This is a genomic window from Treponema sp. UBA3813 (assembly GCA_002368605.1).
Classification (GTDB): domain Bacteria; phylum Spirochaetota; class Spirochaetia; order Treponematales; family Treponemataceae; genus Treponema_D.
The window spans coordinates 1-44156 of the sequence record DFEB01000007.1 but is presented as its reverse complement, the minus strand read 5'-3'; the positions used below and the strand labels follow the sequence as shown (position 1 = coordinate 44156).

Here is a 44156-nt window from a genome sequence, read left to right as displayed (position 1 = left end):
AGACAGGTTTTGAGCGAGTCTCGGAAAAATCTGTGATTTTTCCGTGGAACACTCTGACATTACTGATTAGTTCAATTTGTATTTTCCTGTAGAAATCGTGTGTCCGTCGTTGTAAACATCAAACCAGATTTCCTTGTTGCGGTTCAAATCAAGAGCCTCATAGAATTCCTTGAGGTTAGAGATTTTTTTGTCATTGACCGCCGTAATGATGTCTCCGTTCTGGATACGGAGAGCCGCAGCCGGAGACTTTTCAAGCACATTGGATACGGCGACACCCTTGATTTTGTCGTCAACTTTCAGGCTTTCCCGCAATTTTTTGTTGAGAGGTGAAGCGATGAAGCCCGGCCAGAGTTTTGCGTTGTCATTTGAAACTTCGTCCGTTCGCTCTTCGATTTTAACAGTGAGAGTGATTTTGCTTCCACCACGGAGAACTACGAATTCAGCGTTTTTGCCAGCCGGGAGATAACCGACTTCACGGATAAGTTCGCTCTGGCTGTTCATATTCTTGCCGTTGAGAGCGATAATGTAATCACCAGCCTGCATGCCACCCTTTGCAGCCGGAGAATTAAGGAAGACCTGTGAAGCAAAAGCTCCTTTCTGTCCTTTTACGCCCAATTCTGATTTGTATTCGTCTGTGACATCCACGAGGGAAACGCCCAGCCAGCCGTAAGTGATTTTTCCGTTTGAAATGAAGTCGTCAATTGCCTTTTTGACAGAGTTGATCGGAAGGGCAAATCCCAAGCCTACGCTGCCGCCAGAACCAGAAGCAATCCAAGTGTTGATTCCGATTACCTCACCGTAGATATTTACGAGAGGACCGCCAGAGTTTCCCTGGTTGATTGCTGCATCAGTCTGAATAAAGTCGTTCATGTTGCCGATTTGGTCACCGCTTCGGCCTGTTGCGCTTACGATACCCTGAGTGACCGACTGACGGTAGCCCAAGGGAGCGCCCATGGCAAGACAGATGTCGCCAGTCTGCACTTTGTCACTGTCACCGAGGGCAGCGACCACGACATTCTGAGCGTCTTTTGCATCGAATGAAACAAGGGCGATATCCTGCCGCTCATCAGCTCCAACAAGCTTTCCTTCAAATTCCTGACCATCGTTCAGTTTAACGGTAATGTTTGTCGCTTTTCCGGCGACATGATTATTTGTAAGGACATAAACCGTGTCTCCTGTTCGGCGAACGATTACGCCAGAGCCCAGCCCTTTCTGCTCGTACTCACGCTTTCGGTTGTTTTTTGAAGGATCCCGGTCAGAATTTGGGTTTCCGAAGAAGAAATCAAAGGGCCAGCCGTCAAATCCCTCAAAAGGATTCATTGACTGAACTTCTTTTTTTTCTGTTACATCGATTTCAACGACAGAAGGAAGGACGCCCGAAGAGATTGAGCGGAATGAATTCTGCAAGGCCTCGATAACCTTGAGAGATTCAGACGGAATCGTAACCGCAGGTTTTGAAGTGTCCGCAAAGGCCGTAGCCGCGCTTCCCTGAACCTGAACACGGGTGCAAGAAAGAGAAAGAGCAGCAAATGCAAAAGCACAAGCTGCTGTTCCCGCCAAGAGTCGTTTAGTTATTTTTTTCATATATAAGCCTCCAGTAGAGTGATTTTTAATTTCTAATAATAAAAATCCCGGAGGCTTCGTTAGTTACATAAAAATTTGTTATTAGCAGATTAAGTCATCGCAAGCCGTGAGGACTTCCGTATGATCAGGGAAAACCGCAACAGTATGCTCTTCGTGGCAGCTCCATTTTCCGTCAGAAGTGAGGACTGTCCAGCCGTCGCTTGCCAAATCCACATCACCCGTGCCCAGATTAATCATCGGCTCGATGGCAAGAACCATACCCGCCTGAATCCGCGGGTTCGGGCCGCCTTCAGGAAGATTAGGAATGCTGGGATCTTCGTGCACATCAAGACCGACACCGTGACCGCAATAATCGTAGACAACGCCGTAACCATAACGACCATTGGCCACATTGTAGACAGCGTTTGAAATGTCCCGGATTCTGTTCCCTGCGACACAAGCCGCGATTCCAGCAACAAGGCTTTCACGGGTCGCTTTAACAAGACGCTTGATTTCAGGCTTTACATTTCCCACCATGACAGTGTGGGTTGAGTCGGAAATGTAGCCGTCCAAGTCGATTCCGATATCAAGGGAGACAATGTCTCCGTCGTGGATAATGCGTTTTCGGGACGGAATGCCGTGAATGACTTCGTTATTGATACTGATACAAGCAGCCCCTGGGAAATCTTCCCGGTACCAGGCCGGCGTTCCGCCAATACTTTTGATGAATTTGACGCAAAGATCGTCAACTTCCTTTGTACTCATGCCAGCATGAACCTGGGGTACGACTTCGCGGAATAAATCCGCCAAGGCATGGCAAGACTTACGGATGCCATCAATTTCCTTTTCATTCTTTAATCGAATCATAAAAATCTATATCTCCTTGACTGTTTTTCGAAAAAAAATTACATCCTGTAATTTTTTATTCGCACGAGAAAATTCTGTTCACCTAAAGGCAAACAGAATTTTCTCTCTGTGCTTTTTCGCCGCATCCATGCGGCGCATAATTGCTAATTGCCAATTCTTCTGGCTTCTTCTTCGCAAATCCGCGCAGTGGAAGTGTCGCCCATGCGCTTGTAGGCGGCGGCCATTTTCCGTAAAAAGTTCGCATCGCTGTTTTTTCCAAAGCCCAGCTCCAGAGCCCGCTCCCAGCAATCCAGTGCCAGTTCATCGGGGATTTTGCCCTCAAGATGATTTTTCAGCACATTGGCCGCAAGTTCCATGACTTCCGGAAAAAAGAGGCGGAAGTAGGCATAAGAATACTCCATGCGGATAATCTGTTCAAGCAGAATGAAAGCATCATAATATTCCTGACGCAAAACCAGCTCTTCGGCGAGGATAAAACCGTAGTCCATAAAATCCTCGCGGGTAAACCACTTTGCAAGACGGAAGCCGGCGTGATTCATGCTCATGCGCTTAAACTCGGCCACAGCATCGTCCTCACGGTTGTGCATAAGGTCGAAGAAAATCAGTTTTGCCCGGCTTTCTTCGTCATTACGGGCAGAAAGCCATTTTCGGTAATCAAAAGAGTTTACCGAGCGATTGTAACGGCTCTGAGAACGGCGGATAAAATAAGACTCATCAAAAAGAGAGCGTTGCTTCGCGTCAGACAAAATCTCATAAGCTTTGACGAGCTGGCGGAATTCTTCCGTAGTCGCCGAGTTTTGAGAGGCATCTGGATGCAAAACTTTCGCTTTCTGACGGTAAGCACGCTTGATTTCTGCCGCCGTAGCGTCATGGCGCACTCCGAGAATCTTATAACAATCTTCCAATTCGCCTATATAATAGAACTTTTTAGAGATTTATACAAATGAAAAAGTCACTTCAAGATTGGGCAGGTCGATTTTGCCAGTCTTGAGGGTGACCTTTCCGTTCAAATCCACCGGAGCCTCACCGCCAATCGTAGTTTCCATGCCGAACTGGGGGATAAAATACAAGGCTCTACCAGCCTGCTTGTCCACACAGATTGCCTCGCCCTGCCAGTCGGGGTGCTGCAAGAGGTAAACCAAAGTCCAGTGCTGACGGCTGTTGCGCTCGGCTTTTTTGCTGGCCTGCATGGCGGCATCCCCCTCACTCATACGCATGAGCATGGTGTCCTTGTCAATGAGTTTTTCCCCTTTCAAAAAAGCGCGGAGCTGCTCATGCCCCAGTAAATCCCCGTAACGGCGCAAGGGGGAAGTAACCTGGGAATACATTCCAACGCCCAAACCCGCGTGACTTGCCGGAGTAATGTTAACATTGCGCTTACGCATACACTTACGCAGGCGGAACTGGCCGGCCAAGCCTTCTGGAATTTCTTTCGGGATTTCAGGCAGCTCCTGAGAAATAAATGGGAAGGGCAGATTGTTTTTAAAGGCAAATTTCGCAGCTCCCTCACCTGCCAGAACCATGGCTTCCCTAACCACTTCACCGCTTTCACAGTGGGCAACAGGCTCAAAAGTCACTTCTTTTGTCTCAGGGTTTACGGAAATATGCACTTCCGGGATAGAAATGTTCACCGCCCCGGCCTTGCTCCGTCGCTCAGCGTTACGGCGGGCGATATCAAAAAGAGGCTTTAGCTCAGGGCTGTCTTTAAGTTCATCAGCCTTTTCGTAAGTGAGGCGCTTTACATCAACAATCGTGCGCAAAACCTCACAATCTTCCACATCACCGTTTTCACCCAGTTTGATTTTAAATGACAGGGCACGGCTTTCTTCCCGCAAGCCAAGGGCATAGTCTTCAAGGCAATCCTCGCTCAACATGCGGGCAGTTCCTTCAGGAAGATAGAGAGTCGCTCCCCTGCCCCGCGCCACCTTGTCAATTTCAGAATCCGGTGCAACAAAAGATGCCGGGTCAGCTATATGAACCCACAAAAATTCTCCGTCAAAGGCAATGGCATCGTCAGGATCTGTTGACCATTGGCTGTCGATGGCATAGGACACCCCCGGAAGGCGGATTCTTTCTTCTTCAGGAGGAGTTCCAAGAGACACAGTGGCGCTTTTTGCGCTCAAACCAAGCCTCATCGGATAAGGATTTCGCGTAATATTCCAGATTTTTGTATCAAGAAGAAGTTTGTGAGCCTTTTCGGGAGTCTCCTTAAAGCCCGCGTCCTTCATGGTCTTGCTTTTGTCAGTGGTGCCGAGAGCCAAAGCCTCAACATCACCCATATATTTTGAGTCTTCGGGAAGAAGATTTTTGGCTTTAAGACGCTCGATGAAGGCCGCACGGATTTCCTCAGCGTGCTCCTTCTCAAACGCCTTGTTTTTCAGTTCATCGATTTTTTCTATTGAACGAGGAATAAAGAAAATCTGCCCGTCACGAAGGATTTCTTCAAATTCAAAAGAGGATTTTAGGGCAGAATAAAGCCCCCATGATTCATTTGCCTTTAACTCTCCCCGGAGCAATTCCACCAAGTCCTTAAAGCCTTGCTCTGCTTTGGCAGTCTCGTCATCGCTCAGCAAAAGCTCGTGGGTTTCGGAAATCTGACTTTTCACCTCGGAATTCTCAGCCAGAGCCGATTCAGCGAAATCAAGCAGGGCATCAATTGAGGAAGCCTCGCTCTCGCACAAAATAATCACATCCTTTTCACGGACTTTCTGGCTGGCATAAACGGCCTTTTTCCCGGAGGCAGTGGCACGAGAGACGCACCAGTTTACTAGAAATTTATCTCCATCCCGCTCTCCCACAAGGGCAGGAAGATTTTTATATATCACGACAGAATTTTTTTTCATGGATTGGATTTTATCAAAAATTTCTCACAGAGTACACTGAGCGCACGGAGAAAAATGTCCTGCAAAAAAATCCCCGCAAGGAAAACTTTCAGGGGATTTAGTGATATTAGCGGTTATTTTACGATGCCGATGGGAAAGCTGCGTCATTCTGATAGCCAGAACCGAAAACTTTCTCAAAAGCATCTGAATAAGTCTTTACAAATGACGGAACTTTCATTCCGCTTACTCCGCTTACAGTTTCACTTTGCTCCAGGTTGTATACGAAAGCCGCATGTTCTGTGCTACCAACAGTTACGCTTTTTTCTTCTGGTACAAGTTTTACAAGAGTGTAATCCTTGTTATGATCCGCTCCTTCAGGAAAAGGTGCTTTCACCAGAATATACGAAGGAATTTCATACTCGTTGATTGTAACCGTGTCAGTGGCGAAATAAACATAATCGCTCATAAACTGAGAGATTGCTTCAGCCATGGTGTATTGGATGCTTTCTTCCTTTTTTAACGAAGTAGAGGTGCTGGCAAACACAGGTGAACCGGAACTTTCGGAAGCCACTGAATCATATTCGTATTTTTCCACTTCTACGCTTTGCTCCAAAAATGATTTTTCTTTTTTATAGTTCTTTTCTTTAATTTTTATCCTATACTTTACAGGAGAAGTTATAGCTGAACCAGAAATCTGGGTAGCAAAAGCGATTAGTGTTTTTGTCGAAGAGCCTGAGAAACTTTCTACATCAATGGAGTTTGTGCTTTCTGTTGATTTTGGATCAGCAGATTTTGACCCCATTCCAGTAGATTTTACTGTTACCTTAACTTTTCCAGGAGCTGAAGTATCAGTTAAATCAGTAATACTTTCAGAGGCTCTGTATATTTCCTTCATATCTTTATTAGCCTGATTAAGGGCAAAATAAAAACTTTTGTTTGTTCCAGAAGTCTTTTCAGGACTGTATTTAAGGCTTGAGCGCGCCTCCGAATCAATCCAGTGATAAAGTGCGTATACGGTATAGCTTTCTCTGTCACTCAGGGCGTAGCTCTTAACTTTTCCTTCGTTTGTATATGTAAAACCAGAATCAGCCCTTCTCTTTTCAGTAATTCGGCTCGCACTCACATTCTCTGGAGAGGAACGAACGACAATAGCCTGAGCATCATAGTTTTTTCTGAACTCGGCAAATTTATCAATATCAACATCAGAATCAGTATAGTTATAGTCCGCATCTGCTTCTGAATTATTTTTGGAAAGTCCAGCTTCACTTTCAAAAAATGCAATAGGGGTTGTATCAGAAGGATTTATTGCCGCATACAACTTCTCTGAAGTCCATCTAAGTTGCAAGTTTGCGATTCGTATGCCGTTTTTATTGTAAAAATACAGGTAGTCAGATGCAATTATTTTTCCATCTTTTTGGTAAATCTGATTCTGGCTTGCGCTCACAGACCATACTTGTATGTATTCTGTGACTCCTATCTCAGAAAGCATTGTCTTTACATCCGCTAAGTCCATATAGCGATAGACCAAATCCTTTACTTTTTCACTGAAATTACCGCTAAGGTTTACTCTTCGTGAAGATTCAACAATTGAACGAGAAGAAGATGACTTATATGTATTTGCAAGAACAACATACTCTACTCCGTCAATTGTAAGCATATCGCCTTCTGCAACATTGGAATAATCTACAGAAGCTGGTGTTTCGTATTTTTCATCCTCATTAGCGCATGACAATAAAAGAAAGGCAAAAACCATTACGAATGAAAACATCAGTTTTTTAGCTAGTTTCATATTTTTCCCCTATTTACAGTACTATTAGTACATAAGTTAATTGAAAATTATAAACCAAGCACTTTCAGAAGGCGATAGAGAAAACTTCTATTGTTTTTCCGTCGATTTCATGGTAAAAATAATCATCCTTGAGATGAAACTATTCTACTGTCTTCTTTTAACATCAATTTTTATATCACCTATTTTTGCTTCAGAAGATTATTTAAGCGACAGCCAAAAATTATTCGAGGGTGGCTATGAGTTTGCGAATGACCTTGAATCATTCATAACAACTGGAAACTATTCCCTTTTCAAGCAGTCAGCGGAATCCTTTGAGTCCGTTTGCTTTCAATACATAGAATCAAAGCAATACAAGGATTATTGCAAAAAATCCAGGGATTACTATCTTTTAGTTCAGAGGCTAAAAACAAATATACAACTTCTAAAAAGAATAGAACCTGATGAGAATTACGGCGATTTTGTCCGAGTTGCCACTGATATCAACCAGAATCTCCTCAAACTGTCTGAATTCAACACAAAATTTTACAGCCAGTCCATAAAAAACCGCTTTTATTTGATTCTTTTCGCCTTGCTTCTTCTAGTTATTTTCATAACTCTTCTTATTTTTCTCCACTTTAAATCTAAGCAGACGAAAAAAGAGCTTTCCGAAAACCGAAAATTCACAGACACGGTTCTAAACGCCATCGAAAACGAGCGAGGCCAGATTTCAAATGAACTCCACGACACAATAGCTCAAGAAATCAGAACCATACAATTTGAAGCAGAACATATAAAAACAGGCGAAGATTTAATTTCCAAAAAAAATCATATTGTCAACCTTTGCACAAATTGCATTCAAGAACTGAGGAATATATGCTACGACCTCATTCCCCCAGACTTAAAACTCAAAAAATCATCCGTTCAGCTGGAAAACCTAATGGAATTTCTCTGCAACAAGTTCAATTCTGAATTCAACGGAAAAATTCAGTGCAGTTTCCGCTCTGATGAAAACATAACGCCCATTAAGGACCAGAAAATTCTCCTTAATATTTTCAGAATCGTACAGGAAGCCCTTGTAAATATCAAGAATCATTCTGAGGCAACTTGCTGTTCCGTAGTAATCGGGCACGAAAAAGGCTTTGATGGAAGTGTAATTTATGTCACCGATGACGGAATCGGAATTCCGCAAAAAATCCTTCAGGAAGGAAAAGAAATGCATTTTGGGCTTCATTCAATGAAAAGCCGGGCAGAATCAATCGGCGCAATTCTTCAGATTATCAGCGAAGAGAACGACGGAACGGAAATCATCATAAAGCTTCCAGATAATATCGAAAAAAACAGGAAAGGCTTATGAAAAACACACTCTTCATTATTGATGACCATGAAATGCTGGGAAGAGCACTAAAAAGCTGGCTAGATGAAAACACAAAATGGAAAGTGCTGGCTACCGCCACCGACACAAAAGAGGCTAGGTCTTTTTTCAAATCTTCATCCCTTGAGAGCCTTCCCGAAATAGTAATTTGTGATGTTCAACTAAAGAACGAACAAAGTTTTGATTTTATCAAAGAGATGAGCACAAACTTTCCGCAAATAAAAACAATCGTCTACTCAATGTTCGAAATGACAGGCTATGCCATGCTTGCCAAAGAATGTGGTGCTTCCGGCTATATTTCAAAATCAGTCTCTGAGGAAGAATTCTTAAAATGTCTGGATTCTGTACAATCCGGCAATCAATATATCCAAAAAGAAATTGCTCCCAAAGTTCAAAAAGCCCTCGATGCGACTCGATTCTTAACAAAGAGAGAAAGAAGCGTTTTTGAAGAGATAATCAACGGGCTTGACAATGACGAAATTTCCGAAAAACTTAACATTTCCCGTCACTCGGCAGAAATTTATGTTTCCAGGATATACGAGAAACTGGGCATTTCCTATCGGGAAGATCTGATTTCTCGATTTAAATAATACTATCTGCCGCTGTAATCTATATCACTGAGGAAAATCTCACTGAATCCTTGACTTCCTTCGGCAGGGTAAAGACCATTGGCAATATAGAATGGAGCATTGTTTTTTGTGATTTCTGGCAGAATATCTTTATCAAAAACCAGTTTTTCGTTGTAATAAATCAGCACGGTTTTTCCGTCAGATTGAACTGAAATTTTTCCGACATCACCCAGACTATAAGCACCAAGGACGATTGTTTCTGACTCAAATGATTTTTCATTTAATTCCACAGGGAATTTTACTGTCACAAGTCCATTTTTACAGACAATTTGAAACACAGATTTTTTAATGGGGGCGTAAACAAAAACATGAAAAATCTGAACGCTCTCGTTAGTTTTGTCAGTGAAAAAACAGAAACTAAAATTATAGGAAAATGGATTTTCTATAGACAAAAATTTTTGCGTTCTCAGATAATTCTTAAGATGCTTATGCCCCTGTGCATATTCCTTTGCATCCATTGAAAGATGGACCCATTGTTTGCCGCTTGAGTCCACTTCCATTCGAAAAAATTTACTGTTGTAATTGTAATAGTGACTTAACCTGTAAACTGATTCCAACCCATCTTGGGGAAACACATGGCTCAATGAATCGTAATTATTAAAGTTGATTTTGACTTCAGGGAGTTTTGAAAGTTCTTTGTCCGTAAGATAACGGCCGTTAAAATAAAGATTTAATGACGACTTATAGGCAACTTTGTCAGCAGTCATCACGGTCTTGCTTACAAGCAAATAAGTCAAGAGAATAATCGCAGAAAAAATCAGAAAAAAGAAAAGGAGTGACTTCTTTTTCACAATGTAATTATACATGCAAAAAAAATCCCCTACAAGAAAAACTTGCAGGGGAAACCAGCTATCTTTCTAAAAGACTACCACTTCTTCTCGATCTCTGGTTCACAGATGTTGATTTCTGTTTCGAGGTCGAAGAATTTTGCTTTTTCCATATCTGGAGTGAAGTTGATGGTATCGCCAAGCTGGACAACTACTTCTGGAGCAACTTTTGCTACGATGTTTGCGTCCTTAACCTGAACGAAGACATGTGTCTCGGCACCGAGAGGCTCTTTGTTTGTGACTTTAACCTGCATGTTGTTCTCTGCAGCTGGAGCTGCCTGATAGTGCAAGTCCTCTGGGCGGATACCGAATGTAACTTCTTTTCCGACATAAGCCTTGAGGTGTTTCTGCTGAGCTTCTGTTGGAACGAGAGTGAATGAACCTTCGTTTGCGATAACTTTGCCGTCTTTTTCTTCGATTGTGAGGCGGAAGAAGTTCATTGGTGGTGTACCGATGAAGCCTGCGACGAACTTGTTGATTGGGTGATTGTAAAGATAGAGTGGCTCACCAATCTGCTGGATTCGTTTTTCAGACATAACGACGATTTTTGTACCCATAGTCATAGCTTCGACCTGGTCATGGGTTACATAAATCATTGTTGCCTGCAAGCGGTGATGGAGTGAAGAAATCTCACCACGCATTGTAACACGGAGTTTTGCGTCGAGGTTAGAAAGAGGCTCGTCGAACAAGAATACTTTTGGAGAACGAACGATTGCTCGTCCTACAGCAACACGCTGACGCTGACCACCAGAGAGTGCCTTCGGTTTGCGGTCAAGATACTGAGTCAAGTCAAGCATTTTTGCAGCTTCTTCGACTTTGCGCTGAATTTCGATTTTTGGCTCTTTGCGGATTTTGAGACCGAATGCCATGTTGTCAAATACGGTCATGTGAGGGTAAAGAGCGTAGTTCTGGAATACCATTGCGATATTGCGGTCTTTTGGCGGAACATCGTTCATCAACTCGCCGTCGATAAGAAGCTCACCTTCAGTGATGTCTTCAAGACCAGCAACCATACGGAGTGTAGTAGATTTACCACATCCAGACGGACCTACGAATACACAGAATTCGCGGTCTTCGATTGTTACGTTTGACTTTTCTACAGCCAAAACATTGCCGTCGTAAACTTTTGTTACGCCCTTAAGCTCTACTTTTGCCATTTTTTCCTCCTGTGGCAAGGGATTATAACTATGAAATCAGTATAAATGACAACGAAAGAGAATTCAAGGGAAAAATTTAAAAAAGAACGGAATTCTTACAATCCCAGCAAATTTTCAACAAAAGGCTGGCAGAGAACGAAAATCACACTAAAAAGCACCGCAGGAAGGTAATTTGCGGTCTTTACTTTTTTGATTCCCATGAGGTTGATTCCGATTAAAATGATAAGGGCACCACCGCTTCCCGTAAGCTCTGCAATCATCTGCTCGCTAACATAAGGGGCAATCAGCACGGAAAACATAGTCAGCGCCCCCTGATAAAGAAAAATCGCGATGATGCTGAATGCCGTTCCCACACCCATTGCCACCGCAAATCCTATGGAAATAAAGCCGTCCAAAATCGATTTTAAGAAAATAATAGAATAATCATGCTCAATTCCTGCCTTAAAACTGCCCACAATGGCCATGGCTCCCACGCAGAAAAGCACCGAAGCGTTCAAAAAAGCATAGGCGAAATTTTTCTGAGGCCTGCCAGATGAAAAAGATTCAGGAGCAGAAGGGGAAAGCCTTCCCCTCGCTTCAAGCGCATTCGCGTTTTCCGCTACCCCTTCTGCGGGGTATCCCCGCAACGCCCCGTCATTTTTCTTCATAAACACTCGTTCAAGAAACTTTCCAAATTGCAGGATTTTTCCGTCGACATCAAGGAGAGTTCCCACAATGCCGCCCAGAATCAGGGCAAGGGCCAGAAAAACCACATTCTGATATTTAAATGACATCTGGACGCCCATGACGAATGAAACGAGACCGCAGGCCAGTTGAATGGAATCAGTGACTTTCTGGGGAATTTTCTTAGCAAAAAGAAGACCTATAATCGAACCGATTAAAATCGTAGCGCAATTAACAAAAACGGCAATCATTTTTAAAACCTGACTTGAACATAGGGAGGCGTTTGAAGCTGTGCTTCGGACGGCACAGCTTGCACCACTAGTCCCACATAAAAAATTGAGGCCTCCCATTTGGGAAGCCTCATAAACTAGTGCGGAGAACCTGACTTGAACAGGCACAGCTTGCGCCACTAGCACCTCAAGCTAGCGTGTCTACCAATTCCACCATCCCCGCAACTGATGTTAGATATATTATAGAAATCCCTAAAAAGTGTCAATAGAAGTAGTACAAAATTTTCCCAATTTTCTCAGATATTTTTTTCGGAAAAGCAAGATATTTTCCTATCATATAAGGCGGCTATCACACCGGAAAAGCCCGCACTGCCACAATGTTCGCCCAAATTCTGCTTTTTTTGGTGACTTCTATTTATACGCTTACAATCACGGTCAAAAATCATGGAAAAATCCGCCACCGTCACCGCACTATCGGGGGATTCGGCATAGCCATGACAATATTTGTTATTTTTTCGGCGATATACCCGATTCTCCCTTTTTATTCCTTAGGCTACTTACTTGGAATCTGTCTTATCCACACATTTGTCCTTGAAGGCGAAAAAGAAGACCGTCGGGAAAAGCTCGAAAATCTCCTTCAAGTCGAAAAAATCCGCGAGGCAGAGCTTGGATCAGCACGATTAATGGCTTACACGGACTCTCTTACGGGAGTCAAAAGCAAAACAGCCTATCAGGAAGACATAATCGGAATCGGAAAACGAATTGAAGACGGAATTTTAAAAGATTTCGCCGTTGCGGTCTTTGATGTGAACGGCTTGAAACTGGTAAACGATACAAAAGGCCACGATGAGGGCGATAAAGTCATAAAAGAAGCCTGTGCCATAATTTGCAAAACTTTCAAACACAGCCCCATTTACCGAATTGGCGGAGACGAATTCGTCGCATTTCTCATGGGAGAGGATTTTAAGCACAAGACAGAATTAGTAAAGGCTTTTGACAGCCAGATGGAAAAGAATCTGACGGACAAGCATGTGGTCGTCTCATGCGGATTTACTGAATTTGAGGCCGGGCAAGACAAGTCCTACCCGACGGTTTTCAGCAGAGCCGACATGAAAATGTATGAGCGCAAAAAGCAGCTCAAAGCCCTTTAGTAAGCTGAGTCAAGCCCGCCGATTTTCTGCTGGAAGTGAGCGAATTCCATTGAGAAGCTTGCACGCCCCTGGGTTACGGAACGCAGGTTCGTTGAGAAGCCGAACATTTTTGCCATAGGAGCTATGCAGTGAACGATTTCGCCAGAGGCTTTTGAGTCCTGACCTGCAATCTGCCCGCCACGCTGGGTAATCTGGCTGATTGCATCCCCCACGAATTCAAGCGGACAAGAAATATCAACATTCATGACAGGCTCAAGAATCTGAGGTGAGGCTTTGGCAGCCGCCTCGTCAAAAGCCTGGGCCGCACATGCCGTAAAGGCAAAGGGAGTGCCTGTAAGCTCGTTGTAGTCGATTTTTGTGACCGTAACGCCCACATCGGCACAGGGATAGCCGTATTTGATTCCAGAAGCGAAGGAATTTTCGATTCCGGCCTTGACAGCATCGTAAATCTCTTCGGGAATCTGAGCGTCATGAACTTCACAAGAATAGGTATTTCCCACCCCCTGCTCATTATGACGGATTTTGAGAGTGAGGCCTGCGGTGTTGTCTTTTCCTGCAAGATTCTTTTCCCAGGTTGAAGAAACTTCTGCTTCGTTGGTGACGCTTTCGCGGTAAGTGACCTGTGGGGCGCCGACATTCGCCTTTACGCCGAAATCTTCCTTCATTCGGGTAACGAGAACATCAAGGTGAAGCTCGCCCATGCCGCTGATGATGAGCTGGCCTGTCTCGGCATCTTCATGGCTGGTGAAAGTGGGATCTTCCCGGCTCATGACTGCCAGAGTCTCCACAAGCTTGTCCTTGTCGCTCAAAGTCTCAGGCTCGATGGCGATTGAGATTACTGGCTCCGGGAATTTAAGGCTTTCAAGAAGGATTGGCATTCCTTCGCTTCCCAAAGTGTCGCCGGTCTGGGAGATTTTAAGGCCTACGAAAACGGCTATGTCTCCAGCCTGAACGCTATCCATCTGCTCCATGTGATTTGCGTTTACGCGCAGGATTCGGTTGATTCGCTCCCGCTTTTTCTTACCCACATTGAGACACTGGCTTCCCGTGGTGAATTTTCCTGAGTAGACGCGGACAAAAGCAAGGGCACCCATTTCCCTGTCCTGCTGGATTTTAAAGACAAGGCCGAGGGGCATTTTTTTGTCATCGCAGGGAATTTCCACAGGTTCTTCCTTGTCCTTTTTGACATGAATGCCTTTTGCAGGGGGAACATCCGTGGGGCAAGGGAGATAGTCAATTACAGCATCGATAAGCGGTTGAACGCCTTTGTTGCGCCGTGCCGTGCCGCAGAGGCAGGGAACGAGAGTGCGGTTTATTGTAAGAGTGCGCAAAGCTTTTTTGAGCTGTTCGTTGGTGATTTCGCCGCCCTCAAGATAAATCATTCCAAGCTCGTCGTCGTTTGAGGCAACAGCATCAATAAGTTTTTCACGCCATTCATTTGCCAAATCTTTATATTTGTCAGAAATATCAGATTCAGTGAAAGTCTCGCCCTCATCTTCTTCATTCCAGCGGATTTCTTTCATTGTGAGAAGGTCGATTACGCCTTCAAAATCTTCGCCCTGCCCCATGGGAACCTGAAGAGCTACAGTATTGACTCCAAATTTTTCGTGAACATCATTGATTGAATAGAAGAAATCAGCTCCGATTCGGTCCATTTTGTTTACGAAGCACATTCTCGGAACAGAGAATTCATCAGCCTGCTTCCATACAGTCTCGGTCTGTGGCTGAACTCCGTCTACCGCGCAGATTACGGCAACCGCTCCGTCCAAGACCCGCAAGGAACGCTCAACTTCGGCAGTAAAGTCAACATGCCCCGGAGTGTCGATGATATTGATTGTGTAGCCCTTCCAGTCAGTGGTGATTGCCGCCGAAGCGATTGTGATTCCACGCTCCTGCTCCTGCTTCATGAAGTCCATTGTTGCCGCGCCGTCGTCAATTTCGCCGATACGGTGAATTTTACCTGTATAATAGAGGATTCGCTCAGTTGTGGTGGTTTTTCCTGCGTCGATATGCGCCATGATTCCGATATTGCGCATTTTCTGTAAATTAATTGCCATAGTCTCGTACCTATAAAAAATGTGAGGAAAATTATAGAAGAAAACGAGACGATTTACAAGATAAGGAGAAAAGGATGAAAAAAGCGAATAATTATGCTAAATCCTTCAAATCAATCAGGGTAAGGCTTGAAGCTAGAATTCTCGCGCAGTTGACCTCATAGTCTGCAAAACGGGCCGGAGTCCGCACTTTATGGAAGGCAATCACGCCAGTAAAATCATCTTTGGAACCGATAACACAATGCACCGATGAGAAAACATCCCTAGCGCGAAGGGCGTCTCCAAAAGCATTGTTTTCCGGGATTTCAGAAGTAAAATTATAGAGGGCAAGCCCATCAGCATCGAGGGCTTTCTTAAAATCCTCGGTCAAAGTATATTCTGCTGTTTTAAGTTCAGGTCTTTCTTCTCCAACATAAACTATACTCTTCATTTCTGGTCCGGCATAAATTGAAATGCAGTCAACAGAATAGAGACCAATCATATGTTTGAGAAGTTTCATTACAGCTTCCCGAGGATTTACATACAGATTATGCATATAATCTGCCATGTGCTTTAATTCCTGAACTTCTCGGCCTTCGGCAGCCTTTCCTTCTCCATTTTCTTTTAAACGCTCCGCATAAGCCTGTGCATGAAGGTCGTCGCGGTAGAAAACATATCGGTCCCGGCCTTTATCTTTCGCACGATAGAGACAAAAATCAGCCTTTTTAAAGAGTTCATCATAAGTCGTTCCGTTAGCAGGATAAACAGCAGCCCCCACAGAACAACTGAGCACGATATCATCAAAATTACCTTCAAATTCTTTTTTGACCTGAACCATAATGGCACGGAGAGCACCACGCAATATGCTTACATTGGCAACATTCTCCAAAACCAGCATGAATTCGTCACCGCCGAAGCGACCGACAACGCCGTCTTCACCCACAACTTCTTTTATCTTTTGAGCGGTGCGGGTAATAACCTTGTCACCAGCGAGATGTCCGAACCTGTCGTTTATCGGCTTGAAATGATCCAAATCAATGATAACAAGGGCAAATGGCTCCTGCAATCCAGCCTTGATTTTCTGCTGGACATAGGTAGTTATGGTCTTTTTGTTGTAAACCTGAGAAAGCGAATCAAGCTGGAGCTCTTCGATGAGGGCATGAGAGCCGTGAAGTTTTGCCATATCCTCGTCTGACAAGATACGACCAATCATACAGGTATCATCCAAACCTTCATAGCGGCTGCCTATCAGACGAAGTTTTTCATTTACGGCTCCGGACGTTCTGAAAGAGCCTTCCATTTTTGTCATTACGGAATTAGGATTTTTGGCAATATCATTACAAAAAACATTAAGATTATCGAGACTTTTTTTAGAAACAAGATTTTCGTTTATAAGCAGTTTTTTCCAATCGTCAAGATGCATTTTGTAAAGGACGATTTCTTTGCCCTGACTGTAATAGGCAAGCGTGAACAAATCCTGTGTCTTTTGATAACTGAAAAGATAATCGTTCGTAAGACCGAGTGCTGTATGGATTTTGTTGTTTTCGTCTACAGAAGTGCGGGTAAATTCAATGGCATCATAAATATCAAATAATCGGATTCTCGCGAGATAAGGCTTACGAACATTTCGGACAGTGACAAAATTGTAGCGATATTCGTTAGTATTTCGCAAAAGATGAAATATGTCGCTCCGGTTATCGGATTTATCATGCTTTCCTGTGACGAGGTCAATGAAGCGTTCTTTTTCGTCGGGATGCACGAAGTCCAGGATGTTTTCGCACAGATAGTCGAAATATGTGAAAAAATCTTTTGTTGTATCAGTTTCGACAAGACGGAAATTTTCGTCAAGCAAAGCACTTCGATTTTTTACCGACAGAATCATTTACAGCATACCTCAGTTTATATTATACCCCAGATTTCTGAAAAAGCAAAAAAAAAGACTCCTGAATATTCAGAAGTCTTATGTGAGCTATGATGGATTCGAACCATCGACAGCCGCCTTAAAAGGGCGGTGCTCTACCTACTGAGCTAATAGCCCAACTCCAACAAAGAAACTTTAATGAGCTATGATGGATTCGAACCATCGACAGCCGCCTTAAAAGGGCGGTGCTCTACCTACTGAGCTAATAGCCCATGTGTTCATTGCTGAATGTAAAAGATGATATATGTTTTTTATTTTTGTGTCAATAGAAAGAGCAGGCTTAATATAAAAAAATCGGGATACAGAAAATGCATCCCGTAATAAATCTTTTTATTTTTACCAGCACAGGGCATCTAAAAGGCTTCGGCAGCCCAGGGTGATGTCATTCCAGGTCTCCTCAAAATTCCCGGTATACCAGGGGTCGGCTACATCGCGGTTCAAGCCGGCATACTCCAGAAGGTAATGGATTTTCCCATCTGTATCCTCGCCTACCCTGCACTTTAAGTGCCTTTCATTCTCCTCGTCCATGATAACAAGAAGGTCGAAGTCATTGTAATCGTCCGGGGTGACAAGGCGGGCCCGGTGGTCGGTAAAGGGAATGCCGTTTTTCGTGAGGACTTGCCTCGTTCCTCGGTGCATTCCGTTCCCGATTTCGTCATAGTCAGTGGCGGCGGAATCGATGTAAAAGTCCTTTTCAAGCCCCGCCTTTTTTACATAGTGTTTCATGACCATTTCGGCCATGGGCGAGCGGCAGATGTTTCCGTGGCAGATAAATAAAATCTTGTGCATTAGAAGGGAGCCTCGTCAGGATTTCTGTTCTGGCGGATTTCAAGGCCTGTAAGACCTGCAATCAAATCGCAGTCAGATTTTTCAAGCTCAAAGTCAAAGACTTTTGCATTCTCAATAATCCGCTCTTCATGAACGCTTTTAGGCAGGGGAATCGCTCCTTCCTGCAGGCTCCAGCGGATACAAATCTGGGCGATTGTGCGCCCGTATTTTTTTGAAAGAGCCTGTATCTTTTCACTGGAGAAGATTTTTCCTGTTCCCATGGGGCTGTAGCCTTCGATTATCATACCCCGCTTTCTGGAAAATTCGCAAAGCTCCCGCTGTGCCTGACCGGGACAAACCATAAGCTGATTAACCATAGGTTTGATTTTTGCCGTTTTTTCCAAAGCCTCAATATGATGCTGACGGAAATTTGAAAGACCAAGGGCGCGGAGTTTTCCTTCGTCGTAAGCCTCTTCCATAGCCTTCCAGCTTCCCGCATTCGTTTCTTCCCAGCAGTCACGGAATTTAAGGGGATTGGGCCAGTGAATCAGGTACAAATCAAGATAATCAAGATTCATTTTTTTAAGGGAAAGGTCTATAGCTTTTTTTGTTGCCTCGTAGCCGTGGTCAGCGTTCCAGAGTTTCGTCGTAATAAAAAGCTCGCTCCGGCTAAGGTCGCTCTCACGCAAAAAGTCATTGATTGCCCGCCCGACGCTCTCTTCATTTTCGTAAGCCGTTGCCGTATCAATGTGGCGGTATCCGTTTTTTAAGGCTGAAAGAACAGCATTGTAAGCCTCATCGCCGTCCTCGCTCTGCCAGGTGCCGAATCCCACGCAGGGAATTTTGTTTCCGTTGGCAAGAGTGTAAGTTGATGTGAGTGATTTAAATTCCATGCTGAAAATTATTGCACATTTTTTTGAATTCCGCTACATTAATCCCGCTTGAGATTGAATCTTGGTTGCTCCAGCAGCCGAGCCTCATGCGCTTTTTATTTCCGGCAGTCTGCCATCACCAAGGGCGTAGTTTAACAATCTTTGCACAATCAAAAACGGCAAAGGAGTAAACTAAAATGCCAAAGTCTTTATTTCAGGAAATCATTTTCACAATCATCATGGTCTTTTTCATGGTCTACGCGCTTATCTGCTACAACATGACCCTCGCAATCGGTGACTTCACCAATGCGGTTATACTGGGCGCTTTCAGGGAACTGGTGATTATGGGACCAATCGCAATCATCCTCGACATGCTGCTTGCAGGCCCGCTGGCAAAAGCCTTCACTTTCAAGATTTTTAATCCGGCTGAGACAAAGCCCATTTTCATCATCCTTTCGATTTCAGTCTTCTCGGTGATTTTTATGTGTCCCATGATGAGTCTTGCCGCAACGATTCTGTTCAAGGGCGGCCTTTTGCAAAGCGAAGTAGTCTCAATCTGGATTAAAACCACCATCATGAACTTTCCCATGGCCTTTTTCTGGCAGCTTTGCTTCGCAGGACCTGTGGTAAGAAAGATTTTCGCCCTGATTTTTGGAAGATAAAAACTGTCGTTTTCCCTTTTTGACTTTTCTGCTATAATTTCCTCATGCTCAAACGCTCAGGCTATGCCGATTTACCCCTTCACACGGGCGTGGTTCCCAAGTGGCTCGCCGACAGAATGAAGCTTTTGGGAACAGAAATAATCGAAGCCCTGCTCATAAATTACGGAAAAAAAGAAGTTCTCACCCGCCTTTCAGATCCCCTCTGGTTTCAGTCTCTGGGGGCGGTTTTGGGCATGGACTGGCATTCAAGCGGCATCACCACCAGCGTAATGTACGCTTTGAAACGGGGAATCAACGAGCGGGCGCGTGAATTCGGCCTTTGTATTTGCGGCGGCAGGGGAAAATACTCGCGAAAAACGCCGGATGAGCTTTTGTATCTGGCAGATGCCACAGGCCTTGACGGAACTTCCCTCGTAAACGCAAGCCGGCTCACCGCAAAAGTTGACGGAAACGCAGTTCAGGACGGATTCCAGCTTTACATGCACAATTTCGTCCTGAGCGACCAGGGCGACTGGGTGGTAGTCCAGCAGGGAATGAACACGGCCACCCGCACAGCCCGCCGCTATCACTGGTCTTCGGAAAATCTCCGCTCCTTTGTGGAAGAGCCTCACTCAGGCGTCACTGGCGAAAATCAGGGAAAAATCTTAAATCTCACGGACTCGGCCGCCAAGGAAACACGGGGAAGTATTCTTTCCCTGACTCAGGAAAATCCCGACAAAATGATGAAGGAGATTGCGAAAATTTCAAATGAAGAATATGCCCTGACCTTTGAGCTGCGCAATGACAGGAATCTAAGAATGCCCGCTCATCACGATGTCCGGGCAGAAGATGTGGATTTAAAGCGACTGGGAAGCGTTCTTGCCACGGCCTACGAAAGCAACAATCAGGATTTTGAGAGCCTTTTGCTCACGCCGGGGCTTGGTCCCAGAACGCTACAGAGCCTTACTTTGGTGAGCGAAGTGATTTACGGAACTCCCAGCCGCTTCACCGACCCGGCACGATTCAGCTTTGCCCACGGAGGAAAAGACGGCCACCCCTTCCCTGTTCCCTTAAAAATCTACGACGAGTCAATCCGCGTCCTGGGCGACGCAATCGAAAAATCACGCTTGGGCTACAATGACAAAAGCGAGTGTATCCGCCGCCTAAACGCCACAGCCCGCCAAATCGAAGCCAACTGCGAGCCTCTGGCAGACTTTGAAGCCACAATCGCCCACGAAAAAGCCCACAGCAAAGAATGGGGCGGCAGAACCTGCATGGACGATGTTTAAATTCCTCACAGATTTAAAAAATAAATAATCCGCGTTTATCTGCGTCCATACGCCACTTAGTGTCGTTTGCGTTAGTAGAAATTATTTACTCGCCGCTCACGCGGCTAATGCATCTGCGTCAAAAACTATTCCACAATGCTTCTTACGAATTTAAGAGAAGCAGGCACATCCTTTACGCCCTCAAAAATAAGGTAAGCGTCCGGGCACTCTGCTTTAATCATAGGCAAAAAGTCCTTCCAGCCCATGATTCCCTGACCTAAAGGAGCGATTTCAAGCTCTTCGCCATTCACCACATAATCCTTTAAGTGGAAGCCGCAGATTTTTCCTTTAAAAAGCTTGAGGCAGGTCTCAAAAATCTTTGCCCTCTCCTCGTGATTTCCGATATAGAGGTAATTGTAAATATCCACGATGAAGCGGAAATTTTCCTGACCGGGATCAATTTCATCGGCCAGGCGTTTCAGCATCTCTGGCTTATACATACAGTGGCCCCATGCTCCTTCAAGAGCCATGCAGACACCGGCTTCTTTGGCGACAGCCGGCATGTGAGCGAAAATCTTCTTGACTTCCTGAAAAGCCTCTTCCGTCTGATTTTTGGGATTGTAAGTCCATTTGTCATCGTTGTAGCTTCCAGTCTCGCTGGCAACAAATTTCGCACCGAATTCAGCGGCATGGCGCAAATGGTCGGCATATTTTTCGGCTCCGGCTTTCACTTTTTCCTTGTTTGAGTGAACGGGGTTAAAATAAGCCCCCAAAAGAGGAATCTCAACATGGTGAGAATTAAATCCATTTCGGATTTCTGAAATCACTTTCGGCGTGAGAGTGCCCGGATTTCCGTTCTGTCCCTCAACAGCCTTCGCAATGGCCAGCTGAACGCCGTCAAAGCCCCATTCATGAGCATTTTTTCCAAGCCAGTCAGCGCTTCCCTTTCCAATATCATGTGGTCGAATCAAAATCTTCATATAGATGTCTCCAAAAAAAACTATCCACAGATTATCACAGATTCGCACGGATTGAAAGGAAAATTTTCCCTTAATCGCTAATTGCTCATCTCTAATTCCTAATTTCCCAATAATCTGCTATAATTTTCTCATGGAAACAGCCCTTTATCTAATCCCCTGCCCTATGGGAGAGACTCCCAACGAAAATGTCCTTCCCTCTTACAATCTCGAAATTGTAAGGAATATCCGGCATTTTATCGTGGAGAGCCGCAAGTCAGCCGTGCGTTTTTTGATTTCCCTTGATAAGTCTTTTCCTATTGACGACTGCACTTTCACCGAGCTCAGCGAGCATACTGACGAAAAGGCCGACCTTTCAAAAATTCTTCTTCCGCTGGAAAAAGGCGAGAGCATGGGAGTGATTTCTGACGCGGGATGTCCATGCATTGGAGACCCTGGAAGCCGTGCGGTGGAAATCGCTCAAAAAAAGAATTTGCGAGTCGTCCCCCTTGTCGGCCCCAACTCAATGATTATGGCTCTCATGGCTTCGGGCTTTAACGGCCAGAATTTTGCCTTCAACGGCTATCTTCCGGTCAAGAACGGAGAGCGGGAAGCTAGACTCAAACAGCTGGAAAACAAAGTCTACAAGGAAAACCAGACCCAGCTTTTTATCGAAACTCCCTACCGCAATCAGAAAATGTTTGAGGCGATTTTAAAAACCTGCCGAGCGGAAACAAAGCTCTGCGTCGCCAGCGGAATCACCACCAGCGAGGAATTCATCAAGACCAAAACCATAACCGCCTGGAAAAAAGAAAAGGCACTCCCTTTTGAGAAAGTGCCTACGATTTTCCTTTTATTTAAGTAATTCTGCTATGTCTTTTCTGCCCCATCTTGAAGCCATTTGAGCCGGAGTCTCGCCTGAAATATTCGCCGCATTTTTATCCAATTTCAAGGCGACAAGGTGCTCCACTATGTCACGATCTGCGCTTCGCGCCGCATAGTGAAGGATTCCGTCGCCCTGCCGGTCACTTTTCATGCTGTTGTATTTTACGATTGCATCAAGAATATCAAGGTTTTTTGTTTTGAATACAGCCGTAAGGGCATTTTCTCCAGTAGTTGTGGCAATATAAGGATCCGCACCATATTCAAGAAGAACAAGAGCCTGAGTTTTTTCGTTTTTAGCAACTGCCTCGTTCAAAGCTGTCATACCTTTTCCATTGCGCTGACTTGCTGGATACCCCATGTTAAGGAGTTGCGTCAAAGTCTTTTTACTTGCATGGCGAGAAACGGCGATATGAACCGGGGTATTTCCGTCAGAATCTGCTATCGTCATATCATTTCCGAGAACGGCCTGAATTACAGAAATATCTGAATTTAACACCAAAGAGAATGGCGTATCTCCAGCAGCATCACGAGAAAGAGGATTTCCGCCAGCCTTTCTGATTAAATTAATAATGCCCGTATTTCCTGTCAAAGCAGCTTCATGATAAGCATTCCGTCCTGACATTTCCTGAATCTGAACATTTGCCTTATAACCAAGCAAGAGCCGAACCATTTCTTCATTGCTGCTGGAAATTGCGTCCATAAGGACTGTTCTTCCGGTTGCATCTGTGGCATTAATATCTGCGCCATTGCGAATCAAGAGAATTGCCATATCTTTTTTGGCAGAACGGCAAGCATCACTCAAAGCGGTTTTTCCACTTAAATTCTGGGCATCAACATCAACCCCCAGTGCGATAAGTGTTTTTGCCGTATTGAATGTATTCCATTTGACAGCCGCATGAAGAGGCGTATTTCCAAGATTATCACGGCCAAGTTTGTCTTTAGAATCTAAGACAAGTCCGTTAGAAACAAGTACATTTATTGTTGACGGGCTGTCATCGCCACCCTTTACAGCTGAATAAATCGCACTTTCACCGTTTGCATTCTGCGCCTGAATCTTTGCTCCTTTCTGAATCAAGGCAACAATCGCGTTGTTCAAATGCCATTCCGCCGCATAATGAAGAGGGGTATTTCCGCTTCCATCGGTTGAATTCAATGTTTTTGAATTGATAAGCCAATCCTGAACTTCCCCACCGCGAGACAATGCGATTCTGAGGGGTGAATTATTCTGAGTATTTGTGGCAAAGATGTCGGCATTTTTTTCAAGAAGAAGATCCCCCGCATCCCGCCGATTTTTCTGAACGGTAATAAAGAGGGCAGAATCTCCATTCTTATTGCGTGTGTTAATATCAACGCCCGCCTCAACAAGATAACGGATATACTCTATAGGAGCGTCTTTACTTACGGCAATGTGAAGGGCTGTGTTTCCGCTGGAATCTGTTGAAGAAGCATTTGAAGTAGTTATAAGAGTCTCAAGCATTGCCCTGCTTTCTGATTCCAAAGCTTTTGTAAGAGGAGTGTTGCCTTTCATGTCCTCAGCATAAATATCGGCTCCATTCTGAGCATAAAACTTAACCTGCTCTGGATGCTGCAACTCAATTGCAAGCGTAAGCGGAGTTACACCTTCTTTATTTCTCTCATTAATGACCGCACCGTTGCTTGCCAAAAGAGAAAGTATGCTTATCGGAGCATTTGCCATCGTTGCTACATGAAGAACAGTGTCTCCGTACATATCTTTTTGATTTACATTTGCCCGATACTGAAGCAAAAGCGGGTACATTTCCTGCTGGGCATTTCCCGGAATAATCAAAAGAATCGGAGTCTTTCCAATTGAGTCCATTGAATTTACATTCGCACCATTAATAAGTAAAAGGCGCGCGATATCGACTCGGCCATAACGGACAGCCTCATGAAGCGGAGTTGCTCCGCTGATATCTTGGGCAGCAAGGATATCTGAAACTCGTGCAGAAGTTTTTTCGTTGAGAATATAATCGACAATGCCTGTATGTCCGTCAATTGTTGCAAGATGAAGCGGGGTCTGGCCGTCATTAAAGCGAAGAATCATGTTATGGGTACGAACTGCGTCCTCAAAATAGGCGTAATCACCACGAACAGGTTCAGCACCTGCCAGCAAAAGGCGGGCAGCAATTCTTACTGAAGCCGCATTCTGGGCGTTTTGGAAAGCAAGATGCAAAGGAGTCAGTCCGTAATTATCTTTTACAGAAAGAGGAATATTCACCTGAATACAACGGTCAATCGCTTTCTCATCACGGGTTTTAACAAAATAATGGACGATAGATTCACCGTCAACATCCCTAAGTTCTCCGGTCTGAGGCGTGATCATTGCGTCATACCATTCAGCCCCCTTTGAAAGAGCAAGCTCAAGTGCACTGTTGTCATTTCCGTCTTTTGCGAAAATATCACCGTGAACAATAGCTAGAACTTTTGCCGCATCAATGGAGCTGTTTTTTATAGCAACATGAAGCGCCGTATCGCCTTCATTGTTCCGGAGTTCAGTATCAGCACCCTTTATAACAAGGAAACTGACCAAATCCGCCTCATTGACACGAGCGGCAACATGTAGCGCCGTATCACCATATTCATCCACAGCATTTATATCAGTTTTTGTCTTAAAGATTTCCTTCGCCTCATCGTAACGGCCTTGCATTATAAGTTCCTGAATTGACGGTTCTTTTGGCGTTGTAGAACAAGCAAGTAAAAAAGTTACAAGCATTAAAATCGGAATTAGATTTACGAAGTTTTTTTTCATAATTCGTTTTCTCCCAAAAACAGTTTCTTCCCTATGAATATCGGAAAAAATGAAAAAGGAATTAACTAGAACTGTGGTTTTTTCTCATGAATTGATATAGAATGAATTCGGAGGATTTCAAATATGGCTCGTAGCATCACAGCAGGTGAATCAGAAAAAGCAAAATTTGTTACAAATACATATTCATGGATGGGAATAGCCCTTTTAATCAGCGCATTTGCCGCATACATCACGGCAAAAATGGTTTTTACAGACGAAACCCAACAAATCAGAACTGCTTTCGGAGATTTTCTCTTCGGAGGCTACGCAATTGGTTTCTGGATTTTCGCCATTTTGGAATTAGTCCTTGTTTTTTTGCTCTCGTCATCAATCCGAAAAATCTCTCTTCAAACCGCTGTCGCAGGCTTTATTCTTTATGCCCTCATCAACGGTGTCACACTGTCTTCAATTTTTGCGGCATATAAACTCGCATCAATCGCAAAGACTTTTATAGTTACGGCGGCAATGTTCGGCACAATGGCAATATATGGTTCCGTCACAAAAAGAAACCTTATGACTCTTGGACGATACCTGCTTATGGCTTTAGTTGGAATCATCATAGCCTCAGTGGTACAATTTGTTTTCAACAGATTTTTAAAGCTCAACACAACGCTTCTTGATTTTATCATTTCGATTGTAAGTGTCATTGTGTTCACAGGCCTCACAGCCTACGATTCTCAAAAAATCATGAAAATCGCATTTCACTCAAACGGCAACAATGACTACAAGAAAATCTCAATCATGGCCGCTCTCGAAATTTACCTTGATTTCATTAATCTTTTCCTCACACTCTTGAGATTTTTCGGAAAACAGAAAGACAACTAATAACACAAGCTTATTCCAGCTTAAAGGCGCCGGTGTACAAATCGTAATACCGGCCTTGTTTTTCCATAAGCGCGTCGTGATTTCCCCGCTCGATGATTTCTCCCTTTTCAAGAACAAGGATTTCGTCCGCATTGCGCACGGTTGAAAGCCGGTGAGCGATAACGAAGACAGTCCGCCCCCGCATGAGAGAGTCCATGCCCTTTTGAATATGCCTTTCCGTTCGGGTATCGATGGAACTGGTAGCCTCGTCAAGGATAAGAACCGGGGGATTTGCCACGGCAGCCCTGGCGATTGCCAAAAGCTGTCTTTGCCCGGCACTTAAAGAAGAGCCGTCGCCGGTAATCACCGTGTCATAGCCCTCAGAAAGGTGACTGATAAAGTAATCCGCGTTGGCCAGTCTGGCGGCGGCAAGCACTTCTTCTTTTGTGGCATCCAGCTTTCCGTAGCGGATATTATCGAAAATCGTTCCAGTGAACAAATGAGTGTCCTGCAAAACCATGCCCAGGGAGCGGCGCAGGGAGTCTTTTTTTATCGTTTTAAGGGGATGTCCGTCATACAGGATTTTTCCCTGCCCTTCCTCGATGTCATAAAAGCGGGTGAGCAGATTTGTAATCGTCGTTTTTCCGGAACCGGTTGAGCCGACAAGGGCAATTTTCTCTCCGGGGTGGGCATAAAGGGAAATATTTTTTAACACGGGAATATTTTTCTCATAGCCGAAATTTACATTCTCAAATACGAAATCCCCTTTAAAAGAAGAATCAACTTCGACATTGCCCTCATCGCTTTCGATTTCCTCATCAATAACGGCGAAAATTCGCTCCGCACCGGCAAGGGCATTCAGAACCGAATTGAACTGCTGGCTGACCTGGGTAAGGGGGCGGGAAAATGAACGGGTTGACTGCAAAAAACTTGCGATTGTACCCACATCGGTAAAGCCTTTTATGACAAGAAAGGCTCCTGCAATGGCCGTGAGGGCGTACTGAATATGGCTGAGATTGTTCATCATGGGTCCCAGCACCGAAACATAACTCATGGCGCTTGTTCCCGCCTTGCGCAAATCCTCGTTCAATTCGTCAAAGCGGGCTTTTGCCTCTTCTTCGCGGGTAAAGACTTTGACCACCCGCTGACCTTCAATCAACTCTTCGATGTAACCGTTCACCCGGCCAATATTTTCCTGCTGGCTTCTGAAAGCCCTTGCGCTCCTCTTTCCGATTTGAGCTGAAAGAATCATAATCAGGGCAATGGTAAAAAGCATGAGACAAGTGAGGGGAATCGAAAGCAGGCACATCATGATAAAAATGCCGGAAACCTGAAAGAAAGTGGAAAAAAGCTGGGGAACGCTCATACTGAACATTTCCCGAAGCGTGTCAGTGTCGTTGGTATAGAGGGACATTAAAAGGCCGTGCTGGCGGCTGTCATAATAACGGAGAGGCAATTTTTCCATGTGATGGAACAAATCTTTCCGGATATTGCAGAGAGTGTTGGTTGAGATAAAAATCAAAATTCGTTCAGAGCCATAAGAAGAAAAGGCTCCTATGACATAGACTGCAATCATGGTGAGAACCAGACGGATTAAGCCTTCAAGGTCGGGATTTTCCTTTCCGATAAGGGGAAGAATGTAATCGTTAATCGCAGGCTTGAGCAAATATGCCCCGGCGACTTCGGCAAGGGCTGAGAGAATCACAAAGAGAAAAACAAAAATCCAAAGGGACTTAAATCGCCCCATGTAAGAAACCAGCCTTCGGATTGTCTTTTTTGTATTTTTCGGGCGTTGAGTTCCCCTCATTTTCACAGGTGGCATAATGACTCCTAGTTTTCACTCATCTGGGATTCGTAGACTTCCCGGTAAATCTGATTTGACTTCATCAGTTCGTCATGACTTCCGATTCCGTTGATTTTGCCAGAGTCCAGCACGATGATAAAATCCGCGTCCTGAACCGAAGCGATTCTCTGGGCGATGATAAGCTTTGTGGTGGCAGGAAGGGAAGAACGAAGGGCATTTCTGATTCGTAAATCCGTGGCCGTGTCCACCGCGCTGGTGGAGTCGTCAAGCACAAGAATGTCCGGTTTTTTGATCAGGGCGCGGGCAATACAAAGACGCTGCTTCTGCCCGCCGGAAAGATTGACTCCCCCCTGAGACAAGTCCGTGTCGTAGCCGTCGGGAAAGGAAGTGACGAATCCGTGGGCATCGCTGGCCTTGCAGGCGGCAATTAAGTCCTCGTCCGAGGCATTCTCATTTCCCCAGCGCAGGTTTTCGGCGATTGTTCCTGAAAAAAGAGTGTTTTTCTGTAAGACAAAGCCGATTTTCTTGCGCAAGTCCGTCAAATTCCACTGGCGGACATCCTTTCCGCCCACCTTGACTGAGCCTTCAGTCACTTCGTAAAGGCGGGGAATAAGCTGAACCAATGTAGACTTTGAGCTTCCCGTTCCGCCAAGAATTCCCACTGTGCTTCCTTGCGGAATCGAAAGATTAATGTCACTAAGAACCGAATGCTCCATTTTTTTGTCATAAGAGAAATAAACATGAGAAAACTCGATGTCATTCAAAGACTTGCCCCTAGCTTCTAAAACTTGCCTACCTGACTGCAGGGGACTTAAACATCTCTCCTCATTCTGCATTTTGCATTCTGCATTATGAATTTCTATCTCTTCATCCAAAACTTCCATGACTCTGGAAAGGGATGTGCGGCTCAAGATGAACATTACAAAAAGGCGGGAAAGCATCATAAGCGACATGAGAATCTGTGTGATATAAGAAATAAAACTGATAAGCCCGCCGGTCTGCATTTTGCCAGAAATGACCATGTTGCCGCCGAACCATAGGGCGCTTACAATGCAGCCGTAAACCATGAGGTGCATGATTGGCATATTTAGTATGACGATTTTTTCGGCCCCCACCTGAGTGCGCTGCAAGTCCTCGGCGATTTCGTCAAATTTGGCGTTTTCGTGGTCGCCGCGAACAAAAGCCTTGACCACGCGGATTGCAATCAGATTTTCCTGAACGACTCGGTTTAAATTGTCGTATTTTTTAAGCATCTGGCGGAAGCGGGGATAGACGATATGCACGATAGAAATAAGTACCGTAGCAAGCAGAGGAATGACAATAAAGAAAATAAGAGCCAGCCGGGCGTTGATTTGACAGGCCATAATCGTTCCGAAAATGAGCATAATCGGGGAGCGGACTGCCGTGCGGATACAGTTCTGGTACATGTTCTGCAAGTTGGTGACATCAGTGGTGAGGCGGGTGACCAAAGAATCAGTGCCGAAATGATCCATATTTGAAAAAGAAAAGTCCTGCACCCTGGCGAAGAGTTTTTTTCGGAGATTTTTAGAAAAACCGAAAGCCGCAAGAGAAGAGATCCTGCCGCACATGGCACCGCAAAAAAGAGAAAAACTCGCCATCAAGACCATTAAAAGCCCGAAGCGGATGACAAAATCTGAGTCTTTGTTTTTGATTCCCACATCGACGATTTTTGCCATGACCAGGGGAATCGTTGTTTCCATGATGACTTCACCGAACATGAAAAGTGGCGAAAGGAAAGTATAAGTCCAGTAGCGTCTTTCCATGCCCGATGTGATTTTTCGGACGACAGACATATAAAGATTGTATCAAAAATCGCGGCTTTGTTCTAATAATACCTTGTTATTTTGAAAACACGCGGAAATTTTCCACCAGTTCTTTTGTAAGGAAGATTTTTTCGATTCCGAATGAGCGCAAATTCTCGTTCCAGTTTATTGTAAGTGAAAGACCTGATTTCCCTGTGCGGAAAGGCTTTTTGTCCTGCTCAAAAAGAGATGTAATCTCTGGCTGGGATTTTTCGCTGAGCTGACGGGCAAAAGAGCCTGCCAGAAAGTTAACGACGAATTCTCTGAGGACTTCGCTCTGAAAAAAATTGATTTTATGCTTGGTGTCGATTGTCATGCCGGAAAGGGCTCCGAAAAGGAAGGTATCCAGCTTGATAAAAGCCTTGCCCTTGCCAAAAGAAACTTCGTAGAGAAAGTCATTCTCGGAAATCGTGTCGAAAAATTCGTTTATATTTGCATGCTCAAGAGAAGTGAGCGTGAGCTTGCGGATTTTTGGCTCACCGAATTTTGCCCGCAAATCAAGTTTAAAATGCTTGTAGACATTTTTGCAGACTTCCCTGACTTCTTCAAGCTGCTCTGCCGAGAGGAATTCCTTGATTTTGTAAGATTTTTTTTCTTTTTTTGCTTGAGAAGAAGGCTCAGAAGCGCCAGATAATCCCAAAAGTTTATCAACTTCTGCCTGTGAAAGCGAAACCTGATTGTTTTCCATAGAATATAGTGTATACTAGATTGAAATAAATTTAAAGTAAAAAAGTAACAAGGGATAATTTGGAGGTACTTATGAAAAAAGATAAAAGCGAGAAAAAAAGTAAAAGTCCTTTGATTTTGAAGATTTTCTCAAAATTCGCCAACAAAATTCTTTTCAAGATAATAGTGATTCTCGCCCTGCTCTGCGCTCTCTTTTTTGGCGGGAAATTTAGCTGGCAGAAACTGGGGGAAGTCAAGACTGAGAAATCTTCTGCCATTGTTTTTAGGGAATTGCAAAAATGCGCGGAGCTTACCACGGTCAAAAACACATACTCCGATGTCATATCTATCAAAAAGACTAGAATCGCTGGGCTGGCAAAAACTTACAGCATAGTAAAATACACAGGCCTTATCCGCGGGGGCATTTCCGACATATCCAAGGCAAAAATCTCTGTGTCAAACCGGGGGAAAAGCGTAAAAGTCGAACTACCGCCAGTGGAAGTGCTTTCAAATGACATTTCAAGCATTGAAGTATTCGATGAAAGCAAGAGCGCCTTCGTTTCTATTTCCGTTCAGGAAATTATGGCAGAGATCCGCTTTAATCAAGAATCGGCCTCAGCCGAGATTTTAGAAACAGGCTTTTTGGAAGAAGCAAAGTCTCATGCAAAAGAAATCACCGAAACAATCCTCCTGGCCTCTGGCTTTGAAGAAGTTTCGGTGACTTTTAAGGAATGAAACGCTTTTGTTTATCGTTTTCTGTCAATCATTTCGATGCACTTGTCGCCGAAGTTGTCAACGGCAACTCCCAGAATCGAAAAGATAACAGCAGAAACAACGATTAAAACAATAGCAATAAATCCGAATAACATAAAATCACCTCTATAATTTTTTAAGTTCACAAATGATTTGCCCGCATGAAAAATTTTTCTCTGCGGATTTCTGCAAGCAAGACAATAGCTCCTGCCATTTTTTTCTAATGTCTGTTAAAGAAAAAAATACAAGCAACTAATGAAATTACAACAACAGATATAATAATAATCTCAGCCATAAGACACTCCTAAAATGAGAAAAATAAAAATAAGAAAAAAAAATAAAAACTAGAAAAGATTGGAGTTAATCTAGATGAGGGTTTGGAGAAAAATTACAGTTTGAAGAGATTTGGGAAGAAGCAGGATTCTTGAAGATGGAATCGTACTGCTTGTAAATGAAGGGGAATAAAAAGAAAAATCAGCGAAAGCACAGAAAGATTCGTGATTGAATTCCTGCGTACTCGCTGATTTCTTTTGTGAGCGGACAATAGTTCGCTCAATGATTTTTGACTCAGTCACAAGCAGGGGTGTAAGTTCCTGACTTGAAGAATGAATCGTAACGACTTTTATGTCGTCGGAAGAATCAAGAAGTGCCGTCTGCACACTCGTTCCAAACGGAGCAGAAAACAAGAGAAGAAAAGCAAGAATAAAGTGCAGAAAGCGTGATTTCATAGACTTTAAATTCCTCACAGAGCTTTAGAGCGCACAGAGAGCATTTCTTTTAACAAATAAAAACCTCTGTGAACTCTGTGGCCTCTGTGAGGAATTCCTTAGCGGAGACCACCATAAAATCGAAGCGATCGAGTTTCTGCCATAGCAGAAACTCGCTAAGCCACTTGCGGTGGGATTCGCTTTAGCGCAGCCCACCGTAAGTGGCGATGAATACACCGGCTGCCATAGCTGTACCGATAACACCTGCAACGTTCGGCCCCATTGCGTTCATCAAGAGGAAGTTTGAAGGATCTTCCGCCTGACCAACTTTGTTTGCGACGCGGGCTGCCATTGGAACTGCCGAAACGCCAGCTGAACCGATGAGCGGGTTGATTTTCTTGTCTTTCGGCAAGAAGATATTCATGAGTTTTGCCATGAGCAAACCGCCTGCTGTAGCAACAGCGAATGCAACCAAACCAAGAACGATGATACCAACAGACTCACCTTTGATGATTTTCTCCGGAGTCATCTGAGAGCCGACACCCAATGAAAGAACGATTGAAACAATGTTCATCAATTCATTTTCCATTGTCTTTGAAAGACGCTGAGCGGCACCAGACTCTTTTACGAAGTTACCGAATGCCAGCATACCGATAAGAGGTGCTGCAGGAGGCAACAAGAGAATCGTAAGAATCAAAAGCATGAGCGGGAACAAAACCTTTTCCATGCGCGGAACAGCGCGAGGGTTCGGCATTTTGATAAGTCGTTCTTTTTTAGAAGTAAGGAGCTTCATGATTGGAGGCTGAATCATCGGAACCAAAGCCATGTAAGAGTAAGCCGCGACAGCGATAACACCCATGAGTTCTGGAGCAAGTTTTCCAGAAACATAGATTGATGTCGGGCCGTCAGCGCCACCGATGATACCGATAGCACAAGCCTGCATGATGTTATAGTTGAGACCAAAGAGGTTCATTACGGCAACACCAAAAAGTGTGAAGAATACGCCGAACTGAGCCGCACCACCGAGGATAGCTGTTTTGGGGTTAGCGATAAGGGGACCGAAGTCTGTCATTGCACCGATACCCATGAAGATGAGCATGGGGAAGAACTCGTTACCAACGCCAGCATGGTAGATGATTGCCAGCATACCGTCAGGCAATTCGCCCATGTTTGCGCCAACGATATTGACGAGGATTGTACCGAATCCGATTGGAATCAGAAGAAGCGGCTCAAATCCTTTACCTACAGCGAGATAGACAATAAGGAAGCCAACTGCAATCATGATAAGTGACTGCCATCCAGGAGCCGTTCCCCAGTCTTTCTCTGGAGCTTCAGCAATCGGCTCTTTGAATTCAGCCTTTGGTTCAACCTTTTTCTGATTCATCATCTGGTAGATACCAGTTGATTTACCGATATTCTGAACGAATTTGAGGGGGTCAATGTTGTGCTCTTCGCCCCACTTCTCCGTTCCCTTAATAGTACGGTTGAGACCGGTACCAGAAGATACAGAAGAATTGTCCGTTCCTGAAAGATACTGGCTTTCGACAGTCATGTCATTTGATGACTGTGCGAAAACTTTGGAGCCGGTCGATACAACGAAAGCAATCGCCATAATAGCGAGAGTTACGCCGAAAACCTTTTTCTTAAAATCTTTGTTCAAATCAATCATTTTAGTTTCCTATATAGATTGCCGTGCAGAACACGGCAATGACAATCTTTACTGAACAGAAGCGACAGCCTGACCAGCAGTTACCTGTGAGCCTGTTGGAGCTGTGAAGTGGATTTTACCAGCGGCACCGGCCTTGATTTCAAGTTCCATCTTCATAGATTCGATGATTACGACTGTTGTGTCAGCCTGAACAGAAGCCCCCTCAGCAACTGCGTATTTGAGGAGAGTACCGGCAACAGGAGCGTTAACCGGCTTTCCGCCAGCTGGAGCAGCCGCAACAGGAGCAGCGGCAGGGGCTGCTGCAGGAGCAGGAGTTGCCGGAGCGGCGCTAGCTGCCGGGGCAGCTGCAACGACTCCACCGATAGAAGCGAGAACCTGACCTGCTGTAATCTGAGTTCCTGTTGGAACAGAATATGTGATTGTGCCGTCATCAGAAGCCTTAACTTCAAGTTCCATCTTCATAGATTCGATGATGATGACAGTCTGACCTTTTGAAACTTTTGTTCCGTTAGCGAAGCACTGTTTAAGAAGAGTACCAGCAACTGGAGCCTTAACATCAACTCCTCCAACTGCAACTGGAGCGGCTGCTGCAGGAGCTGCGCTTGGAGCGCCGAATGAAACATTGTATGGAGTTCCGTTGACTGTGACTGTGTCGCCGTTAGACTGAACGCTGTAGCTCTGTCCGTTGACTGTAACAGTGTATGAACCGTTTGAAGAAGAAGCGGCTTTTGGAGTCTCTTTGAGACCGAATGTTTTTTCTGCGTCTACAGGACCGTTTGCTCGAGTCTCGAAGAATTTTGTAGCAACTTTCGGGAACATAGCATAAGTGAGGACATCCTCGACTGAGCCGTTTCCGCCGTTTGCTTTTGCTTCCTCAACCATTTTGTCCCACTCAGGAGCGATTTTGTCTGCCGGACGGCAAGTGATGGCTTCTTCCATTTTGTTCTGCTCAAGAGCCTTTTTAACGAGATCTTTGTTTGGCTCAGCAGGAACTTTACCATATTTACCTGTGAGAAGGTCACAGAATTCACCAGTCATGCGCTCATAGCGGCCGAAGAGTACATTGAATACGGCCTGTGTACCGACGATCTGTGATGTTGGTGTTACGAGTGGAACGTATCCAACGTCTTTCTGAACGAGTGGAAGCTCTGCCAAAACCTGGTCGATTTTGTCTGATGCGCCCTGCTGTTTGAGCTGGCTTTCGAGGTTAGAAAGCATACCGCCTGGAACCTGGCTTTTAAGGATTCGGGTATCTGCTCCCAAGAATTTAGACTCGAGTGAAGCATAGTGCTTTCGGATGTCGCGGAAGTAAGCTGCGATTTCAAGCAAAGCAGAAATGTCGAGACCAGTGTCGAAATCTGTGCCTTTGAGCATTTCAACGACAGTCTCTGTCGGTGAGTGTGATGTACCCATAGCCATTGCAGAAATTGCAGTATCGAGAACGTCTGCACCAGCCTCAGCTGCCTTAAGAAGAGTAGCAACTGAAAGACCTGTTGTAGCGTGTGAGTGAATCTCAACAGGAAGGTCAACCTTTGATTTGATTGCTTTTACGAGATCATAAGCCTCGAATGGTTTGAGCAAACCTGACATATCTTTGATACAGATAGAGTCTGCACCGAAGTCAGCGTATGTTTTTGCGAGCTCTGCGTAGATTTCTTTTGTGTGATATGGAGTTGTAGCGTATGAAATAGCCATCTGGACATGTTTGCCAGTAGCTTTAGCTGCTTTTGTAGCGCGCTCAAGGTTGCGCGGGTCATTACAAGCATCGAAAATTCGGAATACATCAACGCCGTTCTTTGATGCGTACTCGACGAACTTATCAACAACGTCGTCTGCATAGTGGCGGTAACCAAGGAGGTTCTGACCACGAAGAAGCATCATGATTTTTGTGTTTGGCATTGCGGCGTGCAATTTGCGGAGGCGCTCCCATGGATCTTCGTTAAGGAAGCGGATACAAGAATCGTAAGTAGCTCCACCCCAAGCCTCTGCGGCCCAGTAACCGATTTTGTCAATTTTTGGAGCGATTGGCAACATATCTGCCAAAGTCATACGAGTAGCGTGAAGTGACTGTGTAGCATCACGCAAAACAAGTTCAGAAATACCAATTTTCTTAGCCATTTAGATTAACCTCTTTTAGTTTTTTTCGTGCAAAGCCGTTGCGATTGCGGCAACGACAGCATTTTGGTCGACTGCGGGCGCTACTGGCGCCGCAACATCAGTTTTAGCTTCTTCTTTGTCGAGACCAGTTGCATGAACGAAAATACGAAGACCGTTCATACAAATAATCATGATGACAAGGAAACTGAAAACAACACACATACCAAGCAGAGTAAGGATAATACTCTGACTAAGCATTTCAGCAATTGTCATAATTCCTCCAAAGGATATGATTCAAGATAGAATTTGGATAAAATTATAGATGATTTTTCAGATTTACTCAATGTGAGCATACTCAAATTTGGAAATAAATTTTCAGGCAGAAAAAACAGCTTGCTGACAAGAGAATCTATTCCGTCTCCACGATTGAAACCACAACGCTGTCGCTGCGGCCTTTTTGGTCAGAGACGGTAATATCGTAAACTCCCGGCTTAGGCGACCATTCCAGAGACTTTCCCGGCTCGCTCCGGCCTATGTAATCGCTTCCGCAATACCATAAAAGTTCGGCTGAATCCGCGTCTGCCACCGCATGAAGCATGATTTTGTTGCGACTGGTGTCTGATTTTCTGAAAACATAGTCCGTGCCTGTCATGGGCGAGACAATTTCCGGCGGAAAGCCCTGACCGTGGGCAGAATATGAAAAATCTTCCGGCGGGTACTCAGGTGGCTTAAGACGAGGAAGACCTGCCTGTTCAAAAAGATTCTGCAAATCACTGGGCCAGAATTCCCTGGAAACGGTTTTTATATAAGGCTCCCCGCTTTCATCAGTGCGGTAGCCAGTGCGGGTATCGATATTGATTTTTCGATGAATTTTACAGGTTTTGATTGGTGAGACTCCAGGAATAAACCAGCTCCATTCAGTCTGCTCGCAGGCCTCGGTAGGAAGGCCGCCGGAAACAGAACAGACCTTCACCTGAATGGCATTTTTTGGCGGAATGGCCGCCTTCATCCTCTCATTTTGGGGAATTTCAGACAAAATATGATAGGCAAGGTTGAACAGAAGCGGAGCCGCCATGGTCCTGCCCAAAAAAGAATTGTTTCCGTGACCGTCAAAGTTTCCAATCCAGACACAAAGAACATAACGGTCAAAAATTCCTACGCTCCAGCTGTCCTTAAAGCCGATGGAAGTTCCTGTTTTGTAGGCGATTTTTACGCCTTCAAGCTCTTTGGGCTTATGCTGATAAGGCGGAGTGTTCTCCTCAAGCATTTTTTTTACGATAAAGGCACTTTCCGAAGTCAGCATACGCTTTCCCACTTCGTTTTTCGGCGAATAGACTGCGCGGATTTCTTTCTGAATTCCGTTACTGGCAAGAGTCGCATACATTTTTGCCAGTTCCAGCATGGTCACTTCACAAGTTCCCAAAACTATTGAAAGACCGTAATGCTCCCTCTCCTTCATCTGTGAAACACCAGATTCAGTCATAAAATCGTACAAATCCCGCTCTTTTAAATCCCGGTTCAGGGCAATGGCAGGAATATTGCGGCTGTCACCCAGGGCAAACCAAGCCTTTACCGGCCCCTTAAAAATGCTTCCGTAGTTGTCGGGAGAATATTCGTTGAAGGTAACGGGCGTATCTTTCAGCATTGTATCATAGTGGATCAACCCCTGCTCCAGAGCCATAGCATAGATAAAAGGTTTTAATGTAGAGCCTGGAGAGCGTTTTGATGTGGTCAGATTTACCTGCCCCTGAATAGAATCATTGTAATAATCGGCAGAGCCAATGTTGGCCACGATTTCCATATTCTGCCAGTCCAGCAAGAGGATTGCGCCGTTCTCAACGCCGAAGTGCCGGTTCTGATGGATATAAGTGTCAAAAATCTCCTCGCACTGCTTTTGAAGTCGCAAATTTAAAGTGGTCTTTACAGCCCTGCGACTTTTTTTGTCTGTATCGGAAGTTTTACCACGGTCATAGTAAAGCATCTCGCAAAAATGACGGGCCTCGTTGGGAAAGCGACATTCTGTTGACATCTGCATATCCATGAAGGGGGCTTTTGAAGAGTCTTCTGGATGATTTTCTATCCATCTTTCAAAAAGGATTTTTCTTGCATCAATAAGTTCGCTTGGAGTGCGCAGTGGAGAAGGACTTCGTTTAATAGGATTTTGTGGCAACACCGCCAGCATTATATTCTCAGAGAGATTGAGTTCCCTGATTGATTTATTGAAATAATACCAGCTGGCCGTTTCAAATCCTTCTATATTATAGCCGCAGGGAGCGAGGTTAAGGTAACACTCAAGGATTTCCTGCTTTGAATAGCAGAATTCGAGGACCAAAGCCCTGTAAATCTGCCTGAGTTTTCCGAAAATTGATTTTGTGTAAAGGCCGTATTTGAGTTTCGCCGTCTGCATGGTGATTGTTGAAGCCCCCATGCGGCGGGATTTTTTAATGTAAGTCTCAATTCCAGCCTTCACGATGGCCACCGGGTTTATACCCCTGTGAGAATAGAAATAGCGGTCTTCCTGCAAGAGAACTGCCTCAACAAATTCCTTGGGAAAATCCGACAGGGGGCGGTAAATTCGGAATTTATCATCCTCTGTGAGAAAAATCTGAAGAAGCCCGCCGTTTTTGTCAGTGTAAACGACGGAAAATTCGAGGCCGTGAAAAATATCTCCCCGCAATTTTTCTGCGAGGAAGGGGCCTGCGACTGCCAGATGAAATGCGTCCATGACAATACAGAATGCAATCAGCAGACAGAGTTTCTTTTTTGACAACACCTACTTTCTTGCCTCAATCGTAAGCGGCGCGTGAGGAGAAAGGGCGCGTATATCTTTGTTATACATAGACTCTGCGAACATAGGCGGGACTACGAATTTTCCAGTATTCGTAGCTTTTGCCTTGTAGGTGAAGGTGTTTATCTTGTCCGTGACAGTGCCGTAAATCACGACCCGGTCTTCGCGGATGTCAACATAATCGGCAGACCAGCCCTTGTTGTATTTTCCAGAGCGGATTGATTCGATGTCTGCCTCAAGGCCGGCCGAAAGCATGTCCACCATGGCGATATTTGGAATCGAGCCTTTGAGAGAGCGGAATGAAACTTTTACAAGTATGTCATCACCTGCTTTTACAGAATCGATTTTTTTGCCGTCAAGATTTGTGAATTCACGGCTTACTTCAAGACCTTCCTTTATGTCCTTTTCAGGAATTGATGTCTCAAAACCTGCCTGTAAAGTCTGGAAGAAAATCGGCATTTTTTCGCTGGTACGGAAAGAAATCTTTTCGGCGTCTTTTGTGAAAGCACCTTTGAGAATCTGATTGCCCTCAAGCGGAATTGCCTTCTCGTTTTTTCCGAAAATCTCGTAGGCTGAATAGATTCCGCCCTTTTCTACATTTGAATAGCTTTCAAAAGCCCGGATTGCCGCGCTCACTGAATAAGTATTGTATGAACTCATACTTTCAAGACCTTCGCACAGATATTCCACCTGATTTGATTTGATGTCGGTGATACGCTCAGGGAAGTAGCGGGCAATCACATCGATGTAGGTTGAAACATAGTGCAGACCATTGTGGAACATCCATGAAGAATCAAAAATCTTCTTGCGCTTGATTTTGCCGAGGATTGAATTCGCCTTTTTGTCCTGTTTGAGCATAGCGTAGCTGGCGGCAAGGTAAAGCCCTTCGTAGTCAGTTTCGCTGTAATTCTTGCGGTTCAAGTCGCCCTCAAGCTTTTCAAGATAGCTTGTTGTAACGATCTCGTTGTTGGTGAGGATATAGATTGCGTGAGCGCGCAGCATAATGTCGAAGCCAGAATCTTTTGAAGAATTGGCGATTGATTTGACAGCTCCCAAAACCTTGTCAAAGAATCTCTGAGGAACAAAGAAACCGTGTTTTTTGGCGTCCGTCAGGAATTCCGCACAATAGAGGGTGATTTCAGGCATCGGTGAGCTTTTGTTAGTCCAGTAGCCGATGTTTCCGTCAGAAAGCATTCGTGCCTGTAGAATAGCGATTGTATCGCTGACCATTTTCTGAGCGTCGGCATGGGTTTTTCCGCCGGCCTTAACAAAATCCTCAAAGAGATAAGGATATGCCTTACTTGTGACCTGCTCAGCGCATCCATAAGGATAATTTGCAAGGTAGAAATTCAAGCCGTCGAGGAATGTTGTCGGAACATTGGAAACAGACAGGCTGCGTTTTGCAAATTCATCATATAGTTTGTGATTTACATCTGCAGAAATTTCTTTTTTGTCGGTTTTGCCCGATTTTATCCAGATTTGATATGGCATTGACGGGCGGACACTTAAAGTCGTACTCAATTTTGAAGATTCGCTCGCGTCAAAAGCCTTGAATGTGATTTCTGCCCCACCAAGAACATTGTTTGCCTTGACTTTGAATGAAACAGTGGCTTCCTTGCCCTCATCAATCGTGAGTGGTACAGATTTTTCACCCACAATAGAAAGATGCTGGCTGGGGCTTGCCGTGAGAGTAACCTTATTCGCAGAGCCAGAGCCGCGATGATTGTTGGTGACGGTAACGCTTACATCAAATTCATCGCCAGGAGCTACTGCAAGAGGAGCGTTAGGGCTGATGATGAAGGTGTTTCGGGCAAGTGTCGAAGACTGCTCAACGCCGATTGTTCCCTTTGAGACGGCGACTGCGATAATGCGGATTGTGCCGTTAAAGTAATCCGGGACATGGTAAGTGACGCTTCTCTCTTCACGGCCGGTATCGATGATTCCGGACCAGTAGGCCACGGGAGCGTTCTGTTTTCGCTTGAAAGGATTGAGATTCTTTGAAAGCTCGTCCATGCCGGCACCGCCACCCATTGCACTCATAGTTTTGAGAACTTCAAATTCAGGAAGAACAAGGTCGAGAATCTGAGAGGTTCGGACTTCAAGGGCGCGTTTTTTGAAGAAGAATGAAAGAGGATTCGGATTGCGATATTTAGCGACCTGAAGAATTCCTTCGTCCACGGCGTAGATTACGATTTTTCCTTCATCAGAAGAAGAATAGTTAATCGTCAAGTCCTCGCCAGACTTAATCTCGTCTTTGAAATCCAGCTTGATTTTGTTTGTTCGGTTACCCTTATCAAGGGTGAAAGGAATTGCCCCGTAACAGAAAGGACTCATGAAAATCTCTTCTGAATCCGGGCTTCGACTGAACATTACATTTATGTAGGCATTTCCTTCAATTCCCTGAGGAATCTGGATTGTCTGAACGCTGGAAAGCTCATTAGCCTTAAACCATTTGTAAGAATAAACCTTGTCCCGTTCAACAGTAATCAGACCGAAGCCTGTATATGGAGCCTTGATAAAGACTTTTGCCGTGTCACCGCATGCGAGGTCAGATTTTTCCAGTTTAAGCTCAAGTTCTGCGGTGCGGGTAAGGCTGCGGCTTGTATTCTGATCGCCGACAATGGTGTAAGAAATCGTATTGAAAACAAGGCCTTCGCTGTCCAGCAGGGTGATTTTGTATTCACCAGAAGCATTTGAGGGAACGAAGAAATCAGTACCGTTTTTAGAAATCGTGATTTTCTCAGAAGAAAGAGGATATGCTTTTTTAACAGACTGGTATTTAAAGAGCCCGTTGGGCTGTTTGACCAAGGTGGAAATGTACTTGACTTCTTCTATATTAACGGTGACATCGCTGAGATTGATTCGGTTCAAATCCTGATCAATGGCGATGAAAGAAAGCTTGCGTTTTGAATCCCGGTTGATGTATGAAAGCGAGCCGTCTGCCTTGTAGCCAATCAGGTGCTTGAGCGGCGAAACATACATGCTGGACATCTGGCTGACGCTCCTTCCGCTCTCCTTTTCGTAGCCTTCCACATAGAATTCAAGGCGGTAAGTCGCTTTTTCAAATTTTTCAATATCCAAGTCAAAAGAAGCCTCGCCATTATCGTCGGTCTGCTTGGTGCCCAGGAATTCATCGTAAGAATTTGATTTGTAGAAAGGATCTGAGAAATAGTAGTCTGAATACTTTCTGAGAACAGGGAAGCCCGGATAAAGAGTCATCTGAGCCTTTACATCGTTACCCCGGGCAGGAGTGCCGAAGAGATTTTTAAGGCTGACCAGACCTTTGAGCTTCTGCGGGTTAATCCAGCCCTCTTTTGGAAGAGGATCGAAGCTGGCAGAAAGTTTCAGGGTGTCAGGCAGGAATTCCTCGATTTTTACGCTTGTTGAAGCAAGATATTCTCTCTTCAGTTTACCGTTCTGTTCCTTCAGAATGTAAAGATTGATGTCATACATACCTGTAGGAGAATAGTCTTTTGTTGAGAAAGTAATTTCCTCGAAGCCCGAAGAAGAAAGGCGGAACTGATTTGAGTAAATAACCGAACTTTGAGAGTCAAGGACTTCCGTCTCAAGAGGAAGATTCTTTAAATCGATGTTCCAGTCCCCGGATTTTGCGATTACGCCGATGTGAACTGTGTCGCCGGGCCGGTACATTCCCCGGTCAGAGAACATATAAGCAGAGATTTTTGTAGGAGCATCAATACCATACTCGCCACCAACATCATAATTTGAGTAATCAAGGCTTCTACCCCGCTCAGAATACGGCATGAAAGACAAATCGTTTGAAGTTTTTACTACATACGCCGTAGGACGGTGCTCTGGATTTCCGCTGTAAGAATAATCCGGGATTGTTGCATGACCGTTTGAGTCGGTGTAAGTAGAAATGACTGCATTTCCGTTTAAGCCAATAATTTGAACCTGAGCATTTGCCACAGGACTACCTTTTGAAATTGACTGAACGAAGACATCCCGTGAGCCGTCCCGGTTCTTTTTTACGATGAAGCCCAAATCAGTTATGAGGATAAGCCGCTTGTCACTTCTAGAAGAAGAATAGCCGCTTGAATAGTCAGCGACCTCAAAGAGAAAGAGGCCGTTTGAAAGATTCTTGCTTGGATTAGGAGCCAGGTGAGAAGAAAAATCAAAAGAATAATAAGAAACAAATTCTTTTGACCAGTTCGGAATCATATAATCAGATGTTTCCTTTTCGGAAATATTGCTTTCATCAAAATTGTAAGAATCAAAGCGGAAATTCTTCATATCGCCATTTGACTGTGAAACAAGGTGATTCACATCTTTTGGCATGATTCGTGAAAGCGAATACCTGACCTTCGAAATTCCCCGTGAAGAAATTGCCATTTTTCGGCTGCCAGAAAGAGAAAGAATCGTTCCTTCAGACAAGATTCCCAGCTCCACAGGATAGCTTTTGACTCTCAAAAACTCGTAGTTCTGATTGTCTTTATCATTGACCAGTTTGTAGCCGCCGAAGAAATTAATCGTTCCCGTAAAGCGCACGAGGATATAAGAAAGCTCCGGCACTTTGATGATAAAATTATTTATTGGTGAAGCGTTTTCTGGAGAAGGAATAATTTTTGGTTCTATTTTAACAGACTGGGCTTTTACTTTATCGGTAAAAAACTGAATACTTGTACCGCGCCAGTCATAATTTCTCTCATAATCCCAGCCCTGCTCTTCTGGCCGGTCATTTGGCAGCAGGTAAACTTCCATGTGAGAAAGGAGTTCTTCTGCGCTGACAGACCCCTTTGTCTCAACTGTAATAACCTGATCGTAATTCTGGTCTTCATTTTTGATAAGTGAATGAGAAATGTCGGTAATCCGAACAAAGTCGCTCATACCAGGGATTTCTACATCTACTGAATCTGAATTAGACGAAGTCGCTTCCCCGATAATTGTTTTGATGCCGGAAGACATTTCAACCTTCAACTCTGCGGTTTGGGGAGGAACAGGAATGTTATCACTCACAAGATATGCTTCAAGTCCGTCCTTGCTCCATGAAATAGTAAAATTAACGGGATTTTTCTTATGCGAAGAGGGATGTGTTATTCCCATTGAAACGAACTTTTCAAAACCTTCCTTTTCGATCGGGTGGCTGCCCGACACAGTGGCCGTGACCCGCTTTTCAAGAGGATTTTCCGGATTGATATAGAATTCAACATTTCTGAGGCTGGTCGTAAAAGAATCTGTTGTAAAAGAAAATGAATTTTTTGAAACAATTACATTCTGAGAAAAAATTTCAGCAGGAAGGCTCACTTTGTACGAAGTTTCAAGCTTCCAGCGTTCATAAGGAACAAAACGAAGGACAGAATCCCCCACCCAAAGCCATTTTCCTTCGATTGCCGGTGAAACAGAAGGAAGAGCCCCTTGCGAATCAAGTTCTTTGTCTGCCATATCAATAGGTGCAACCGAACCGTCAAATTCAATGCTTAGAAAGTCTGGTTTGGAATCTGGATTGTAGGCAATGCTGGGCTCGTAAACACTATAGGACACTTTAACCTTTTGAACGCCTTTTTCTTTGCAGGAAATGTTCAAAATAGAAAGAATTGAAAAAAACAAAAAGATTAAAGAACTTAAAGGGGAAAACTTTCTCATAAAAGACTCCGATTACTTATTTTTCAAAAATACTACCATAGAGGGGTATTTAAGTATATGGTCAAATGTCGAGTTTTGCAAATTATTGGAGAATCACAAAAACAAGCTCTCGGCGGGAACATGGCACTGGAATCCACGGTTGTGCGAAATTGGAAATTAGACTCGCTTCGCTCGCTCGCACAAAGTGGATTCGTGCCATAACCCCGCCTACGCTTGTTTTTGCACTGTTCAGCAAATGCAAA

At 44.5% G+C, this 44156-nt stretch carries 32 protein-coding genes and 3 tRNA genes; 8 read left to right on the top strand and 27 right to left on the bottom strand.

The window, feature by feature from the left end; all coding sequences use genetic code 11:
• Positions 1 to 66 precede the first annotated feature (66 nt).
• From B2089_RS00665 to B2089_RS00645, 5 genes are all read right to left on the bottom strand, one after another.
• Entirely contained in the window at positions 67 to 1584 is a 1518-nt protein-coding gene (locus tag B2089_RS00665) for a Do family serine endopeptidase (RefSeq protein ID WP_296324878.1), read from the bottom strand.
• A gap of 81 nt (positions 1585 to 1665) precedes the next feature.
• Positions 1666 to 2430, bottom strand: coding sequence for a type I methionyl aminopeptidase (gene map / locus B2089_RS00660; RefSeq protein ID WP_296324881.1), 765 nt, complete (start codon positions 2428 to 2430; stop codon positions 1666 to 1668).
• 143 nt (positions 2431 to 2573) lie between these two features.
• Positions 2574 to 3335, bottom strand: a complete 762-nt coding sequence (locus B2089_RS00655) for a J domain-containing protein (RefSeq protein ID WP_296324883.1) — start codon at positions 3333 to 3335, stop codon at positions 2574 to 2576.
• A 30-nt stretch (positions 3336 to 3365) separates the two neighbouring features.
• Complete coding sequence (locus tag B2089_RS00650) at positions 3366 to 5273, bottom strand: ribonuclease catalytic domain-containing protein (RefSeq protein WP_296324886.1); 1908 nt, start codon at positions 5271 to 5273, stop codon at positions 3366 to 3368.
• A gap of 118 nt (positions 5274 to 5391) precedes the next feature.
• Positions 5392 to 7041, bottom strand: a complete 1650-nt coding sequence (locus tag B2089_RS00645; RefSeq protein WP_296324889.1) for a hypothetical protein — start codon at positions 7039 to 7041, stop codon at positions 5392 to 5394.
• 109 nt (positions 7042 to 7150) lie between these two features.
• Here B2089_RS00645 and B2089_RS00640 point away from each other — a divergent pair, with 109 nt between their 5' ends.
• Positions 7151 to 8374, top strand: a complete 1224-nt coding sequence (locus tag B2089_RS00640; RefSeq protein ID WP_296685351.1) for a sensor histidine kinase — start codon at positions 7151 to 7153, stop codon at positions 8372 to 8374.
• Complete coding sequence (locus B2089_RS00635) at positions 8371 to 8982, top strand: response regulator transcription factor (protein WP_296324895.1); 612 nt, start codon at positions 8371 to 8373, stop codon at positions 8980 to 8982. The genes B2089_RS00640 and B2089_RS00635 overlap by 4 nt, the downstream gene beginning before the upstream one ends.
• Positions 8983 to 8984: 2 nt before the next feature.
• Here B2089_RS00635 and B2089_RS00630 read toward each other — a convergent pair whose 3' ends face one another.
• From B2089_RS00630 to B2089_RS00615, 4 genes are all read right to left on the bottom strand, one after another.
• Positions 8985 to 9812 carry a hypothetical protein gene (locus B2089_RS00630; protein WP_296324900.1) on the bottom strand — a complete coding sequence of 276 codons (828 nt, stop codon included), beginning with the start codon at positions 9810 to 9812 and terminating at the stop codon, positions 8985 to 8987.
• A gap of 74 nt (positions 9813 to 9886) precedes the next feature.
• Positions 9887 to 11005, bottom strand: coding sequence for an ABC transporter ATP-binding protein (locus tag B2089_RS00625; RefSeq protein WP_296685347.1), 1119 nt, complete (start codon positions 11003 to 11005; stop codon positions 9887 to 9889).
• Positions 11006 to 11100: 95 nt separating this feature from the next.
• Positions 11101 to 11919 (bottom strand): DUF554 domain-containing protein, encoded by an 819-nt coding sequence (locus B2089_RS00620; RefSeq protein WP_296685343.1) that lies wholly within the window; start codon positions 11917 to 11919, stop codon positions 11101 to 11103.
• Between the two features lie 120 nt (positions 11920 to 12039).
• Positions 12040 to 12121, bottom strand: a tRNA-Leu gene (locus B2089_RS00615).
• A 154-nt stretch (positions 12122 to 12275) separates the two neighbouring features.
• Between B2089_RS00615 and B2089_RS00610 the strand changes: the two genes are divergently transcribed.
• The gene (locus B2089_RS00610) at positions 12276 to 13049 is read left to right on the top strand and encodes a GGDEF domain-containing protein (RefSeq protein WP_296685339.1); all 774 of its coding nucleotides are present in this window, start codon (positions 12276 to 12278) and stop codon (positions 13047 to 13049) included.
• Here B2089_RS00610 and fusA read toward each other — a convergent pair.
• From fusA to B2089_RS00580, 6 genes are all read right to left on the bottom strand, one after another.
• Positions 13046 to 15106, bottom strand: a complete 2061-nt coding sequence (gene fusA, locus B2089_RS00605; RefSeq protein WP_296324995.1) for an elongation factor G — start codon at positions 15104 to 15106, stop codon at positions 13046 to 13048. The genes B2089_RS00610 and fusA overlap by 4 nt on opposite strands.
• Positions 15107 to 15197: 91 nt before the next feature.
• A complete protein-coding gene (locus B2089_RS00600; protein WP_296324998.1) occupies positions 15198 to 16964 on the bottom strand; it encodes a GGDEF domain-containing protein in 1767 nt (588 codons plus the stop codon).
• Positions 16965 to 17047: 83 nt separating this feature from the next.
• Positions 17048 to 17120 (bottom strand) — tRNA-Lys (locus B2089_RS00595).
• 22 nt (positions 17121 to 17142) lie between these two features.
• A tRNA-Lys gene (locus tag B2089_RS00590) sits at positions 17143 to 17215 on the bottom strand.
• Positions 17216 to 17339: 124 nt separating this feature from the next.
• Complete coding sequence (locus B2089_RS00585; RefSeq protein WP_296325001.1) at positions 17340 to 17792, bottom strand: low molecular weight protein-tyrosine-phosphatase; 453 nt, start codon at positions 17790 to 17792, stop codon at positions 17340 to 17342.
• Entirely contained in the window at positions 17792 to 18664 is an 873-nt protein-coding gene (locus B2089_RS00580) for an aldo/keto reductase (protein ID WP_296325004.1), read from the bottom strand. Before B2089_RS00580 ends, B2089_RS00585 begins: the two co-directional genes overlap by 1 nt.
• 176 nt (positions 18665 to 18840) lie before the next feature.
• Here B2089_RS00580 and B2089_RS00575 point away from each other — a divergent pair, with 176 nt between their 5' ends.
• Entirely contained in the window at positions 18841 to 19305 is a 465-nt protein-coding gene (locus tag B2089_RS00575; protein ID WP_296325007.1) for a DUF2798 domain-containing protein, read from the top strand.
• Between the two features lie 44 nt (positions 19306 to 19349).
• Positions 19350 to 20573 (top strand): DUF763 domain-containing protein, encoded by a 1224-nt coding sequence (locus tag B2089_RS00570; RefSeq protein ID WP_296325009.1) that lies wholly within the window; start codon positions 19350 to 19352, stop codon positions 20571 to 20573.
• Between the two features lie 125 nt (positions 20574 to 20698).
• Here B2089_RS00570 and B2089_RS00565 read toward each other — a convergent pair whose 3' ends face one another.
• Complete coding sequence (locus tag B2089_RS00565) at positions 20699 to 21532, bottom strand: sugar phosphate isomerase/epimerase family protein (RefSeq protein ID WP_296325013.1); 834 nt, start codon at positions 21530 to 21532, stop codon at positions 20699 to 20701.
• Between the two features lie 130 nt (positions 21533 to 21662).
• On the opposite strand from B2089_RS00565, the gene B2089_RS00560 reads away from it, so the two are divergent.
• On the top strand, positions 21663 to 22373 hold the full coding sequence (locus B2089_RS00560) for an SAM-dependent methyltransferase (protein WP_296325017.1): 711 nt from the start codon (positions 21663 to 21665) through the stop codon (positions 22371 to 22373).
• Here the strand turns inward: B2089_RS00560 and B2089_RS00555 are convergent.
• A complete protein-coding gene (locus B2089_RS00555; RefSeq protein WP_296325019.1) occupies positions 22362 to 25160 on the bottom strand; it encodes an ankyrin repeat domain-containing protein in 2799 nt (932 codons plus the stop codon). The genes B2089_RS00560 and B2089_RS00555 overlap by 12 nt on opposite strands.
• Before the next feature lie 123 nt (positions 25161 to 25283).
• Here B2089_RS00555 and B2089_RS00550 point away from each other — a divergent pair, with 123 nt between their 5' ends.
• Positions 25284 to 26024 carry a Bax inhibitor-1/YccA family protein gene (locus B2089_RS00550; protein WP_296325022.1) on the top strand — a complete coding sequence of 247 codons (741 nt, stop codon included), beginning with the start codon at positions 25284 to 25286 and terminating at the stop codon, positions 26022 to 26024.
• A gap of 10 nt (positions 26025 to 26034) precedes the next feature.
• Here the strand turns inward: B2089_RS00550 and B2089_RS00545 are convergent, their stop codons facing one another.
• The 3 genes from B2089_RS00545 to B2089_RS00535 are packed head-to-tail and all read right to left on the bottom strand — an operon-like array spanning position 26035 to position 30318.
• The gene (locus tag B2089_RS00545; RefSeq protein WP_296325024.1) at positions 26035 to 27825 is read right to left on the bottom strand and encodes an ABC transporter ATP-binding protein; all 1791 of its coding nucleotides are present in this window, start codon (positions 27823 to 27825) and stop codon (positions 26035 to 26037) included.
• An 8-nt stretch (positions 27826 to 27833) separates the two neighbouring features.
• Positions 27834 to 29621 (bottom strand): ABC transporter ATP-binding protein, encoded by a 1788-nt coding sequence (locus tag B2089_RS00540; RefSeq protein ID WP_296325027.1) that lies wholly within the window; start codon positions 29619 to 29621, stop codon positions 27834 to 27836.
• A 46-nt stretch (positions 29622 to 29667) separates the two neighbouring features.
• On the bottom strand, positions 29668 to 30318 hold the full coding sequence (locus B2089_RS00535; RefSeq protein WP_296325029.1) for a hypothetical protein: 651 nt from the start codon (positions 30316 to 30318) through the stop codon (positions 29668 to 29670).
• Positions 30319 to 30389: 71 nt separating this feature from the next.
• On the opposite strand from B2089_RS00535, the gene B2089_RS00530 reads away from it, so the two are divergent.
• The gene (locus tag B2089_RS00530) at positions 30390 to 31031 is read left to right on the top strand and encodes a DUF4230 domain-containing protein (RefSeq protein ID WP_296325032.1); all 642 of its coding nucleotides are present in this window, start codon (positions 30390 to 30392) and stop codon (positions 31029 to 31031) included.
• 11 nt (positions 31032 to 31042) lie between these two features.
• On the opposite strand, the gene B2089_RS00525 is transcribed toward B2089_RS00530, so the two are convergent.
• The 7 genes from B2089_RS00525 to B2089_RS00495 form a co-directional block, all read right to left on the bottom strand.
• Positions 31043 to 31165: a hypothetical protein gene (locus B2089_RS00525; protein WP_296325034.1), complete on the bottom strand. Its 123-nt coding sequence runs from the start codon at positions 31163 to 31165 to the stop codon at positions 31043 to 31045.
• A gap of 249 nt (positions 31166 to 31414) precedes the next feature.
• Positions 31415 to 31777: a hypothetical protein gene (locus tag B2089_RS00520; RefSeq protein WP_296325037.1), complete on the bottom strand. Its 363-nt coding sequence runs from the start codon at positions 31775 to 31777 to the stop codon at positions 31415 to 31417.
• A gap of 181 nt (positions 31778 to 31958) precedes the next feature.
• On the bottom strand, positions 31959 to 33425 hold the full coding sequence (locus tag B2089_RS00515; RefSeq protein ID WP_296685329.1) for a sodium ion-translocating decarboxylase subunit beta: 1467 nt from the start codon (positions 33423 to 33425) through the stop codon (positions 31959 to 31961).
• Between the two features lie 48 nt (positions 33426 to 33473).
• Positions 33474 to 35543: a sodium-extruding oxaloacetate decarboxylase subunit alpha gene (gene oadA / locus B2089_RS00510; protein ID WP_296685326.1), complete on the bottom strand. Its 2070-nt coding sequence runs from the start codon at positions 35541 to 35543 to the stop codon at positions 33474 to 33476.
• Positions 35544 to 35558: 15 nt separating this feature from the next.
• Entirely contained in the window at positions 35559 to 35795 is a 237-nt protein-coding gene (locus B2089_RS00505) for an OadG family protein (RefSeq protein ID WP_296325462.1), read from the bottom strand.
• 136 nt (positions 35796 to 35931) lie between these two features.
• The gene (gene pbpC, locus B2089_RS00500) at positions 35932 to 38247 is read right to left on the bottom strand and encodes a penicillin-binding protein 1C (protein ID WP_296685322.1); all 2316 of its coding nucleotides are present in this window, start codon (positions 38245 to 38247) and stop codon (positions 35932 to 35934) included.
• Between the two features lie 48 nt (positions 38248 to 38295).
• Positions 38296 to 43914 carry an alpha-2-macroglobulin gene (locus B2089_RS00495; protein ID WP_296325467.1) on the bottom strand — a complete coding sequence of 1873 codons (5619 nt, stop codon included), beginning with the start codon at positions 43912 to 43914 and terminating at the stop codon, positions 38296 to 38298.
• Positions 43915 to 44156: the final 242 nt, after the last annotated feature.

Excerpts from the sequence above, each read along its gene's own strand:
- B2089_RS00495 (WP_296325467.1), bottom strand. The coding sequence starts at position 43,914 with ATGAGAAAGTTTTCCCCTTTAAGTTCTTTAATCTTTTTGTTTTTTTCA.
- B2089_RS00570 (WP_296325009.1), top strand. The coding sequence starts at position 19,350 with ATGCTCAAACGCTCAGGCTATGCCGATTTACCCCTTCACACGGGCGTG.
- B2089_RS00640 (WP_296685351.1), top strand. The coding sequence starts at position 7,151 with ATGGTAAAAATAATCATCCTTGAGATGAAACTATTCTACTGTCTTCTT.
- B2089_RS00550 (WP_296325022.1), top strand. The coding sequence starts at position 25,284 with ATGGCTCGTAGCATCACAGCAGGTGAATCAGAAAAAGCAAAATTTGTT.
- B2089_RS00525 (WP_296325034.1), bottom strand. The coding sequence starts at position 31,165 with ATGTTATTCGGATTTATTGCTATTGTTTTAATCGTTGTTTCTGCTGTT.
- B2089_RS00505 (WP_296325462.1), bottom strand. The coding sequence starts at position 35,795 with ATGACAATTGCTGAAATGCTTAGTCAGAGTATTATCCTTACTCTGCTT.
- B2089_RS00530 (WP_296325032.1), top strand. The coding sequence starts at position 30,390 with ATGAAAAAAGATAAAAGCGAGAAAAAAAGTAAAAGTCCTTTGATTTTG.
- B2089_RS00585 (WP_296325001.1), bottom strand. The coding sequence starts at position 17,792 with ATGCACAAGATTTTATTTATCTGCCACGGAAACATCTGCCGCTCGCCC.
- B2089_RS00520 (WP_296325037.1), bottom strand. The coding sequence starts at position 31,777 with ATGAAATCACGCTTTCTGCACTTTATTCTTGCTTTTCTTCTCTTGTTT.
- B2089_RS00545 (WP_296325024.1), bottom strand. The coding sequence starts at position 27,825 with ATGCCACCTGTGAAAATGAGGGGAACTCAACGCCCGAAAAATACAAAA.
- map (WP_296324881.1), bottom strand. The coding sequence starts at position 2,430 with ATGATTCGATTAAAGAATGAAAAGGAAATTGATGGCATCCGTAAGTCT.
- B2089_RS00600 (WP_296324998.1), bottom strand. The coding sequence starts at position 16,964 with ATGATTCTGTCGGTAAAAAATCGAAGTGCTTTGCTTGACGAAAATTTC.
- B2089_RS00540 (WP_296325027.1), bottom strand. The coding sequence starts at position 29,621 with ATGTCTGTCGTCCGAAAAATCACATCGGGCATGGAAAGACGCTACTGG.
- B2089_RS00610 (WP_296685339.1), top strand. The coding sequence starts at position 12,276 with ATGTTCGCCCAAATTCTGCTTTTTTTGGTGACTTCTATTTATACGCTT.
- B2089_RS00560 (WP_296325017.1), top strand. The coding sequence starts at position 21,663 with ATGGAAACAGCCCTTTATCTAATCCCCTGCCCTATGGGAGAGACTCCC.
- B2089_RS00620 (WP_296685343.1), bottom strand. The coding sequence starts at position 11,919 with ATGATTGCCGTTTTTGTTAATTGCGCTACGATTTTAATCGGTTCGATT.
- B2089_RS00665 (WP_296324878.1), bottom strand. The coding sequence starts at position 1,584 with ATGAAAAAAATAACTAAACGACTCTTGGCGGGAACAGCAGCTTGTGCT.
- oadA (WP_296685326.1), bottom strand. The coding sequence starts at position 35,543 with ATGGCTAAGAAAATTGGTATTTCTGAACTTGTTTTGCGTGATGCTACA.
- B2089_RS00650 (WP_296324886.1), bottom strand. The coding sequence starts at position 5,273 with ATGAAAAAAAATTCTGTCGTGATATATAAAAATCTTCCTGCCCTTGTG.
- pbpC (WP_296685322.1), bottom strand. The coding sequence starts at position 38,247 with ATGGACGCATTTCATCTGGCAGTCGCAGGCCCCTTCCTCGCAGAAAAA.
- B2089_RS00575 (WP_296325007.1), top strand. The coding sequence starts at position 18,841 with ATGCCAAAGTCTTTATTTCAGGAAATCATTTTCACAATCATCATGGTC.
- B2089_RS00580 (WP_296325004.1), bottom strand. The coding sequence starts at position 18,664 with ATGGAATTTAAATCACTCACATCAACTTACACTCTTGCCAACGGAAAC.
- B2089_RS00565 (WP_296325013.1), bottom strand. The coding sequence starts at position 21,532 with ATGAAGATTTTGATTCGACCACATGATATTGGAAAGGGAAGCGCTGAC.
- B2089_RS00555 (WP_296325019.1), bottom strand. The coding sequence starts at position 25,160 with ATGAAAAAAAACTTCGTAAATCTAATTCCGATTTTAATGCTTGTAACT.
- B2089_RS00535 (WP_296325029.1), bottom strand. The coding sequence starts at position 30,318 with ATGGAAAACAATCAGGTTTCGCTTTCACAGGCAGAAGTTGATAAACTT.
- B2089_RS00625 (WP_296685347.1), bottom strand. The coding sequence starts at position 11,005 with ATGGCAAAAGTAGAGCTTAAGGGCGTAACAAAAGTTTACGACGGCAAT.
- B2089_RS00515 (WP_296685329.1), bottom strand. The coding sequence starts at position 33,425 with ATGATTGATTTGAACAAAGATTTTAAGAAAAAGGTTTTCGGCGTAACT.
- fusA (WP_296324995.1), bottom strand. The coding sequence starts at position 15,106 with ATGGCAATTAATTTACAGAAAATGCGCAATATCGGAATCATGGCGCAT.
- B2089_RS00645 (WP_296324889.1), bottom strand. The coding sequence starts at position 7,041 with ATGAAACTAGCTAAAAAACTGATGTTTTCATTCGTAATGGTTTTTGCC.
- B2089_RS00635 (WP_296324895.1), top strand. The coding sequence starts at position 8,371 with ATGAAAAACACACTCTTCATTATTGATGACCATGAAATGCTGGGAAGA.